This is a genomic window from Streptomyces wedmorensis (genome assembly GCF_000716445.1).
Lineage (GTDB): Bacteria > Actinomycetota > Actinomycetes > Streptomycetales > Streptomycetaceae > Streptomyces > Streptomyces wedmorensis.
The window spans coordinates 1-55,492 of record NZ_JNWK01000058.1; the positions used below are offsets into that span (position 1 = coordinate 1).

The 55,492-nt window shown below is 72.0% G+C and carries 55 protein-coding genes (1 of these 55 cut by a window edge); 27 read left to right on the top strand and 28 right to left on the bottom strand.

What is annotated here, in order from left to right:
* Positions 1-95: 95 nt before the first annotated feature.
* The 3 genes from OO54_RS32960 to OO54_RS32970 all read right to left on the bottom strand — a co-directional run bounded on the left by OO54_RS32960 (position 96) and on the right by OO54_RS32970 (position 3,401).
* Entirely contained in the window at positions 96-767 is a 672-nt protein-coding gene (locus OO54_RS32960; protein WP_033209777.1) for a PH domain-containing protein, read from the bottom strand.
* Positions 768-801: 34 nt separating this feature from the next.
* Positions 802-1,443: a class F sortase gene (locus tag OO54_RS32965; RefSeq protein ID WP_033209784.1), complete on the bottom strand. Its 642-nt coding sequence runs from the start codon at positions 1,441-1,443 to the stop codon at positions 802-804.
* A gap of 248 nt (positions 1,444-1,691) precedes the next feature.
* A complete protein-coding gene (locus OO54_RS32970; protein ID WP_033209786.1) occupies positions 1,692-3,401 on the bottom strand; it encodes a hypothetical protein in 1,710 nt (569 codons plus the stop codon).
* Between the two features lie 250 nt (positions 3,402-3,651).
* Between OO54_RS32970 and deoC the strand changes: the two genes are divergently transcribed.
* From deoC to OO54_RS32990, 4 genes are all read left to right on the top strand, one after another.
* On the top strand, positions 3,652-4,611 hold the full coding sequence (deoC, locus tag OO54_RS32975; protein ID WP_033209912.1) for a deoxyribose-phosphate aldolase: 960 nt from the start codon (positions 3,652-3,654) through the stop codon (positions 4,609-4,611).
* Positions 4,612-4,616: 5 nt separating this feature from the next.
* A complete protein-coding gene (locus OO54_RS32980) occupies positions 4,617-6,053 on the top strand; it encodes an aldehyde dehydrogenase family protein (RefSeq protein WP_033209789.1) in 1,437 nt (478 codons plus the stop codon).
* Positions 6,046-6,942, top strand: coding sequence for an aldehyde dehydrogenase family protein (locus tag OO54_RS32985; RefSeq protein ID WP_033209791.1), 897 nt, complete (start codon positions 6,046-6,048; stop codon positions 6,940-6,942). The genes OO54_RS32980 and OO54_RS32985 overlap by 8 nt, the downstream gene beginning before the upstream one ends.
* A gap of 85 nt (positions 6,943-7,027) precedes the next feature.
* On the top strand, positions 7,028-8,446 hold the full coding sequence (locus tag OO54_RS32990) for a TerD family protein (protein WP_033209793.1): 1,419 nt from the start codon (positions 7,028-7,030) through the stop codon (positions 8,444-8,446).
* A gap of 25 nt (positions 8,447-8,471) precedes the next feature.
* On the opposite strand, the gene OO54_RS32995 is transcribed toward OO54_RS32990, so the two are convergent.
* Entirely contained in the window at positions 8,472-8,870 is a 399-nt protein-coding gene (locus OO54_RS32995; RefSeq protein WP_033209794.1) for a hypothetical protein, read from the bottom strand.
* Positions 8,871-8,922: 52 nt separating this feature from the next.
* Between OO54_RS32995 and OO54_RS33000 the strand changes: the two genes are divergently transcribed.
* The gene (locus tag OO54_RS33000; protein WP_078905468.1) at positions 8,923-9,618 is read left to right on the top strand and encodes a uridine kinase family protein; all 696 of its coding nucleotides are present in this window, start codon (positions 8,923-8,925) and stop codon (positions 9,616-9,618) included.
* A gap of 168 nt (positions 9,619-9,786) precedes the next feature.
* Here OO54_RS33000 and OO54_RS33005 read toward each other — a convergent pair whose 3' ends face one another.
* The gene (locus OO54_RS33005; RefSeq protein WP_063738354.1) at positions 9,787-10,512 is read right to left on the bottom strand and encodes a SigE family RNA polymerase sigma factor; all 726 of its coding nucleotides are present in this window, start codon (positions 10,510-10,512) and stop codon (positions 9,787-9,789) included.
* Between the two features lie 169 nt (positions 10,513-10,681).
* Here OO54_RS33005 and afsQ1 point away from each other — a divergent pair, with 169 nt between their 5' ends.
* The 5 genes from afsQ1 to OO54_RS33030 all read left to right on the top strand — a co-directional run bounded on the left by afsQ1 (position 10,682) and on the right by OO54_RS33030 (position 14,518).
* Complete coding sequence (gene afsQ1 / locus OO54_RS33010) at positions 10,682-11,359, top strand: two-component system response regulator AfsQ1 (protein WP_017239746.1); 678 nt, start codon at positions 10,682-10,684, stop codon at positions 11,357-11,359.
* Positions 11,356-12,888 carry a sensor histidine kinase gene (locus OO54_RS33015; RefSeq protein ID WP_033209806.1) on the top strand — a complete coding sequence of 511 codons (1,533 nt, stop codon included), beginning with the start codon at positions 11,356-11,358 and terminating at the stop codon, positions 12,886-12,888. The genes afsQ1 and OO54_RS33015 overlap by 4 nt, the downstream gene beginning before the upstream one ends.
* A complete protein-coding gene (locus OO54_RS33020; protein ID WP_033209807.1) occupies positions 12,885-13,514 on the top strand; it encodes a hypothetical protein in 630 nt (209 codons plus the stop codon). The genes OO54_RS33015 and OO54_RS33020 overlap by 4 nt, the downstream gene beginning before the upstream one ends.
* Before the next feature lie 122 nt (positions 13,515-13,636).
* Entirely contained in the window at positions 13,637-14,227 is a 591-nt protein-coding gene (locus tag OO54_RS33025; protein WP_033209809.1) for a VanZ family protein, read from the top strand.
* Between the two features lie 90 nt (positions 14,228-14,317).
* Positions 14,318-14,518: a PspC domain-containing protein gene (locus OO54_RS33030; RefSeq protein WP_017239742.1), complete on the top strand. Its 201-nt coding sequence runs from the start codon at positions 14,318-14,320 to the stop codon at positions 14,516-14,518.
* A gap of 85 nt (positions 14,519-14,603) precedes the next feature.
* Here OO54_RS33030 and OO54_RS33035 read toward each other — a convergent pair whose 3' ends face one another.
* Positions 14,604-14,975 (bottom strand): hypothetical protein, encoded by a 372-nt coding sequence (locus OO54_RS33035; RefSeq protein ID WP_033209811.1) that lies wholly within the window; start codon positions 14,973-14,975, stop codon positions 14,604-14,606.
* Positions 14,976-15,147: 172 nt separating this feature from the next.
* Positions 15,148-16,302, bottom strand: a complete 1,155-nt coding sequence (locus OO54_RS33040; RefSeq protein ID WP_033209816.1) for an adenosine deaminase — start codon at positions 16,300-16,302, stop codon at positions 15,148-15,150.
* 263 nt (positions 16,303-16,565) lie between these two features.
* Here OO54_RS33040 and OO54_RS33045 point away from each other — a divergent pair, with 263 nt between their 5' ends.
* Positions 16,566-16,925, top strand: coding sequence for a hypothetical protein (locus tag OO54_RS33045; RefSeq protein WP_033209818.1), 360 nt, complete (start codon positions 16,566-16,568; stop codon positions 16,923-16,925).
* A gap of 257 nt (positions 16,926-17,182) precedes the next feature.
* On the top strand, positions 17,183-17,959 hold the full coding sequence (locus tag OO54_RS33050; RefSeq protein WP_063781449.1) for an alpha/beta hydrolase: 777 nt from the start codon (positions 17,183-17,185) through the stop codon (positions 17,957-17,959).
* 150 nt (positions 17,960-18,109) lie between these two features.
* Here OO54_RS33050 and OO54_RS33055 read toward each other — a convergent pair whose 3' ends face one another.
* Positions 18,110-19,081, bottom strand: a complete 972-nt coding sequence (locus OO54_RS33055; RefSeq protein ID WP_078905470.1) for a LysR family transcriptional regulator — start codon at positions 19,079-19,081, stop codon at positions 18,110-18,112.
* A 62-nt stretch (positions 19,082-19,143) separates the two neighbouring features.
* On the opposite strand from OO54_RS33055, the gene OO54_RS33060 reads away from it, so the two are divergent.
* The 3 genes from OO54_RS33060 to OO54_RS33070 all read left to right on the top strand — a co-directional run bounded on the left by OO54_RS33060 (position 19,144) and on the right by OO54_RS33070 (position 22,268).
* The gene (locus tag OO54_RS33060) at positions 19,144-20,403 is read left to right on the top strand and encodes an MFS transporter (protein WP_033209822.1); all 1,260 of its coding nucleotides are present in this window, start codon (positions 19,144-19,146) and stop codon (positions 20,401-20,403) included.
* A 102-nt stretch (positions 20,404-20,505) separates the two neighbouring features.
* On the top strand, positions 20,506-21,213 hold the full coding sequence (locus OO54_RS33065) for a L,D-transpeptidase family protein (protein WP_033209825.1): 708 nt from the start codon (positions 20,506-20,508) through the stop codon (positions 21,211-21,213).
* An 83-nt stretch (positions 21,214-21,296) separates the two neighbouring features.
* Positions 21,297-22,268: a sigma-70 family RNA polymerase sigma factor gene (locus OO54_RS33070; RefSeq protein WP_033209918.1), complete on the top strand. Its 972-nt coding sequence runs from the start codon at positions 21,297-21,299 to the stop codon at positions 22,266-22,268.
* Between the two features lie 85 nt (positions 22,269-22,353).
* Here OO54_RS33070 and OO54_RS33075 read toward each other — a convergent pair whose 3' ends face one another.
* Entirely contained in the window at positions 22,354-22,596 is a 243-nt protein-coding gene (locus tag OO54_RS33075) for an STAS domain-containing protein (RefSeq protein ID WP_033209832.1), read from the bottom strand.
* 83 nt (positions 22,597-22,679) lie between these two features.
* Between OO54_RS33075 and OO54_RS33080 the strand changes: the two genes are divergently transcribed.
* Positions 22,680-23,339, top strand: coding sequence for an HAD family hydrolase (locus tag OO54_RS33080; RefSeq protein WP_078905471.1), 660 nt, complete (start codon positions 22,680-22,682; stop codon positions 23,337-23,339).
* Between the two features lie 69 nt (positions 23,340-23,408).
* On the opposite strand, the gene OO54_RS33085 is transcribed toward OO54_RS33080, so the two are convergent.
* The 11 genes from OO54_RS33085 to OO54_RS33135 all read right to left on the bottom strand — a co-directional run bounded on the left by OO54_RS33085 (position 23,409) and on the right by OO54_RS33135 (position 36,706).
* Positions 23,409-24,686, bottom strand: a complete 1,278-nt coding sequence (locus tag OO54_RS33085; RefSeq protein ID WP_033209837.1) for a thymidine phosphorylase — start codon at positions 24,684-24,686, stop codon at positions 23,409-23,411.
* Positions 24,687-24,767: 81 nt separating this feature from the next.
* Positions 24,768-25,163: a cytidine deaminase gene (locus OO54_RS33090; protein WP_033209839.1), complete on the bottom strand. Its 396-nt coding sequence runs from the start codon at positions 25,161-25,163 to the stop codon at positions 24,768-24,770.
* A complete protein-coding gene (locus tag OO54_RS33095) occupies positions 25,160-26,422 on the bottom strand; it encodes an ABC transporter permease (RefSeq protein ID WP_033209840.1) in 1,263 nt (420 codons plus the stop codon). The genes OO54_RS33090 and OO54_RS33095 overlap by 4 nt, the downstream gene beginning before the upstream one ends.
* Positions 26,419-27,537, bottom strand: a complete 1,119-nt coding sequence (locus OO54_RS33100) for an ABC transporter permease (RefSeq protein ID WP_033209842.1) — start codon at positions 27,535-27,537, stop codon at positions 26,419-26,421. The genes OO54_RS33095 and OO54_RS33100 overlap by 4 nt, the downstream gene beginning before the upstream one ends.
* Complete coding sequence (locus tag OO54_RS33105; RefSeq protein WP_033209844.1) at positions 27,534-29,246, bottom strand: ABC transporter ATP-binding protein; 1,713 nt, start codon at positions 29,244-29,246, stop codon at positions 27,534-27,536. Before OO54_RS33105 ends, OO54_RS33100 begins: the two co-directional genes overlap by 4 nt.
* A 117-nt stretch (positions 29,247-29,363) precedes the next feature.
* Positions 29,364-30,425: a BMP family lipoprotein gene (locus OO54_RS33110; protein ID WP_033209846.1), complete on the bottom strand. Its 1,062-nt coding sequence runs from the start codon at positions 30,423-30,425 to the stop codon at positions 29,364-29,366.
* Between the two features lie 357 nt (positions 30,426-30,782).
* Positions 30,783-32,003 carry an amidohydrolase gene (locus OO54_RS33115; protein WP_051787440.1) on the bottom strand — a complete coding sequence of 407 codons (1,221 nt, stop codon included), beginning with the start codon at positions 32,001-32,003 and terminating at the stop codon, positions 30,783-30,785.
* Between the two features lie 116 nt (positions 32,004-32,119).
* Positions 32,120-33,202, bottom strand: coding sequence for a hypothetical protein (locus OO54_RS33120; protein ID WP_033209851.1), 1,083 nt, complete (start codon positions 33,200-33,202; stop codon positions 32,120-32,122).
* Positions 33,199-34,092, bottom strand: a complete 894-nt coding sequence (locus tag OO54_RS33125; RefSeq protein WP_033209854.1) for an N-acetylneuraminate synthase family protein — start codon at positions 34,090-34,092, stop codon at positions 33,199-33,201. Before OO54_RS33125 ends, OO54_RS33120 begins: the two co-directional genes overlap by 4 nt.
* 11 nt (positions 34,093-34,103) lie before the next feature.
* Positions 34,104-35,417 (bottom strand): acylneuraminate cytidylyltransferase, encoded by a 1,314-nt coding sequence (locus OO54_RS33130; RefSeq protein ID WP_245236739.1) that lies wholly within the window; start codon positions 35,415-35,417, stop codon positions 34,104-34,106.
* Positions 35,417-36,706, bottom strand: a complete 1,290-nt coding sequence (locus OO54_RS33135; protein WP_200146805.1) for a DUF6716 putative glycosyltransferase — start codon at positions 36,704-36,706, stop codon at positions 35,417-35,419. Before OO54_RS33135 ends, OO54_RS33130 begins: the two co-directional genes overlap by 1 nt.
* A gap of 219 nt (positions 36,707-36,925) precedes the next feature.
* On the opposite strand from OO54_RS33135, the gene OO54_RS33140 reads away from it, so the two are divergent.
* Complete coding sequence (locus tag OO54_RS33140; RefSeq protein ID WP_033209858.1) at positions 36,926-37,939, top strand: glycosyltransferase family 2 protein; 1,014 nt, start codon at positions 36,926-36,928, stop codon at positions 37,937-37,939.
* Positions 37,936-39,345: an alpha-2,8-polysialyltransferase family protein gene (locus tag OO54_RS33145; protein ID WP_033209860.1), complete on the top strand. Its 1,410-nt coding sequence runs from the start codon at positions 37,936-37,938 to the stop codon at positions 39,343-39,345. Before OO54_RS33140 ends, OO54_RS33145 begins: the two co-directional genes overlap by 4 nt.
* 50 nt (positions 39,346-39,395) lie before the next feature.
* On the opposite strand, the gene OO54_RS33150 is transcribed toward OO54_RS33145, so the two are convergent.
* The 3 genes from OO54_RS33150 to OO54_RS33160 form a co-directional block, all read right to left on the bottom strand.
* On the bottom strand, positions 39,396-40,217 hold the full coding sequence (locus tag OO54_RS33150) for a MerR family transcriptional regulator (RefSeq protein ID WP_033209862.1): 822 nt from the start codon (positions 40,215-40,217) through the stop codon (positions 39,396-39,398).
* Between the two features lie 44 nt (positions 40,218-40,261).
* Positions 40,262-40,918, bottom strand: coding sequence for a leucine efflux protein LeuE (gene leuE, locus OO54_RS33155; RefSeq protein WP_026058300.1), 657 nt, complete (start codon positions 40,916-40,918; stop codon positions 40,262-40,264).
* 67 nt (positions 40,919-40,985) lie between these two features.
* Positions 40,986-42,566, bottom strand: coding sequence for an acyl-CoA mutase large subunit family protein (locus OO54_RS33160; RefSeq protein ID WP_033209865.1), 1,581 nt, complete (start codon positions 42,564-42,566; stop codon positions 40,986-40,988).
* Positions 42,567-42,739: 173 nt separating this feature from the next.
* Between OO54_RS33160 and OO54_RS33165 the strand changes: the two genes are divergently transcribed.
* Positions 42,740-43,612: a L,D-transpeptidase family protein gene (locus tag OO54_RS33165; protein WP_200146804.1), complete on the top strand. Its 873-nt coding sequence runs from the start codon at positions 42,740-42,742 to the stop codon at positions 43,610-43,612.
* A 179-nt stretch (positions 43,613-43,791) separates the two neighbouring features.
* Here OO54_RS33165 and OO54_RS33170 read toward each other — a convergent pair whose 3' ends face one another.
* Positions 43,792-44,907 carry a hypothetical protein gene (locus OO54_RS33170; protein WP_051787442.1) on the bottom strand — a complete coding sequence of 372 codons (1,116 nt, stop codon included), beginning with the start codon at positions 44,905-44,907 and terminating at the stop codon, positions 43,792-43,794.
* Positions 44,907-45,596, bottom strand: a complete 690-nt coding sequence (locus OO54_RS33175; RefSeq protein ID WP_033209868.1) for an RNA polymerase sigma factor — start codon at positions 45,594-45,596, stop codon at positions 44,907-44,909. Before OO54_RS33175 ends, OO54_RS33170 begins: the two co-directional genes overlap by 1 nt.
* Positions 45,597-46,005: 409 nt before the next feature.
* Between OO54_RS33175 and OO54_RS33180 the strand changes: the two genes are divergently transcribed.
* The gene (locus OO54_RS33180) at positions 46,006-46,743 is read left to right on the top strand and encodes a Clp protease N-terminal domain-containing protein (protein ID WP_033209870.1); all 738 of its coding nucleotides are present in this window, start codon (positions 46,006-46,008) and stop codon (positions 46,741-46,743) included.
* Positions 46,744-46,827: 84 nt separating this feature from the next.
* Here OO54_RS33180 and OO54_RS33185 read toward each other — a convergent pair whose 3' ends face one another.
* The 3 genes from OO54_RS33185 to OO54_RS33195 form a co-directional block, all read right to left on the bottom strand.
* Positions 46,828-47,388, bottom strand: a complete 561-nt coding sequence (locus OO54_RS33185) for a hypothetical protein (RefSeq protein ID WP_033209873.1) — start codon at positions 47,386-47,388, stop codon at positions 46,828-46,830.
* Between the two features lie 66 nt (positions 47,389-47,454).
* Positions 47,455-48,096, bottom strand: coding sequence for a DUF4328 domain-containing protein (locus OO54_RS33190; protein WP_033209876.1), 642 nt, complete (start codon positions 48,094-48,096; stop codon positions 47,455-47,457).
* Between the two features lie 87 nt (positions 48,097-48,183).
* Positions 48,184-49,806 carry a beta-N-acetylhexosaminidase gene (locus OO54_RS33195; RefSeq protein ID WP_051787444.1) on the bottom strand — a complete coding sequence of 541 codons (1,623 nt, stop codon included), beginning with the start codon at positions 49,804-49,806 and terminating at the stop codon, positions 48,184-48,186.
* A 185-nt stretch (positions 49,807-49,991) separates the two neighbouring features.
* Here OO54_RS33195 and OO54_RS33200 point away from each other — a divergent pair, with 185 nt between their 5' ends.
* The 7 genes from OO54_RS33200 to OO54_RS33230 form a co-directional block, all read left to right on the top strand.
* Complete coding sequence (locus tag OO54_RS33200) at positions 49,992-50,609, top strand: 2-oxo-4-hydroxy-4-carboxy-5-ureidoimidazoline decarboxylase (RefSeq protein ID WP_106970145.1); 618 nt, start codon at positions 49,992-49,994, stop codon at positions 50,607-50,609.
* A gap of 192 nt (positions 50,610-50,801) precedes the next feature.
* Positions 50,802-51,182, top strand: coding sequence for a succinate dehydrogenase, cytochrome b556 subunit (gene sdhC / locus OO54_RS33205; protein WP_015035721.1), 381 nt, complete (start codon positions 50,802-50,804; stop codon positions 51,180-51,182).
* Positions 51,183-51,190: 8 nt separating this feature from the next.
* Positions 51,191-51,667: a succinate dehydrogenase hydrophobic membrane anchor subunit gene (locus tag OO54_RS33210; RefSeq protein WP_017239712.1), complete on the top strand. Its 477-nt coding sequence runs from the start codon at positions 51,191-51,193 to the stop codon at positions 51,665-51,667.
* A 25-nt stretch (positions 51,668-51,692) separates the two neighbouring features.
* The gene (gene sdhA, locus OO54_RS33215; protein WP_033209881.1) at positions 51,693-53,447 is read left to right on the top strand and encodes a succinate dehydrogenase flavoprotein subunit; all 1,755 of its coding nucleotides are present in this window, start codon (positions 51,693-51,695) and stop codon (positions 53,445-53,447) included.
* A complete protein-coding gene (locus tag OO54_RS33220; RefSeq protein ID WP_030318427.1) occupies positions 53,447-54,205 on the top strand; it encodes a succinate dehydrogenase iron-sulfur subunit in 759 nt (252 codons plus the stop codon). Before sdhA ends, OO54_RS33220 begins: the two co-directional genes overlap by 1 nt.
* Positions 54,206-54,287: 82 nt before the next feature.
* The gene (locus OO54_RS33225; RefSeq protein WP_033209889.1) at positions 54,288-54,848 is read left to right on the top strand and encodes a hypothetical protein; all 561 of its coding nucleotides are present in this window, start codon (positions 54,288-54,290) and stop codon (positions 54,846-54,848) included.
* Between the two features lie 225 nt (positions 54,849-55,073).
* Positions 55,074-55,492, top strand: the 5' portion of a protein-coding gene (locus OO54_RS33230; protein ID WP_051787446.1) for a serine hydrolase domain-containing protein. 622 nt of this gene lie beyond the right edge of the window; the window shows 419 of its 1,041 coding nt (coding positions 1-419); the start codon lies at positions 55,074-55,076; its stop codon lies beyond the right edge, outside the window.

Consider the following 55,492-nt stretch of genomic DNA (forward strand, 5'->3'; position numbering starts at 1 on the left):
AGCACGGCCCACTGCTCGTCAGAAAGATCCCCTCGCCCCACACCGCGATCATCACGGCACAGGGCGAGCGGCGAAACCTACTTCCAAAACACGCCCTAGCCGACCGCGAGCAGGATCGCGAGCAGGACGAGTCCGGCCACGGAGGGGCCGATGATCTCGTACGCCCAGCGCACCTGCGGCTCGCCCTGGGCGCCCGGGCTCGCGGCGCGGGCCTCGGCGAGTTCGCGGAGGTCGGCGACGGTCTGGTCGCCGGCCGCCATCCGGGAGGCGGAGTCGCGCACGTCGGCGGTGACGGAGGTGCGGCCGTGCGGGTCGTCCTGGGAGGCGCGGGCGGCGCGACGGGCCGCCCGCTTCCGCTGGCGCAGCGAGATGGGGACGGCCCACAGCTGGTACTTGGCGCCGTCCTGGGTGAAGACCTCGCTGGAGTAGCCGGCGCGGACGTCGGCGACCGAGGCCCAGGGCAGCGTGATCGACCGGAAGGGGTTGCGGATCCGGAGCCGGTCCTCGTTGGCGTACACCGCGGGGCGGATCGTGAAGGCGACGATCAGCGGGACGGCGAGGACGAGGCACGCGAGCGCGACCCACGGGGTCCCGCCCTCGCCGCGGATCACCGCGTCGACTCCGAACATGCCCGCGAGGAGCAGCAGGAACACCCCGCTCGCGATCCCGAGGGGCGACCGGAAGACACGGTCGGCGGGCGGCTGTGCGGGGGTCGACTCGCGGCTGGGCTCGTGACTCGGCTCGGGGGTCGGCTCGGGGGTCGTCATGCCGCCGATTGTGCCTCAGCGGGGCGCCGGCGGCTCAGGCGGCCCGCGTGGCCACCAGATCCGCGTACAGGATGATGTTGTCGGGGCGGTGGCCGTCGACCAGTTCGCCGCCGCAGGTGACGATCCGCAGCTCAGGGCGCTTGGTGTCCCCGTAGACCCTGGCGGTCGGGAAGGCGTCCTTGTCGACCTGCTCCAGTTCCCTGACCCGGAACACCGCGGCCTTTCCGTCGGCACGCTCCACGGTGATCTCGTCGCCGACCCGGACGCGCGCGACGTCCTTCAGGACGGCGGGGCCGCGGGCCGTGTCGAAGTGCCCGATGAGCACGGCGGGCCCGGTCTCCCCGGGCGTCACGCCCTTCTCGTACCAGCCGATGCGCTCCGCCTGCTCCACCGACGGCACCTGCACGGACCCGTCGGCGTTCAGCCCCAGGCGGAGGACGGACCCGCCGGCCCCGGTGTCGACCCCGGCCGCGGGCACCCGCACCCGCACGGGCAGAGAACGGCCCAGCGGACGGACGGGCGCGACGCTCGCGGCCGGCACGGGCGCGGTGGCCTCGACGACGTGCGCGGGCGGGGTGGCGGTGGTCCCGCCGCCCGCCGAACAGCCGGTGAGGGCGGCGAGCGCGGCCACGAGGACGACGGAGGCGGTACGGGTACGGGCGGGGCGGCGGTTCACGGGACGGCTCCGGACGCGGTGCGACCGGTCGCCGCGTGGGGCGCGGCGACCGGTCAGGGGTGGGTGCTCCTGGCTCGGGTCAGGGTCGAGGAGCGGTGGTCGGGGTGCGGGGCGGGCCGATCAGAGCGGCGGCGCCCCCGGGCGCGATCCGGAAGGGCGTCGGGCCTGTTCCGGATCCGCGCGGGAGAGGGCCGGGGCGCGGTCCGGAGGGCGTGACGCCTTCCTCCGGATCACGCCCGGCGGGCGGTTCAGCCGCGGGAACCGACGCGGCGGCGCAGGACGACGAAGCCGAGGCCCGCGGCGGCGAGGGAGGCCGCTCCCGCGCCGGCGGCGACGAGCGCGGTGGAGTCGCCCCCGGTGCCGAGCTCGGCACCGGCCGCGACGCCGCCCTGCGGGATGACGGAGGTCTGGCCGGCGTTGTTGGCGGTGACGCCCGTGTTGCCGGTGGTGCCCTGCCCGGAGGTGGCGCCCTTGACCGGGTTGAGCGCGCAGCCCTTCGGCAGCTTCGGGAAGGCGTGCGAGCCGCCCTTGCTGCCGACGCCGCCCTCGACCTTGGTGTACAGCGACGGCGTGGCGCTGAACGGGTTGTCGATGCGGGCGACGATGCCGGCGCTCTGCGGCAGCGACGGGTGGTTGCGGTCGAGCGTCGCGAAGACCTTTCCGCTGCCGATGTCCTGGAGCTCGGCCTTCGGCCCGTTCGGGCTCATGGTCAGCTCGGCCTCGGAGCCGGCGCCGATGCCGACGGTGGTGACGACGGTGCACTGCTCGTCGCGGGTGACCGGCTTCGGGGCGGCCTGCTTGGCCGAGCCGTGGATGTAGGCGGCGAACCCGCCGTCTTGCTCCAGGACGACGGTGGCGTTGTTGAAGCCGAAGACCTGGCGGGGCTCGGTCAGGTAGGTGAAGCCGGTGCCGTGGGTGCCCCAGCGCAGCTGCTGGATGCCGTAGCGGCCGTTCTTCTTGGCGATCTCCAGCGTGGTGCCGTCGGCGAGCTTGTACACGCCGGGCTTGGCGCCCGGGAGGTAGTTGCCGGTCCAGTTGTCGGTGGTGCCGTCCGCGTGGAGGACGAAGAAGGTGCCGTTGTCGTTGCCGGCGACCGATCGGTGGTCGGCGTCGAACGTGTCGGTCTGCCGGCCCTCGTAGGAGACCTCGGCGCGGTGGTGGGACTCGCCGGCCTTGAAGATCTTGGCCTCGTAGCCCCGCAGCAGCTTCTCGGTGCGGACGTAGCCGGCCGCCTCGATCGGCTGCGGGGCGGCCTGCTTGGCGGAGCCGGGGACGTAGGCGGAGAACTGGCCGTCCTGCTCCAGGACGACGACGGCCTTGCCGAAGTTCCAGACGACGCGCACGCCGTTCACGTAGGTGTAGCCGCGGCCCTTGCCGTTCTCGATCAGCTGGAGGCCGTAGCGGCCGTCCTTCCGCGCCAGCTGGAGGACGGTGCCGTCGACGAGCCGGTAGAGGCCGGGCTTATTGGGGGCGACGTTGCCGACCCAGTCGTGGGTGGTGCCGTCCGGGTTCAGGACGAAGAAGTGGCCGTTGTCCTGGCCGGCGGCGGAACGGCCGGCGGCCTCGATGGTGCCGACGGCCTGGCCCTCCTTGTACAGGTAGGCGCGGTAGTGGAGCGCGCCCGCCTTGACGATCTTGGCGACGGTGCCGCCCCGCAGGACCTCGTCGCGGACGAAGGTCTCGCCCGGCTTGGCCTTCCAGTTCTCGATCCAGCCGTCACCGGTGCGGGCGGGCGTCGTGTTCTGGGCGGCGGCCGGGGCGGCGGGCTTGACCGGCGTGGACGCGGTCTCGGTCTCGGTGGAAGCAGTCGGGGCCTGGGCGGCGGGGGCGGCCTGGCCGGCCTGGACGGCGACGGGGCCGTCGGCGGCGAAGGCGGCGCCCGCGGTGAGGGCGGGGGTGCCGACCGCGACGCCCGCGACGAGGGCGGTGGCGATGGCGGTGCGAAGGGCGGTGCGCATAACGACTCCTGTGATTCAGGTAGGTGGCTGGGGTGAGTCGCATGCCGCTTTTTCTCTTCCGACTGTTTCCGGTGAGGTCCGGCTGGCTGCTGACAAGAATCTATTGATCTTGTATGGGGGAGCGGTCCGCTCCACGTCACGGGCGTGTGACAGGAGTCACCACGCCGTCGGACCCCCTGTGACCTCGCGCTCCCCGAAGCAGTCCCCCTGTACAGGTCGCTACGCGCGTAGATATGCTCGACTGGTGACCATGCCCACCACTGCATCCGCAGCATCCGCATTCGCCGACGTGACCGCGTCCGACGGTGCGCTGCGCCGCTTCCTCCACGGGCTGCCCGGCGTCGACGCCGTCGGCCTGGAGGCGCGCGCCGCGTCCCTCGGCACCCGCTCGATCAAGACCACGGCCAAGGCTTACGCCATCGACCTGGCCATTTCCATGATCGACTTGACGACGCTCGAAGGCGCGGACACCCCGGGCAAGGTCCGGGCGCTCGCCGCCAAGGCCGTCAACCCCGATCCGACCGACCGCACGACCCCGACGACCGCCGCCGTCTGCGTCTACCCGGACATGGTGGCCACCGCCAAGGCCGCCGTCGCGGGCACCGGCGTCAAGGTCGCCTCGGTCGCCACCGCGTTCCCCGCCGGGCGCGCCGCGCTCCCCGTGAAGCTCGCCGACACGGCCGACGCGATCGCCGCCGGCGCCGACGAGATCGACATGGTCATCGACCGTGGCGCCTTCCTCGCCGGCCACTATCTGAAGGTCTACGAGCAGATCGCCGCGATCAAGGCGGAGTGCGGCGACCGCGCGCGCCTCAAGGTGATCTTCGAGACCGGCGAGCTGTCCACGTACGACAACATCCGCCGCGCCTCCTGGCTCGGCATGATGGCCGGCGCGGACTTCATCAAGACCTCGACCGGCAAGGTCGCGGTCAACGCCACCCCCGCCAACACCCTCCTCATGCTGGAGGCCGTGCGCGACTTCCGCGCCCAGACCGGCGTGCAGATCGGTGTGAAGCCGGCCGGCGGCATCCGCAACACCAAGGAAGCGATCAAGTTCCTGGTGCTCGTCAACGAGACCGTGGGCGAGGAGTGGCTGGACAACCACTGGTTCCGCTTCGGCGCTTCCAGCCTGCTCAACGACCTGCTGATGCAGCGCCAGAAGCTGGCGACCGGCCGTTACTCCGGCCCCGATTACGTGACGGTGGACTGATCAACATGGCATCTGCATTCGAGTACGCACCGGCGCCCGAGTCCCGGTCCGTCGTCGACATCGCCCCCTCGTACGGCCTCTTCATCGACGGCGAGTTCGTCGAGGCGGCCGACGGCAAGGTCTTCAAGACCGTCTCCCCCTCCTCCGAGGAGGTCCTCTCCGAGATCGCCCAGGCGGGCGCCGAGGACGTGGACCGCGCGGTGAAGGCGGCCCGCAAGGCGTTCGAGAAGTGGTCGGCGCTGCCCGGCTCCGAGCGCGCCAAGTACCTCTTCCGGATCGCCCGGATCATCCAGGAGCGCAGCCGCGAGCTGGCCGTCCTGGAGACCCTGGACAACGGCAAGCCGATCAAGGAGACCCGCGACGCGGACCTCCCCCTGGTCGCCGCGCACTTCTTCTACTACGCGGGCTGGGCCGACAAGCTCGACCACGCGGGCTACGGCGCGAACCCCCGCCCGCTGGGCGTGGCCGGCCAGGTCATCCCGTGGAACTTCCCGCTGCTCATGCTGGCGTGGAAGATCGCCCCGGCGCTGGCGACCGGCAACACGGTCGTCCTGAAGCCGGCCGAGACGACCCCGCTCTCCGCCCTGTTCTTCGCGGACATCTGCCGCCAGGCCGGGCTGCCGAAGGGCGTCGTCAACATCCTTCCCGGATACGGGGAGACGGGCGCCGCGCTGGTCGCGCACCCGGACGTCAACAAGGTCGCCTTCACCGGTTCGACCGCGGTCGGCAAGGCCATCGCGCGTTCCGTCGCGGGCACCGACAAGAAGGTGACCCTGGAGCTGGGCGGCAAGGGCGCCAACATCGTCTTCGACGACGCCCCGATCGACCAGGCCGTCGAGGGCATCGTCAACGGCATCTTCTTCAACCAGGGGCAGGTCTGCTGCGCCGGCTCGCGCCTCCTGGTGCAGGAGTCGATCCAGGACGAGCTGCTCGACTCGCTCAAGCGCCGCCTGAACACGCTGCGCCTCGGCGACCCGCTCGACAAGAACACCGACATCGGCGCCATCAACTCCTCGGAGCAGCTGGCCCGCATCACCTCGCTGGTGGAGCAGGGCGAGGCGGAGGGCGCCGAGCGCTGGACCGCCTCCTGCGAGATCCCGTCGGCCGGTTACTGGTTCGCCCCGACGCTCTTCACGAACGTCACGCAGGCGCACCGGATCGCCCGCGACGAGATCTTCGGCCCGGTCCTGTCGGTGCTGTCCTTCCGCACCCCCGACGAGGCCGTCGCGAAGGCCAACAACAGCCAGTACGGCCTGTCCGCCGGCATCTGGACGGAGAAGGGCTCGCGCATCCTGGCCGTCGCGTCCAAGCTCCGGGCCGGTGTCGTCTGGGCCAACACGTTCAACAAGTTCGACCCGACCTCGCCGTTCGGCGGCTACAAGGAGTCGGGCTTCGGCCGCGAGGGCGGCCGTCACGGTCTGGAGGCCTACCTCGATGTCTGAGTCGGCGACGCGGCTGAGCGTCTTCAAGACCTACAAGCTGTACGTCGGGGGCAAGTTCCCCCGCTCCGAGAGCGGCCGGGTGTACGAGGTGACGGACTCGAAGGGCAAGTGGCTGGCGAACGCGCCGCTCTCCTCCCGCAAGGACGCCCGTGACGCGGTCGTCGCCGCCCGCAAGGCCTTCGGCGGCTGGGCGGGCGCGACCGCGTACAACCGCGGCCAGATCCTCTACCGCGTCGCGGAGATGCTGGAGGGCCGCAAGGGTCAGTTCGTGCACGAGGTCGCGGACGCGGAGGGCCTGTCGAAGTCGAAGGCGGCCGCGGTCGTCGACGCGGCGATCGACCGCTGGGTCTGGTACGCGGGCTGGACCGACAAGATCGCCCAGGTCGTCGGCGGCGCCAACCCGGTCGCCGGCCCGTACTTCAACCTCTCCTCGCCCGAGCCGACCGGTGTCGTCACGGTCGTGGCGCCGCAGGACTCGTCCTTCCTGGGCCTGGTCTCGGTGATCGCCCCGGTGATCGCGACGGGCAACACGGCGGTGGTCATCGCCAGCGAGAAGTCCCCGCTGCCGGCCCTCTCCCTGGGCGAGGTCCTGGCCACCTCCGACCTCCCGGGCGGCGTGGTCAACATCCTCTCCGGCAAGGCGGCCGAGATGGGCCCGCACCTCGCGGCCCACCAGGACGTCAACGCGATCGACCTGACGGGCGCGACCGAGGGCGACCTCGCGCGCGAGCTGGAGATCGCGGCGGCGGACAACCTCAAGCGCGTGCTGCGCCCCCGCCCCGAGGACTTCAACGAGTCCCCCGGCACGGACCGCATGACCGCCTTCCTGGAGACCAAGACGGTCTGGCACCCCACGGGTTCGCTGGGCGCGAGCGGCTCCTCGTACTAGTCGGATCAGTTCCCCTCGCAAGGCCCCCGGGTGTCCGCACCCGGGGGCCTTGCGCATGTCCCCCCGTCGCGCGCAAGATCCGGACATGCTGAGGGGATTGATCAAGGGAGACAACACCTTCGTCCCGACGGCGGCGCTGCGCGTCGCCGTCCGGAGCGGCGTGGACGTGGCGGCGCTGCTCGTGACGGAGCGGGGCAGGGTCCGGGGGGACTCCGACATCGTGTTCGACGGCGCTCCGGCACACCCGTCGGGCGCGGTGCGGCTCACCGGGGCCGAGGACGGCACGGTGTGGCTCGACGCCGACCTCACGGGCGCGGAGGAGGCCGTCACCCGCGTCCTCCTCGTCGTGTCGACGGAGGAGGGCGCTCTGCGCGACGCCCACGGGCTCTCCGTGGAGGTCTTCGGGCCCGACGGGGCGACCGTCGTGGCGTACGAGGTGACCGACGCGGGCGACGAGACGGCGATGGTCCTCGCGGAGCTGTACCGCCGGTCGGGCGGCTGGAAGTTCCGGGCGGTCGGCCAAGGGTACGTCGACGGGCTGACCGGCCTGGCGGTGGACCACGGGGTGGACGTGAGCGAGGAACCGCGCGAGACACCGGCCCGGGCTCCGGTCGCGGAACCGGCCCAGGCACCGGCCCAGATTCGGCGCCCGACGCGGGATGAGCTCCTGGACATGACCCCGGACCAGATCCGGGCCCTGCGCGAGGAGCTGACCCGGGCGCAGACGTCGGCCACGGAGGCCACCCAGGACCCTGCCCGGGCCCAGGCGCCCCTGACGGCCTCTCCCCCGCCCGTTCCGCGGCCCGACCCGTCGGTCTGGACGTACGGGCCCGTCTTCGAGCAGCGCACCGTCACCGGCCGGCACAGCGACGTGATCACCGTGAAGGATCTGCCACCCGGCCCTGTCATGGTGGAAGTGACGCTGGAGGGCGACGGACACCAGGCCATGTGGCCCCTCGACGCGTCCAACACCAAGGGGCGTTACCTCATCAACCACGGCGAGAAGGGTTTCCGGGGCCGGATGCTCACCACCGTCCCCGCCAACGGGACTCTGCGCCTGCAGCTGCAGGCGAGCGACTCCTGGCAGGTGCGAGTCCTGCCGCTGGCGGAGGCCCGGCGTCTGACGGAGGACACCCTGGAGTGCGAGGGCCCCGAGCTCCTGCTCCACACCGGCGGGATCGCCGACGCCACCTTCCGCTACCGCGGCAAGAGCAATTTCGTCGTCTTCCTGTACCGCCTGGCGGGGCACACGGACTCCACCACGCTGCCGAAGCACGGAACCGCCGCCATCAACGAGATCGGCGCACGCCGGGACACCGTGCCGCTGCCCGAGGGCCCGGTCCTCGTCCAGGTGTCCATGGCGGAAGGCCCCTGGAGCGTGCGACTGAAGGACGTACAGCCGCACGGCAGCGGCCGGGACGGCGACAGCCCGGTGAAGCTGCCCGCGCCGGGCCTGCCCGAGCCCCGCAGGGCACTGGGCTGGCTGCGCCGGGCGAGGCACTGAACGGACAGGGCCGGCAAGACACCCCCTACGGAAGCAGCGACTGCGTCAGCGGACCGGCCACCGGCAGATCGGCCAGTGCCCCGCCCTTCGTGAGGTGGCCGGTGACCAGATCGGTGCCGACCGGCTTGAAGTCGGCGACCTGGGTGCCGAGCCCGTTGTCGAGCGGGTCGACACCGGTGTTGGCCAGCGGGTCGAGCTGGAGGCGGGTGAGCGGCCCCAGGCCGTGGGTGACGCCGGCCAGCGCGCCCTCCCCGGCCGCGGCGGCGTCCGTCCTGGTGAGCGAGTCGACGGGCAGCGGCACCGGGGTGGCGGCCTGGGCCGCCGCGCCCGCACCGACCAGGGCGGCGCCCGCCGCCGTGACGGTGAGGCCGGCCTTGAGCAGGGCGCTGCGACGGGAGGTGCGGGGTTCTGCGTGACGCGCCATCATGATCCTTCCAAGGGGTGACCGGGCGGCCACCGACAGTAGTCGAGGTGTGATGCTCGATACCAACGGCCTTCCTCGGGGGTCCCCTGCACGGGGGAATGCTTCACACTGGTGTCCCGTGAGTTCCCAACCGATCCCGACCCGTGTCGTCCTGCTCGCGGGCCCCTCCGGCTCCGGCAAGTCGTCCCTCGCCGCCGTCACCGGCCTTCCGGTCCTGCGCCTCGACGACTTCTACAAGGAGGCGGACGATCCGACGCTCCCGCTCGTCGACGGCAGCGCGGACATCGACTGGGACTCCCCGCGGTCCTGGGACGCCGACGCGGCCGTCGCCGCCATCGTCGAACTGTGCCGCACCGGACGGACCGACGTCCCCGTGTACGACCTCTCGACCAGCTCCCGCGTCGGCCGCGAGCGGCTCGACATCGAGCGGACCCCGCTCTTCGTGGCCGAGGGCATCTTCGCGGCCGAGATCGTCTCCCGCTGCCGCGAGCTCGACGTCCTCGCCGACGCGCTCTGCCTGCGCGGCCGGCCCTCGACCACCTTCCGCCGCCGCCTCGCCCGCGACCTCCGCGAGGGCCGCAAGTCCGTGCCCTTCCTGCTCCGCCGCGGCTGGCGCCTGATGCGCGCCGAGCGCGCCATCGTCGCCCGCCAGGCCTCCCTCGGCGCCCACCCCTGCGCCAAGCCCGAGGCCCTCGGCCGCCTCGCCGCCGCCGCGGCCGGCCGCCACCGCACTCCGGCGGCGAGCTGACACACTCCGGGCGCCCCGGCGCCACGCACGAAGCGGGCCGTACGAGACCCCCCGGACTCGTACGACCCGCTTCGCTTTCCCCCGCACCCCCGTACGGTCCCCCCGTGTTTTCCCCGTATCCCGAAAGCCCCGTTCCCCCGTGGCTCCCGGGGGTCGTCCCCCCTGCCTTCAGGCCACCAGCTCGCCGAAGGACTCCTCCTCGTCACGGCCGAAGCTGAGGACCTCGTCCTCGCGCAGCCGGCGCAGCGAGCGCCAGATGCTCGACTTGACCGTGCCGACACTGATGTCGAGGATCTCCGCGATCTCGGGATCGGTGCGGCCCTCGTAGTAGCGCAGCACCAGCATGGTGCGCTGGAGTTCGGGCAGCCGGGCGAGCGCCTGCCACAGGACGGCGCGCAGCTCGGTGCCGCGCATCGCGTCCGTCTCGCCGACCGTCTCCGGCAGCTCCTCGGTGGGGTACTCGTTGAGCTTGCGCCGGCGCCAGGCGCTGATGTGCAGGTTCGTCATGGTGCGACGGAGGTATCCGCCGACGGCGGCCTTGTCGCTGATCCGGTCCCAGGCGCGGTACGTGGAGAACAGCGCGCTCTGGAGCAGGTCCTCGGCCTCGAAACGGTCACCGGTGAGGTGGTAGGCGGTGGCGTACAGGGAGGCACGACGCTCCTGCACGTAAGCCGTGAACTCGGCTTCCGAGCAGCTCGTGCGCTCCCCCGTGACCTCCCCGTACGCCGCTCCCCCGTCAGCGACGGCGACCATGTAAGGCGCCTTGCGCTGACGCCCGACGCTGCGAACGCACCCCCGCCCGTTCGTGACAGCGCCGGACTTCTCGGTGCTCCGAACGACGTCGTGGAGACGCGTGACAACTGCGCTTGAGGTGGTGCCGTGCAGTGCGTTCATCTTGCGCCCCCCGTCGGTTGGAGTGTGTTTCGGTCCGTGTGCCAAGAAGCTTGCCCTCGGGACTTCATGGCGTTGTCCGCCGACTGTCACAGCCGTGTCACAGGGGACGGGACAGAAGCGAGTCGGCGAGCGGTCGAACTCGGACGGCCCAATGCGACAGAATGACGGCGTGCCTTTTCTGTTGCTGATCGAGGACGACGACGCCATCCGCACGGCCCTCGAACTCTCCCTGTCCCGGCAGGGCCACCGGGTGGCCACCGCCGCGACGGGCGAGGACGGCCTCCAGCTGCTGCGCGAGCAGCGGCCGGACCTGGTCGTGCTCGACGTCATGCTGCCCGGCATCGACGGCTTCGAGGTCTGTCGGCGGATCCGCCGCACCGACCAGCTGCCGATCATCCTGCTGACCGCGCGCAGCGACGACATCGACGTGGTCGTGGGCCTGGAGTCCGGTGCCGACGACTACGTCGTGAAGCCGGTGCAGGGCCGCGTCCTGGACGCCCGCATCCGGGCCGTACTGCGGCGCGGCGAGCGGGAGTCGACGGACTCCGCGACCTACGGGTCCCTCGTGATCGACCGGTCCGCGATGACGGTCACCAAGAACGGCGAGGACCTCCAGCTCACCCCGACCGAGCTGCGGCTGCTCCTGGAGCTGAGCCGGCGGCCCGGACAGGCGCTGTCCCGGCAGCAGTTGCTGCGGCTCGTGTGGGAGCACGACTACCTGGGCGACTCCCGGCTCGTCGACGCCTGTGTGCAGCGGCTGCGCGCGAAGGTGGAGGACGTGCCGTCCTCTCCGACGCTCATCCGTACCGTGCGGGGCGTCGGCTACCGACTGGACGTTCCTGCGTGAGCAAGGGGATCCTCGCGCGGCCGCGGCTCTCCAGCCTGCGGCTGCGGCTCGTCGTCGTCTTCGCCCTGGTCGCGCTGACCGCGGCCGTCGCCGCCTCCGGCATCGCGTACTGGCTCAACCGCGAGGCCGTGCTGACGCGTACCCAGGACGGGGCGCTCAACGACTTCCGGCAGGAGATGCAGAACCGGGCGGCCACGCTGCCGCTCCGGCCCACCCAGGACGACCTGCGGCGGACCGCCGAGCAGATGGCGAGCGGCGGCGCCGCCGACTACCAGGTGCTGCTGCTCGGCGAGCGGGACGCGGGCAAGCCGATCGTCGGCGCCTCCGACCCGGACGACTTCACCCTCGCCGACGTGCCGCGCTCGCTGCGGGACGCGGTGGACACCGAACGGCCGGTGACGGAGGCCAACCCGTACAAGTACCACCTGTTCTGGCAGCGTACGGAGCGGGGCGGGACGCCGTACCTGGTCGGCGGGACGCGGATCGACGGCGGCGGGCCGGCCGGCTACATGTTCAAGTCGCTGGCCGCGGAGAAGGCCGACTTGAACTCGCTCGCCTGGTCGCTGGGGATCGCGACCGCGCTCGCGGTCGTCGGCTCGGTGCTGCTCGCGCAGGTCGCGGCGACGACCGTGCTGCGCCCGGTGCACCGCCTCGGCGAGGCGGCCCGGCAGCTCGGCGAGGGCAAGCTCGACACCCGGCTGCGGGTCAGCGGGGCGGACGAACTGGCCGATCTGTCCCGTACGTTCAACAGCGCGGCCGAGTCCCTGCAGAAGAAGGTCGCGGACATGAGCGCGCGGGAGGAGTCCAGCCGCCGTTTCGTCGCCGACATGTCGCACGAGCTGCGCACCCCGCTGACCGCCCTCACGGCCGTCACCGAGGTCCTGGAGGACGAGCAGGACACCCTGGACCCGATGATCGCGCCGGCGGTGGCGCTGGTGGTGAGCGAGACGCGGCGCCTGAACGACCTGGTGGAGAACCTGATGGAGGTGACCCGCTTCGACGCGGGCACCGCCCGGCTCGTCCTCGACGACGTGGACATCGCCGACCAGATCACCGCCTGCATCGACGCCCGGGCCTGGCTGGACGCGGTCGACCTCGACGCCGAGCGCGGGATCGTGGCGCCGCTCGACCCGCGCCGCCTCGACGTGATCCTCGCGAACCTGATCGGCAACGCTCTGAAGCACGGCGGTTCGCCGGTCCGGGTCTCCGTGCGCACGGAGGACGAGGAGCTGGTCATCGCGGTGCGCGACCACGGCCCCGGCATCCCCGAGGAGGTGCTGCCGCACGTGTTCGACCGCTTCTACAAGGCGAGCGCGTCCCGGCCGCGGTCCGAGGGCAGCGGTCTCGGCCTGTCGATCGCCATGGAGAACGCGCTGATCCACGGCGGATCGATCACGGCCTCCAACTCGGTCGGCGAGGACGGGACGGTGGACGGCGCGGTGTTCGTGCTGCGCCTGCCCCTGGACGCGTCGGGGATCACGCGCGAGGTACAGACCCGCAGCAGCCAGGGCGAGGTGGAGGAAGCGTGAGGCGCCGCACCTTCGGGCGTACGACGGGAGCGGGCGCCCTGCTCGCCGCCACGCTGACGGTGTTCGTCACCGGCTGCGGGATCAGGACCACGTCCGTGCCGGTCGACGCGGGCGCGGCCCCGTCCCGCGTCCCGTGCAGCGTGACCGACGAGAGCGCGTCGGCGACGACCGCGCAGGGCATGCCGGTCCGGGTGTACCTGGTCTGCGGCTCGCAGCTCGACCCGGTCGACCGCCGGTCGCCGCTGCCGGAGGAGAAGGCGGGCGGCGACCCCGTGCGTACGGCCACGGGGCTGCTCGCGCAGCTGCTCGCCGCGCCGTCGGACGACGAGCGGGAGGCCGGCTTCACGACCGCCGTACGCAGTCCGCTGGCGGTCACCGGCGGGCACCCCGGCGACGCGGCGGGCACCCTGCGGCTGAGCCGACAGCCGGAGGACCTGGCGCCGACCGCCCTGTCGCAGATCGTCTGCACCTTCGCGGCGAGCTCCGCGGGCGCGGGCGACCACACCGTCCTGCTCGGCGGCCCGGGCTCCTACCCGCCCAAGCGCTACCGCTGCACGACGGAACTGCGCGAACGCCCGGAGTCCACCCCCCCGACCGCCCCGATCCCGATCCCTTCCTCCAGCTGACCCCCGGCCCCGCGCCACCCGCCGTGTGGGCGCCCGTTCCGCCCTCGCGGAGCAGTCGCCCGCAACCGGGCCGGCCGACAAAGGGCGGAACCGATTCCGCTGTCAGGGGCGTCTTGGGGGGCGTGCAGCGTCAAGGTTCGGGCGGTGGTGCCGCCGTGGTCGTCCGCGTGGTGGGGTTCGTACTCCTCCTCGCGCATCTGCTGCTCGTCGCGTGGGTCAGTCTGCGCCCACGCGACGTGGCCTGGGTGACCGCGCCGAACACGATCCCACTGCACGGCCTGCGGGCCGACCTGGCGCTCGGCGCCACCGCGGCGGCCCGGCTGATCGGCGAGGGGCTGCTGCTCCTGGCCCCGCTCGGGGTACTGCTCCCGATGGCCGACGGGAGGCTCGACGTCTCCCGGTGGGCTTCCCTCGCCCGTACGACCGCCGCGGGCGCGCTGGTGTCGCTGGCCGTGGAGCTGTTGCAGACGGCCGTGCCGGGTCAGGTCGTCGACGTGGACTCGGTGCTGCTGAACACGGCGGGGGTCGCGCTCGCGCACCTGCTGTTCGTCCCGGTCGGCCGCGGCTGGCTGCGCCGCAGGGCGGAGGCGGGGCCGCGGGTCTCGCCCGGGGACGGCGGGTCCGGAGGGCCGGGTAGGGGTTCCCCCCTCCTGCGGAACGAGTCGGGTCAGGGTTCGACCCCGACGATTCCCAGGGTCCCGATCGCCCGGTAGACCGACGCTCCGACACCCCTCCCGGCGGCAGTATGGAGTCATCGGGAGCCCGACGGAGCGGCTCCCGGACCGACACCGAAGGAGCCCACCATGGCCGCTCTCATCCGCCCCCGTGACGGACGCGTGATCGGCGGAGTGTGCGCGGCGCTGGCACGGCGCTTCGGCACCTCCGCGTGGACGATGCGTCTGATCTTCCTGGTCTCGTGCCTGCTGCCCGGCCCGCAGTTCCTGCTGTACCTGGCGCTCTGGGTCTTCCTGCCCTCCGAGAAGAACGCGACCGCGGCCTGGTAGCCGCGTGACCCCTGGTCACCCGCACGCCGAAGGGGCGCGTGCCCGGATTCCCGGGTGCGCGCCCCTTCGGCGTGTGCGGCGGGTGTCAGCCGATCGGGAGGCCGGTGGCGCCCAGCGGCAGGCCGCCGAGGAGGCCGCCGAGCGGGGTGGAGCCGAGGGCGCCGGTCGCGGCACCGAGCGGAGCGTTCTGGGTGGCCTGGCCGGCGGCGGCCGGGAGGGTCTTCACCCCCTGGTCGAGGCCCTGGCCGAGGGCGCCCTGCCCGGCACCGAGGGACTCGGCGGCGCCGTCGGGGAGCTCGGTGAGGCCATCGCCCAGCGGAACGGCCTGGGTCACCGTGCCCAGCGCGTCGGCGCCGAGCGGCAGGGACGGCGCGGCGGAGGCCGTGCCGGCGGCGGAGGCGGCGAAAGCGGCACCGAGAGCGGCGACACCGAGCTTCTTGGCGGCAGACTGCTTCATCTGAAAATCTTCCTTGGGGAATCCGGGGGCTTCGAGGAAAGCCGGGAGGGGAAATCCTGGGAATGCAGAGCGACTCTGCAACCTAACCAGCGATCAACCCCTCCGCAAACACCGGAAAGCGGCCGGGTGTCGCACCGACCCGGCCGCTCTCGATCCCCGGACGGGGCGGTTCTCAGCCCGCCACGGAGGAAGATCCGCTGGTCGCGGCAGTCTGCTGGAACAGCCATTCGGACTTGAGCTCGGAGTATCCGGGCTTGATGACCTCATTGATCATGGCCAGGCGTTCATCGAAAGGAATGAACGCTGATTTCATCGCATTGACCGTGAACCACTGCATGTCGTCGAGCGTGTAATCGAACGTGTCGTTCAGCAGCTCGAATTCACGGCTCATGGTCGTGCCGCTCATCAGCCGGTTGTCGGTGTTGACCGTGGCCCTGAAGTGCAGGGTGCGGAGCAGGCCGATGGGGTGCTCCGCGAACGAGGCGGCCGCGCCGGTCTGGAGGTTGGAGGACGGGCACATCTCCAGCGGGATGCGCTTGTCGCGGACGTACGAGGCGAGCCGGCCGAGGCGGACGGAGCCGTCGTCGGCGACCTCGATGTCGTCGATGATCCGGACGCCGTGCCCGAGCCGGTCGGCTCCGCACCACTGGAGTGCCTGCCAGATGGAGGGCAGCCCGAAGGCCTCGCCCGCGTGGATCGTGAAGTGGTTGTTCTCCCGCTTGAGGTACTCGAAGGCGTCGAGGTGACGGGTGGGCGGATAGCCGGCCTCGGCGCCCGCGATGTCGAAGCCGACGACGCCGGAGTCGCGGTAGCGGTTGGCGAGTTCGGCGATCTCCAGGGCGCGCGCCGCGTGCCGCATGGCGGTGAGCAGGGCGCCGATCCGGATGCGGTACCCGTCGGCCCTGGCCTGGCGCTCGCCTTCCCTGAAGCCCTCGTTGACCGCCTCCACGACCTCTTCGAGGGTCAGGCCGCGCTCCAGGTGCTGCTCGGGGGCGTAGCGCACCTCCGCGTACACGACGCCGTCCTCGGCGAGGTCGACGGCGCACTCGCGGGCCACGCGGACGAGGGCCTCCCGGGTCTGCATGACGGCGCAGGTGTGCGCGAAGGTCTCCAGGTACCGCTCCAGGGAGCCGGAGTCGGCCGCCTCGCGGAACCAGATGCCGAGCTTGTCGGGCTCCGCCTCGGGGAGCCGGTCGTAGCCCTGCTCACGGGCGAGTTCGATGATCGTGCCGGGGCGCAGTCCGCCGTCGAGGTGGTCGTGGAGCAGCACCTTCGGGGCACGGCGGATCTGGTCCGCGGTGGGGACGTTGGGGGTCTGGCTCGTCATTTCCGCACTGTAGCCCCTACGCGCGTAGAACGCTCCCCGTCGGCGCCGTATCCGCGCCCGGATTCCTCGCGCGCGACATGCCCGACGTCACGTCGACAGTACGGCGGGGAAGGGGGAACGCGTTCGGACCTGCGCGTATACGACTTATTGAGCCGCTGAGACGACATCGCGTCCCCCGTTCACGCCCTGTCCCGTCCGCCCACGGTTTCGTGGTGCCCTCACGGCGGGAGCAGAGGCCCGCCGACATCAAGGAAGGACGTGGCATGCGAACCATCCGTGGACTGCTCGTCGCGGTCTCGGCGGGCGCCATGACGCTCGGCATGGCCGGCGCCTCGCACGCCCTCGGCGACCCCGTCGTCGACAACTCGCAGCACAGCCTCGACCACAGCTGTGTGGGCGGCACGTTCGGCTCCTGCACGCAGTCGGCGAGCTTCGCTCCGGAGCTCCTGGGCGATGTCTCGCTCACCGGCCCGTCCGGACTCCTCGGCCCGAACGGGCTCCTCGGCCCGTCCGGACTCCTGGGCCCGATCGGTCAGACGACCACCACCACCGGCACCACCAGCACCACCAGCACCACCAGCACCAAGGGAACCACCGGCACGACGGGCACCCCCGCCCGGTGATGCCCGCCCGGGCGACGACACACCCCCTGAACTGATCGAACGCGCGGCGGCCCGGAGGACGGGCCGCCTTCCGAAGGCAGGTGGTGCACCCGGAGGACCGGCCGCGCCGCTGTACGGACGCAAGGGGTTCGAGGCCGTCGGGACCGTGCCCGATTTCGAACGGGTACAGGGGAAACGGCCGTTCGTCCGGAGGGCGATACGTAACAGAGACCGCGTGTACCCGTTGCGTACACCTCGGCTTCTGAGACTGTTCCGCCATGGCGCACTACGCACTCGTGGGACCGCCCGAGGCCCGGAGACCCCGGCTCGGACGGCCTGTTGGAGGTTCCCGGACGTCGGTGGCGGTGGGCGGCGTGGTGCTGCTCCTGCCGGACGGTGAGCCGGTGTCGAGACGGCGCGCCTCCGCGCGGGCGCACGCGGCGATGCTGCCGCTCGGGCGGGGGCTGGTGCGGGCGGGCCGGGCGGAGGGCCTCGTGGCCCACGTGGTGCGCTACCGGGGGCGCGGCTGGAACGGCGCCGGCGCGGAGCTCGCGGCGGACGCGTCCTGGGCGGTGGCGGAGGCGGTACGGCGCTACGGCGACGTCCCGGTCGCCCTCGTCGGGCACGGCCTCGGCGGGCGCGCGGCGCTGCACGCGGGCGGGCACGAGGCGGTCGGCGCGGTCCTCGCGCTGGCCCCGTGGCTGCCGGAGGACGACGTGGCCGCGGAGCCGGAGCCGGTGCGGCAGCTGGTGGGGCGCCGGGTGCTGCTCGCGCACGGCACGAACGACGCCGTGACCGACCCGGAGCTGTCGTTCCGCTTCGCCGAGCGGGCGAAGAAGGCCAACCGCGACACCTGCCGCTTCGAGGTCCACTCGGACGGCCACGCGCTGCGCCAGTACGCGGCCGAGGTCCGCAACCTCGCCGCCGACTTCGTCCTCGGCACCCTCTTCGCCCGGCCCTTCGCCCGCCCGGTGACGGACGCGATGGCGGCGCCCCCGCCCCTGGGCCTGCGGATGCCACTGGCGGCGGGCTTCGGGAACTCGGCGCGCCGGTGAGGGCCCGGCGGGCCCGGACGGCCGGCTGACGCCGGGGGTACGGGCCCCTGTGAGGGCCCCAAGGGCTCGGACGGCCGGGTCATGGGGGGTCTCCCAAGGGCCCGGACGGCCGGCTCATGGGGGTGTCTCCCAAGGGCCCGGACGGCCGGGTCACGCCGGAGGTGAGGGCTCCTTCGGGAGCAGGTGGCCCCGGCGGCCGAGGAGGAACTTCTTGAAGGCGGCCACCGGGGCCGTGTCCGGGTGGCCGTCGAGCCAGGCGACGCCGATCTCGCGGACCGCGCGGGGCGCGGTGACGGCGAGTTCGACGACGCCGGGGCGGGGGACGGCGGGCGGGGGCAGCAGGGCGACGCCGAGGCCCGCGGCGACCAGGCCGCGGAGGGTCTCGGCCTCCTCGCCCTCGAACGCGATCCGGGGCTTGAAGCCGGCCTCCGCGCACAGGTCGTCCGTGATGCGGCGGAGCCCGTACCCCGGTTCGAGGGTCACGAAGGTCTCGTCGGCGGCCTCGGCGAGGCGGACGCGGCGGCGGCCCGCGAGCCGGTGGTCGTCGGGGACGACGAGCCGCAGCCGCTGTTCGTCGAGGCGCCGGGCCACCAGGTCGGGGGCGTCCGGGACCGGGGACGTCAGGCAGAGGTCGAGGTCGCCGGCCCGGAGCCGTTCGATCATCGCCTCGCCGTAGTTCTGGACGAGGGTGAACCGGATCCCGGGGTGGTCGACGCGGAAGGCGCGGATGAGGCCGGGGACGGTCTCGGAGCCCATGGTGTGCAGGAAGCCGAAGGCGACCCGTCCGGCGGTCGGGTCGGCGTCGGCCCGTACGGTGTCGGCGGCCCGCTCCACCTCGGCGAGGGCCCGCTCGGCGGCGGTGAGGAAGCGGCGGCCGGCCGGGGTGAGCGAGACCGTGCGGCCGCGGCGGGCGAAGAGCGAGACGCCGAGGTCCTGTTCGAGCCGGACCATGGCCCGCGAGAGCGTCGACTGGGGCACGCCCATCTCGGCCGCGGCGCGGGTCACGTGCTCGTGCCGGGCGACGGCGGCGAAGTACGCGAGCCGCGGGGCAAGGAGCAGTCCCATGTCTTCTTCGTTACTGTTCGGTGACAGGCGAGGCTGTGACCTGTACTCATGCAGCATGGGAACGATTACAGCAGTTCCGTGCATTGGACGCATGAACCGGACCGTCCTACGTTCGTGACATGCCTCCTGCCAGTACCAAGGCGGCCGCCACCAGCGCGTCCGCCGACACCCGCCTCGCCCCCGGCGCCCCCGGCTACCGCCGGCTGAGCCTCGCGCTCTTCGCCGCCGGACTGGCCACCTTCGCCCTCCTCTACTCCACGCAGGCCCTCCTCCCGGCCGTCTCGGCCGAGTTCGGCGCCACCGCGTCGGCCGCCTCCTGGACGGTCTCCGCCGCCACCGGCGCCCTCGCCCTGTGCGTGCTGCCGCTCAGCGCCCTCTCGGAGCGCTTCGGCCGGCGGTCGATGATGACCGCCTCCCTGACGGTCGCGGTCGCCGTCGCGCTCCTGGTGCCGCTCGCCCCGAACCTGGAGTCCCTGATCGCGCTGCGCGCCCTCCAGGGCGCCGCGCTCGCCGGACTCCCCGCCTCCGCGATGGCGTACCTCGCCGAGGAGGTGCGGCCCAAGGCGCTGGTCGCCGCGATCGGCCTCTTCGTGGCGGGCAACTCGATCGGCGGCATGAGCGGCCGGCTGGTGACCGGCTGGGTCGCCCAGATGTGGGGCTGGCGGGCGGGTCTGGCCGCCGTCGGCCTGACCTCGCTGCTGTGCGCGATCGCCTTCCGGGCGCTGCTGCCGAAGGCGCGGCACTTCACGCCGGGCACGCTGAACCCGAAGGCGCTGGCGCGCACCGTCCGCGGCCATCTGTCCGACCCGCTTCTCGTGCGCCTGTACGTGATCGGCGCGCTGTTCATGACGGTCTTCGGCGCGGTGTACACGGTGATCGGCTACCGGCTCGTCGAGGCCCCGTTCTCCCTTCCCCAGGGCGTGATCGGCTCGATCTTCCTGGTCTACCTGGTCGGCACGGTCTCCTCGGCCGCCGCCGGGAAGCTCGTCGGGCGTCTCGGCCGGCGCGGGGCGCTCTACCTGGCGGTCTCCACCACCGCCGCGGGCCTGCTGCTCTCGCTCGCCGACTCCCTCGCCGCGGTGCTGGCCGGGCTGGTCCTGATCACGGCCGGATTCTTCGCGGGCCACGCGGTCGCCTCCTCCTCGGTGAGCCGTACGGCGAAGACGGGCCGCGCGCAGGCCTCGGCGCTCTACCAGTCCGCGTACTACCTCGGCAGCAGCGCGGGCGGCACGCTCGGCGCGATCGCCTTCCACGCGGGCGGCTGGGCGGGCACGGTCCTCATCGGTCTGGTCGCGGTCCTCGGCGTCGTCTCGGTGACGCTGTACGGCTCGCACAGCGCGCGCCTCGAGGCGCGGCGCCCGCACCCGGCCGCCGCCTGAGGCACGACCCGGAGGCGCACGCGGATTCCCTTCGGGGGCCGCAACCGTTCACACTCCCCCGTACGTCCTCAAGTTCAGGGACCCGAGGGGGAGTTGACGATCATGAAAAGAATCGCACAGCGCATAGGCAGAAGAGCGGGCATCGCCGCCGGGATCACGTCGCTCGTGGTGCCGGCGACGATCGCGCTCGGCGCGGCGCCGGCGCAGGCGGCGTCCTGCAACGTGACGACGGGGCCGTACCAGAAGCAGGTGGAGAAGTTCCTCGGCCGGACGGTCGACGGCCGCCAGTCGCTCGGCGACTGTCAGGCCATCCAGGCCTTCCAGCGCAAGCACGGCATCACCCCGTCCATGGGGTACGCGGGCCCGCTCACCTGGCGCACGATGAACACGATGCTCCAGCAGAAGGCCGCCGGCACCAACCCCAACCGCTCGGGCGCCTGCCCGACCAACCGGGGCCGGATCGCCTGCGTCGACCTGACGCGCCAGCTCAGCTGGATCCAGGACGGGGCGCGGCTGAAGTACGGCCCGGTGCCGGTGCGCACCGGCCGGGACGGCGCCGAGACCCGTACCGGCTCCAAGAAGATCTACTGGCGGAACATCAACCACTGGTCGACGCTCTACCACGTCTCCATGCCGTACTCGCAGTTCTTCGACGGCGGCCAGGCATTCCACTCGACCACCAAGTCCATGTGGAACCCGCCGGGTTCGGGCGGCTGCGTCAACATGCGCTCGGCGGACGCGAAGGCGTACTGGAACCTCCTCAGGAACGGCGACGACGTCTTCGTCTACGGCCGCAAGCCGGGAACCTGACCCCGGCTGTCAGTCGCCTGCGGTAGCTTCCCTCTCACCGGCCCCGGACGGGGCCGGTGAGGGGTGAGTGGGGTGTGGACCCGATGAGTGATGCCGCGACCGCGACGACCGACGAACTCGACAAGTACCGCAGGGAGCTGACCGGTTACTGCTACCGGATGCTCGGATCCTCCTTCGAGGCGGAGGACGCGGTGCAGGACACGATGGTCCGGGCCTGGAAGGCCATCGACTCCTTCGAGGGCCGCTCGTCACTGCGGTCCTGGCTCTACCGGATCGCGACCAACGTCTGCCTGGACGCGCTGAACGCGGGCAACAAGAGGGCGCGGCCGATGGACCTCACCTCCCCGACGCCGGTGGCGCAGGCGAAGCTCGTCCAGCAGCCGGAGATCACCTGGCTTGAGCCGGTTCCGGACGGACGGGTGCTGCCCACGGTCGCCGACCCCGCGGAGACCGCCGTGCACCGGGAGACCGTGCGGCTCGCGTTCGTGGCCGCGCTCCAGCACCTGCCGCCGAAGCAGCGCGCGGTGCTCATCCTGCGCGAGGTGCTCGCCTGGAAGGCGAGCGAGGTCGCCGAGCTCCTCGACACCTCCGTCGCCTCGGTCAACAGCGCACTCCAGCGGGCCCGCGCGACCCTCGCCGAGCAGGCGCCCGCCGCCTCCGACACGGCGAACCCGCTGGACGAGGAGCAGAAGGCGCTCCTGGAGCGGTACGTCGCCGCCTTCGAGGGCTACGACATGAAGGCGCTCACCGCGCTCCTCCACGAGGACGCGACCATGTCCATGCCTCCGTACGACCTCTGGCTCCAGGGCCACGACGACATCGTCGGCTGGATGCTGGGCGTCGGCGAGGTCTGCTCCGGCTCGAAGCTGGTGCCGACCGTGGCGAACGGCTCCCCCGCCTTCGCCCAGTACCACCCGGACCCGGCGGGCGGCTTCAGCCCGTGGGCGCTGATCGTCCTGGAGCTGCGCGACGGCAAGGTCGGCGGCATGGACTTCTTCCTCGACACCGAGCGCTGGTTCCCGCTCTTCGACCTGCCTGCCCGGCTAGAGGCCTAGGGCCTGTCTGACGATTCGCGTCGGATCAGGCCGGGTCGTTCGGTGCGTGCGATCGGCGTGCGGCCGGGGCGCCCTCGTAGCGGAGCTACTGGGGCGTTTCGGCCGTGCGGCGTGCTCCGTGGAAGCGGATGCGGTGGCCCCGGCGGGCGGCGGCCAGCTTGAGGCGGGCCAGGGCGTCGACGGCCGCGAGGTCGGCGTGGGTGAGTGCGCCGACCTCGCAGACGACGTCGCCGGGCGGGGCCGCGCCGAGCTCGGCGCAGAGCAGCGCCACCTCGCCGTGGCCGAGGCGGGCGGGCAGGGTCAGGACGAGCGGTCGACTGGTGTCCACATCCCGTACGACCGCCCGGGCGCCCGGAACTCATCGGAAAAAGCCCGCGGGGCACCCCCGAGGCACCGCCTAGGCTCTCGATCATGACTCACGAGCCTGTCGAACTGGTGATCTTCGACTGTGACGGCGTTCTGGTGGACAGCGAGCGGATCTACTGCCGCGTGGACCGGGAGGTGTTCGCGTCCCTGGGGGCGGAGTTCACCGAGACGGAGGTCGCCGACTACTTCGTCGGCTCCTCGCACGAGATGCTCACCGCGATCGTGGAGGAGCGCAGGGGCAGCCCGCTCGAACCCGGCTGGCAGGCTCCGTTCAAGCAGCGGTACGAGGACGCGCTGGACGCCGAGCTGACGGCCGTGGAGGGCGTCGCCGGAGTCCTGGACGCGCTGGCCGTCCCGTACTGCCTCGCGTCCAACGGCAGCCACGCCGGCATCCGCAAGAACCTGGGCCGCGTCGGGCTGATCGACCGCTTCGAGGGCCGGATCTTCAGCGCCCGCGACGTCGCCCGCGGCAAGCCCGCCCCGGACCTCTTCCTGCACGCGGCGGCCACGATGGGCGTCCCGCCCGAGCGCTGCGCCGTCGTCGAGGACAGCCCGTACGGCGTCCAGGCCGCCCGCGCGGCCGGGATGCGGGCCTTCGGCTACTGCGGCGGCCTGACCCGCGCCGACCGCCTGATGGGCCCCCGGACGGTGGTCTTCGACTCCATGCGGGAGCTGCCGGGGCTGCTCGGCGCGGCGGCTCTCTGACCGGAGACCGTACGGGACCGGTGGACCCCCACCGGTCCCGTACGGCCGAAGGCGTCGGCGGCTCGGGCCTCAGGCGATGCGGTCCAGGACGATCGGGTTCGGGGTGAACGCGGTGCCCGGGGCGGCGATGTCCCAGGCCGATCCCAGGGACTTCAGCGCGTACTCGAACTTCTCCGGGGTGTCCGTGTGGAGGGTGAGCAGCGGCTGGCCCTCCGTCACCGTGTCGCCGGGCTTGGCGTGCAGCTCGACGCCCGCGCCCGCCTGCACCGGGTCCTCCTTGCGGGCGCGGCCGGCGCCGAGGCGCCAGGCGGCGATGCCGATGTCGTAGGCGTCGAGGCGGGTGAGGACGCCGGTCGACGGGGCCGTGATGACGTGCTGCTCGCGGGCGACCGGGAGGGTGGCGTCCGGGTCGCCGCCCTGGGCGGAGATCATGCGGCGCCAGACGTCCATCGCGGAGCCGTCGGCGAGGGCCTTGGCCGGGTCGGCGTCCTTGACGCCGGCCGCGTCGAGCATCTCGCGGGCGAGGGCGATCGTCAGCTCGACGACGTCGGCGGGGCCGCCGCCGGCGAGGACCTCGACGGACTCGCGGACCTCCAGGGCGTTGCCCGCGGTGAGGCCGAGCGGGGTGGACATGTCGGTGAGCAGCGCGACGGTCTTCACGCCGCTGTCGGTGCCGAGGCCGACCATCGTCCGCGCCAGCTCGCGCGCGTCCTCGATGTTCTTCATGAAGGCGCCGGTGCCGACCTTGACGTCCAGGACGAGCGAGCCGGTGCCCTCGGCGATCTTCTTGGACATGATCGAGGAGGCGATCAGCGGGATGGCCTCGACCGTGCCGGTGACGTCGCGGAGCGCGTAGAGCTTCTTGTCGGCGGGGGCGAGGCCGTCGCCGGCGGCGCAGATGACGGCGCCGGTGGTGTCGAGGACGTGCAGCATCTCCTCGTTGGAGAGCAGGGCGCGCCAGCCGGGGATGGACTCCAGCTTGTCGAGGGTGCCGCCGGTGTGGCCGAGGCCCCGGCCGGAGAGCTGCGGCACGGCCGCGCCGCAGGCGGCGACGAGCGGGGCGAGCGGGAGGGTGATCTTGTCGCCGACGCCGCCGGTGGAGTGCTTGTCGGCGGTCGGGCGGGAGAGGGCGTCGAAGTTCATGCGCTCGCCGGACGCGATCATCGCGGCGGTCCAGCGGGCGATCTCCGCGCGGTTCATGCCGTTCAGCAGGATGGCCATCGCCAGGGCCGACATCTGCTCGTCGGCGACCACGCCGCGGGTGTAGGCGTCGATGACCCAGTCGATCTGCTCCGGGCTCAGCTCGCCCTTGTCCCGCTTCGTGCGGATGACGGAGATGACGTCCATGGTGGTGCCTCTTTCTACGCGCATAGAGGGGAAAGGGGGGAGCGACCCTTCCCATCGTGCCGGAAGGGTCGCTCCGAGGTGCTACTTGGCGAGGTGGTCCGGGCCGAAGGCCTGCGGGAGCATCTCGGCCAGGGTCAGGAACCCCTGCGGGGTCTCCAGGACGAGCTCGGGGCCGCCGAACTCGTACAGGAGCTGGCGGCAGCGGCCGCACGGGACCAGGGACTCGCCCCGGCCGTCCACGCAGACGAAGTGGGTCAGCCGGCCGCCTCCGGTCGCCTGCAGCTGGGAGACCAGCCCGCACTCGGCGCACAGGCCGAGCCCGAACGAGGCGTTCTCCACGTTGCAGCCGGAGACCGTCCGCCCGTCGTCCACGAGGGCCGCCGCGCCGACCGGGTAGCCGGAGTACGGGGCATAGGCGCGGGACATCGCCTCGCGAGCCGTGACCCGCAGGGCCTCCCAGTCGGGCGCGGTCGTCACTTGCCCTGGCCCTTCCGGTACGGCAGGCCGTCCGCCTTGGGCATCCGCAGGCGCTGGGCCGAGAGGGCCAGCACGAGCAGGGTGGTGATGTACGGGGCGGCGTCGACGAACTGGCTCGGGACCTCGTCGGTGAGGACGTACCAGAGGAAGAAGCCGACGGCGAAGATCGCGCCGATCGCCGCCACGACCCACTTCTTGCGGTACATCTGCCACAGCGCGGCGATCACCAGGAGCAGCGCGACGAGCAGCAGCAGCGCGTGGACGTTCTCGGCGCCACCGCGCAGCTTGAGGCTGTCGGTGAAGCCGAAGAGGCCGGCGCCGAGCGCCATGCCGCCGGGCATCCAGTTGCCGAAGATCATCGCGGCGAGACCGATGTAGCCGCGGCCGCCGGTCTGGCCCTCCTGGTAGATGCCGGTGGCGACGATCGCGAGGAACGCGCCGCCGAGGCCCGCGAGGGCGCCGGAGACGGTGACGGCGATGTACTTGTACTTGTAGACGTTCACGCCGAGGGACTCGGCCGCGACCGGGTTCTCACCGCAGGAGCGCAGCCGCAGGCCGAAGGCCGTGCGCCACAGCACCCACCAGGTGGCCGGGATCAGCAGGATGGCGACGACGGTCAGCAGCGACAGGTTGGTGACCAGGCCGCCGAGGATGCCGGCGAGGTCCGAGATCAGGAACCAGTGCTTCTGCTGGAGGTCCATCAGCCAGTCGGAGAGCCCTGGGATGGTGATGTCGGTGATCGGGTCGATGCGCGGGGACTGCTTGGAGGAGCCGCCCTCGGCCTCGGCGAACGTGAAGTTCGACAGGTACTGGGTGAAGCCCACCGCGAGGATGTTGATCGCCACACCGGAGACGATGTGGTTCACGTTGAACGTCACGGTGATGATCGCGTGCAGCAGGCCGCCCAGCGCGCCGCCGAGCAGGCCGAACAGGACGCCCACCCAGGGGCCCCACTGGTAGCCGGCCCAGGCACCGAACCAGGTGCCGAGGATCATCATGCCTTCGAGGCCGATGTTGACGACGCCCGCGCGCTCGGCCCACAGACCGCCGAGACCGGCGAGGCCGATCGGGACGGCGAGCTGGAGCGCGCCGGAGACCTGGCCCACGGAGGTGAGGTCGTTGGCCCCGGAGACGGCCCGGACCAGCGAGAAGAGCACGAGGCCGGCCGCGACGATCAGCAGGATCCACGGCCAGGTGAGCTTGCGGCTGCCGCCGCCCTTGGGCGCGGCGCTCGGCTTGGAGACGGTGGTGCTGCTCATGCCGCGACCTCCTTGTCGGTCTTGAGGGCACCGCCGGCGGCGAGTTCCTCGCCGACCTTCTGCTGCTGGCGGCGAATGCCGTAACGGCGGACGAGCTCGTACGAGACCACGACGGCGATCACGATGATGCCCTGCATGATCACGGTGATCTCCTTCGGGTAACCGAAGGTGTCGAGCGTCGAGGACGCCTTGTCGAGGAACGCGAAGAGGAGCGCGGCGAAGAAGATGCCGACCGGGTGGTTGCGGCCGAGCAGCGCGATGGTGATGGCGGTGAAGCCGACACCGGTCGGGAAGTCGAGGCTGTACGTGTGGGACTCGCCCAGCAGCGTCGGCATGCCGGAGAGGCCGGCCAGCGCGCCCGAGATCAGCATCGAGGTGAGGATCATCTTCTTGGCGTCGACGCCGCTGGCCTGCGCGGCGGACTCGCTGGCGCCGGTGGCACGCAGGTCGAAGCCGAAGCGGGTGCGGTTGAGGACGAACCAGTAGACGACGCCGAGGGCGAACGCGACGAACGTGAAGCCGTAGATGACCCCGTTGCCCTCGCCCATGTCGATGCCGGGGAACCAGCCCGACTCGGAGATCTCGCCGGTGGTGAGGTTGTTGGAGCCCGCGGGCTGGACGCCGAAGTTCTTCGGCAGGATCAGCCAGGCCACCAGCGAGGTCGCGATGGCGTTCAGCATGATCGTCGAGACGACTTCGGAGACGCCGCGGGCGGTCTTCAGGATGCCGGCGATGCCGGCCCAGAAGGCACCCGTCAGCATCGCGACGAGCACGATCAGCAGGATGTGCAGCGGGCCGGGCAGCTCGACGGAGGCGCCGACCAGGGCGGCGACCATCGCGGCGAGGCGGTACTGGCCGTCGACACCGATGTTGAACAGGTTCATCCGGAAACCGATGGCCACGGCCAGGGCTGCCAGGTAGTAGATGCCGGTCTGGTTGACGATCAGGACCTGGATGTCCGAGTAACCGGCGTTCTCGATCATGAGCCGGATCGGCTCGATCGGGTCGAGGCCCGTCGCGAGCAGCACCAGGACGGTGAGCACGAACGAGGTGAGGAGGGCGAGCACCGGGCCGGCGGCGCCGATGATCAGCTTGTCCTTGTCGAGTTTCATCATCGGGCGTCACCGTCTTCGGACTGCGCTTCGGTGCCCTCCAGGCGGCCGGTGGCCGCGCCGGTCATGGCGGAGCCCAGCTCCTCGGGCGTGATGGTGGCGGGGTCGGCGTCCGCGACGAGCTTGCCGCGGTACATGACCCGGAGGGTGTCGGAGAGGCCGATCAGCTCGTCGAGGTCGGCGGAGATCAGCAGCACCGCCAGGCCCTCGCGGCGGGCGTCACGGATCGCGTCCCAGATCTGCGCCTGGGCGCCGACGTCCACACCGCGGGTGGGGTGGGCGGCGATCAGGAACTTGGGCGCGTGGCTCATCTCGCGGCCGACGATCAGCTTCTGCTGGTTGCCGCCGGAGAGGGAGGACGCGGTGACGTCGATGCCGGGGGTGCGGACGTCGTACTCGCGCACGATCCGCTCGGTGTCCTTGCGGGCCGCCTTCGGGTCGAGGACGCCGCGCTTGGAGTTGGGGGCCTCGGTGACGTGGCCGAGGATGCGGTTCTCCCAGAGGGGGGCCTCCAGGAGCAGGCCGTGGCGGTGCCGGTCCTCGGGGATGTAGCCGATGCCGCCCTCGCGGCGCTTGCGCACCGAGACGTTGGAGATGTCCTCGCCGTCGAGGGTGATGACGCCCGCGTCGGGGCTGTTCATGCCCATGAGGGCCTCGATGAGCTCGGTCTGGCCGTTGCCCTCGACGCCGGCGATGCCCAGGATCTCGCCCTTGTGGATGGTCAGGGAGATGTCGTCGAGGAGCTTGCGGCCCTCGCCGATCTCCTGGAGCCCGACCGCGCCGGACGGGTCCGGCGGGGCCGCGGTGGTGAGCGGGGCGGCGGACGCGGCACCCGCCTCGGTGAGCGTCAGCTCCTTGACCTGGAGCATCGGCACGTCGGTGACGGTCGACTCGCGGGTCTCCGGCGAGGGCAGCTCGGTGCCGACCATCAGCTCGGCGAGCTGCTTGGTGGTGGCCGTCTTCGGGTCGGCGGTGCCGACCGTGGTGCCCCGGCGGATGACGGTGATGTCGTCGGCGACCTTCAGGACCTCGCCCAGCTTGTGCGAGATGAAGATGACGGTCAGGCCCTCGGACTTGAGCTCGCGCAGGTTGTCGAAGAGCGCGTCGACCTCCTGCGGGACGAGCACGGCGGTCGGCTCGTCGAGGATGAGGATCTTGGCGCCGCGGTAGAGGACCTTGAGGATCTCCACGCGCTGCCGGTCGGCGACGCCGAGGTCCTCGACCAGCACGTCGGGGCGGACGCCGAGGCCGTACGCGTCGGAGATCTCCTGGATCTTCTTGCGGGCCTTGGCGCCGATGCCGTAGAGCTTCTCGCCGCCGAGGACGACGTTCTCCAGGACGGTGAGGTTGTCGGCGAGCATGAAGTGCTGGTGCACCATGCCGATGCCGCGCGCGATGGCGTCACCGGGGCTGGAGAAGGTGACCTGCTCGCCGTCGACGGCGATGGTGCCCTCGTCCGGCTTCTGCATGCCGTAGAGGATCTTCATGAGGGTCGACTTGCCGGCGCCGTTCTCGCCGATGAGGGCGTGCACGGTGCCCTTGCGGACCGTGATGGCGATGTCCTTGTTGGCGACGACGCCGGGGAACCGCTTGGTGATGCCGTGAAGTTCTACGGCAGGGGGGCTGGACGCGTTGATGACGCACTCTCCTTGGCCGGAAGGAGTGGGAGCGGGAGGGCAGGGCGGGGCGAAGTTATCGTGCCAGGGAGACATCTACACGCGTAGCGCTGCCGAAAAATGAAAACCCGTACGGGAATGGGGCCGGGGCCCGGGTCCGGTGGGGGTGCCACCGGACGCCGGGCCCGGGCTCAGGTCGTGACCTGGGTGTCCTTACGGAGCGGTCTTGACCGTGATCTTGCCGTCGATGATGTCCTGCTTCGCCTTCGCCACGGCGGCGGTGACGTCGGTCATCTTGACGTACGCCGGGTTGGAGTCGGCCAGGCCGACGCCGTCCGTGGCGAGGCCGTAGCGGACCTCGCCGGACTGCGGCTTGCCGTCCTTGACCGACTTGATCACGTTGAAGACCGAGTCGGAGACGTCCTTGGTGACCGAGGTCAGGATGTGGTCCTTGTAGGAGGCCAGACCCGCCTGGTTGTACTGGTCGGAGTCGACGCCGATGGCCCACTTGCCCGCGGTCGCGGCGGCCTCGATCGAGCCGGAGCCGGCCAGACCGGCGGCGGCGTAGATCACGTCGGCGCCCTTGTCGAGCTGGCCCTGCGCGGCGGCCTTGCCGAGGTCGGGCTTCGAGAAGCCGTCGAAGTTCGGCGGCTGGGTCAGGTACTGGACGAGGACCTTCGCCTTGGGGTTGGTGTCCTTGACGCCCTGCGCGAAGCCCGCCTCGAACTTCTTGATCAGCGGGACCTCGACGCCGCCGATGAAGCCGACCGTGCCGGTCTTCGACGCCTTGGCGGCGGCGACGCCGGCCAGGTAGGAGCCCTGCTCCTCGTTGAAGACGAGGTTGGCGATGTTCGGGGCGGTGACCGACGTGTCGTCGATGAGGCCGAACGTGGTCTTCGGGTAGGCCTTGGCGACCTTCTCGATGGCCGGGGCGTACGCGAAGCCGACGCCGATGACCGGGTTGTTGCCGGCGCGGGCCAGCGCGGTGAGGCGCGCGACCTTGTCGGCGTCGCCCTCTCCGGACGACGGCTCGGCCTCGGCGCCCTTGACGCCGAGCTCGTCCTCGGCCTTCTTGAGGCCCGCGTAGGCGGCGTCGTTGAACGACTGGTCGCCGCGGCCGCCGATGTCGTACGCGATGGCGGCCTTGGTCGCCTTCGAGTCCGAGGCGGTGCTGGAGCTGCCCGAGTCGGTCGACGACTTGCCACAGGCGGTGACGGACAGGGCGAGCGCCGCGGAGGCGATGCCCACGGTCGTGATCCTGGTGATCCGGCGCAAGAGGAGGGTCCCTTCAAGACTGACCGAAAGCGCCTCTTCCGGCGCTGGTTTCGCGGCGATCGTAACGCGCGTAGATGTCAGTTAAAGACCCGTTCATGAGTCGTTATCGGATCGTCGCGAACCGGCCAGCCGAGGCGACCGGGGGCGTTCGGCCCGGTACCGCCGGTTATACAGCCCGGTAAGGGCGTTGGGGAGACCGTGGAACGGAGACACGCCGGACGGTGGGCCGGACGGCCGAGTGGAGGGTGCGGCCGGATTTCAACGGGTCAGGCGTGGCGTTGATCACCGCCGGGGCGTGTTGTTGATCACCGGACGGCGAAGCCCGGCGGGAGTCCCGCCGGGCCCCGGGGGCGTCCGTCAGGGCCTCGGGGCGGCGTCCAGGAGGGCCGCGGCGGTGAAGAGCTCGACGCCGGCTTCGATGCACCGCTCGTCCACGTCGAAGTCCCCGGCGTGCAGGTCGCGGACCCGCGGGTCGCCGGGGGTGCGGACGCCGAGCCGGGCCATGGCACCGGGGACGTGCTCCAGGTACCAGGAGAAGTCCTCGCCGCCGAGGCTCTGCTCGGTGTCCTCGATGGCGTGCGGTCCGCGGCGGGCGGCCATGGCGTCGTGGAGCAGCTCGGTGACGGCCGCGTCGTTGACGACCGGGGGGACGCCCCGCACGTAGGTCACGGTCGACTTGGCCCGGTGCAGGGTCGCGACCTCGTCGACCGCCGCGTGCACCAGGTCGGGCGCCTCCCGCCAGGCCGGCAGGTCGAGGCAGCGGACGGTGCCGGAGAGCTCGGCGTGCTGCGGGATGACGTTGGGGGCGTGACCGGCCTCGATGCGGCCCCAGGTGACCGAGAGCCCGGAGCGGGCGTCGACGCGGCGGGCCAGGACGGCGGGGACGTCGGTGGCGACCCGGGCGGCGGCGGTGACGAGGTCGGTGGTGAGGTGCGGCCGGGCGGTGTGGCCGCCGGGGCCGTCGAGGGTGATCTCCAGGCGGTCGCAGGCGGAGGTGATGGGGCCGACCCGGAGCCCGATCTTGCCGGCGTCGACGCGGGGGTCGCAGTGGACGGCGATGATCCGGCCGACGCCGTCCAGGACGCCTGCCTCCACGGCGTCGGCCGCGCCTCCGGGGAGGACCTCCTCGGCGGGCTGGAAGATCAGCCGCACGGCGTTGGGGAGGAGGCCCTGCCGGTCGAGCTCGGCGAGGACGAGGCCGGCGCCGAGGGCGGTGGTGGTGTGGACGTCGTGTCCGCAGGCGTGGGCGCGGTTGGCCACGGTGGAGCGGTAGGCGACGGTCTTGACGTCGGGGATGGGCAGCGCGTCGAGGTCGGCGCGGATCGCCAGCATGGGGCGGTCGCGGTCCCGCGTGCCGATGTCACAGACGAGCCCCGTGCCGGCCGGGAGGACCTTCGGCGCGAGGCCGGCCGCCTCCAGGCGGGCCTTGAGCGCGGCGGTCGTACGGAACTCCTGGTTCCCGAGCTCGGGGTGCATGTGCAAGTCCCTGCGGAAGTCGATCAGTTCGGCGCGCAGGGTTGCGGACAGCGTTCCGGGCAGGGTGACGGAGCCTGGCTCACGGGACTTCAACTGGTTCACCCTTTGAAGGGTAGGCCCGTGGGGAGGTCAACTGCCCGTTGATCACGAAAAGTTCAGCCCGTTAGGGGAAAGAATATCGGTTTGCCCGGCATGAAGACCGTTCCATGTGGGTACGCTCAGCCGAATTCGAGCCGGTCGGCGGGGGACACGGCCCGCGCGGTCAGCCGGTCGACCTCGTGGGCGGCCGTGCCCGTCACCACGGACAGGAAGCCCTGCGCCCGCGGTGAGGCGCTCTTCCGCAGCCACTCGGGCGCGATCTCGCAGACGGCGACCTTCACCCCCGTGCCGGCCAGGGCCAGCGGCAGGGTGTGCACCACGGTGGAGGGGAAGCTGACGACCGTACGCCCGATGGGGCCGCGCCGGGCGATCAGCTCCAGGGGCAGGTCGGGCCGGACCACCTGGAGGCCCGTCTCGACCGCGATCCGGTGCAGCTTCTCGGCGCTCTCCCTGCGGTGCGCGAAGTAGCGGGTGGCGCCGTGGGTGCCGGCCAGCTCGCCCACCACCCGGGAGTAGTGGTCGGCGTCGACCACACCCGTCTCGACCAGCGAGGTGCCCACCAGGTCGGCGCCGCGGGTGAGCAGCGGCGGGCCGAAGCGGGTCCGGGTCCAGGCGAACGCGTTCTCGGTGACCGTGAGGCCGTCCGGGGCCTCGACGGGCAGCGAGGTGAAGATCTCGACGGTACGGCCGCGGGCCGGGGCGAGCCGTCGGCGGGCCAGCGAGGTCACCGGGGCGAGCACCAGCTCGCGCGGGCCCAGGCTGCCCTTGCGGTGCCAGCGCACCAGGCGCTCGCCCCGGCCGAGCTGGGCGGCGAACTCCATGGTGGCGGTGCCGTCGTCGACCACCGTCAGCCGGCGGGGGGAGAAGAGGGACAGGAGCAGCTGGACGTACCGCGAGAACGGGTCCCCGATGATCACCCGCTCCGCCGCGCGCAGCGGGCCGGCGAGCTCCCGCAGGGTGCGCACGAGCGCCCCGCGGCCGCCGCGGGCCTCCTGCCACCTGACGGTGAGCCCCTCGTCCCGGGCCAGCTGCGCCATCCTGCGCAGCTGGCCGCGTGACATGGGGTCGGTCGGCGAGAGGACGACGACCGTGAGGGGTGCGGCGGCGTCCGCCGGATCACCGGCGGGCGTGCGGGTGTGCGCCCATTCCAGGACGTTGAGGAGCTGGACCGGGCTCTCGACGAACGCCAGCTGCCCGGTCATGCGGCGACGAGCCCCTGGACCCGGCGGAGCTTCTTCATCGGGCCGAGCTCGGACTCGTAGACCTTCTTGACGCCGTCGCCGAGGGCCGTCTCGATGGTGCGGATGTCGCGGACCAGGCGCTGGAGGCCCTGCGGCTCGACGGAGGCGGCCTGGTCGGATCCCCACATGGCACGGTCGAGGGTGATGTGGCGCTCGACGAAGGTGGCGCCGAGGGCGACGGCGGCGAGGGTGGTCTGGAGGCCGGTCTCGTGGCCGGAGTAGCCGATCGGGACGTTCGGGTACTCCTCCTGGAGCGTCTGGATGACGCGGAGGTTGAGCTCCTCGGCCTTGGCCGGGTAGGTCGAGGTGGCGTGGCAGAGCAGGATGTTGTCCGAGCCGAGGACCTCGACGGCGTGCCGGATCTGCTTCGGGGTGGACATTCCGGTGGAGAGGATGACGGTGCGGCCGGTGGCGCGCAGCTCGCGGAGCAGCTCGTCGTCGGTGAGGGAGGCCGAGGCGACCTTGTGGGCGGGGACGTCGAACTTCTCCAGGAAGGCGACGGCCTCGGTGTCCCACGGGGAGGCGAACCAGTCGATGCCGCGCTTGCGGCAGTGCTCGTCGATGGCGCGGTACTCGTCCTCGCCGAACTCCACGCGGTGGCGGTAGTCGATGTACGTCATGCGGCCCCAGGGGGTGTCCCGCTCGATGTCCCACTGGTCGCGCGGGGTGCAGATCTCCGGGGTGCGCTTCTGGAACTTGACGGCGTCGCAGCCGGCGTCGGCGGCGACGTCGACGAGCGCGAGGGCGTTCTCCAGCTCACCGTTGTGGTTGATGCCGATCTCGCCGGTGACGTACACGGAGTGGCCGGGGCCGGCGGTCTTCTCGCCGAAGGTGCGCAGACGGGTGTTCACGGTGTGGTTCCTTACGCGTCGGTGGTGGTGCGTGCGGGGGTGTCGAGCTCGGGTCCGAGGAGCCATGCGGCGATCTCGCGGATCGCTCCGGAGCCGCCGGGGGTGACGGTGACCGCGCGGGCCGCGGCCCGTACGGAGTCGTGGGCGCTGCTCACCGCGACGGGCCAGCCGACGAGGTGGAAGCAGGGCAGGTCGTTGACGTCGTTGCCGGCGTAGAGGACGCGCTGCGGGTCGATGCCCTCGGCGTCGCACCACTCTTTGAGGGCCCGGTCCTTGCGGTCGATGCCGTGGAGGATGGGGATCCTGAGCTTGCGTGCGCGGGCGGCGACGACGGCGTTCTGTTCGGTGGAGAGGATGAGGACGGGGAGTCCGGCGCGGCGCAGGGCGGCGATGCCGAGGCCGTCGCCGCGGTGCGCGGAGACGAATTCGCGCCCCTCGGCGTCGAGGTGGACCCGGTCGTCGGTCTGGGTGCCGTCGAAGTCGAGGACGACGGCGTCGACGTCGGCGAGGCCCGGGGTGACGGGCTCGTCGAGGAGCGGCGCGAGGGCCTTGGCGCGGGCCAGGTCGTGCGGGTCGTCGATCTCCAGGACCCGCGCGGGGTCGGTGACGACGAGCGCGGTGCGGCCGAAGAAGCGGTGCCCGTGGGTGCGGAAGCCGGTCGCGTCCATCGCGTAGACGGCGCCGGTCTCCAGGTACTCGGGCTCGCGGTCCTGGCGGCGGGGCCGGTGCGCCTTGTCGTGGTTGACGCCGGTGGCCCCTCCGGGGGTCTCGCGCCAGAGGAAGCCGTGCGTGGGGGCGGCCGTGAAGGCGGTGTCGGCGGCGCCCGAGGTGATCCGGGCGACGGTGTCGGCGACCTCGGCCGAGGTGAGGAAGGGGCTGGTGCACTGGACGAGGAGGACGACGTCGGCGGCACGGCCGTGGGTGGCCTCGAAGGCGTCCATGGCGTGCAGGACGGCAGCCTCGCTGGTGGCGGTGTCGCCCGCGAGTCCGGCGGGCCGGTGCACGGCCTCGGCGCCGGCGGTGCGGGCCGCCGTCGCGATGGCGGCGTCGTCCGTGGAGACCACGACGTGGCTGACCGGGCGGGCGCCGAGGCAGGCGCGGACGGCGCGGGCCACCAGCGGGACGCCGGCCACCGGGGCGAGGTTCTTGGCGGGCACGCCCTTGGAGCCGCCCCGGGCGGGGATGACGGCGAGCACGGTGGGGGCGGGTTCCGCGGCGGGGGTGGCACCCGGGTGCGTGGCGGGGGCCGTGGTCGGGTCGGCGGGGGCGGCACCCGGGTGCGCGGCGGGGGCCGTGGTCGGGTCGGCGGTGGGGGTGGCGCTCATCAGAGTTCTCCCAGGCGGCGGATGGCGGGGGCGACGCGCTGCACGCCGTGGCGGTACGCGCCTCGCGCCGCCTCCCGGACGATCCGGCGCAGGCCGCTCTCGCGGGGTTCCGGCGCGGTGACGTCCAGGCGGTGGCGGGCGAGGATCCCGGGCAGGTATCCGGGGGCCGACTCCGCGGTGTAGTAGGGGGTGACGGGGGGCGGCGCGGGGAGCGCCAGGAGTTCGGCGACCCGCTCGCGGGCCGCGTCGAAGGCCTGCTCGTACGGACGGTCGGACGCCACACCCTGCCGGGCGAGCCAGGTCTCGTCGGGTGCCGGGGCGAGGCCCTTGTCGAGCCGGTCGAAGGAGGTCAGCAGGCCGGAGCCGACGAAGTGGTGGTTGCCGAGCGCCTCGCGGACCCCGAGGTCGGTGAGGACCGCGGTGGGGATCCGCCGGTGGAGGGCTTCGAGCGCGGCCGTGGAGGAGACGGTGACCAGGAGGTCGGTTCGGTCGAGGACCTCGCCCATGTGCCCGTACACGAGGCGGAAGTTGGCGGGCGGGTCGAGTTCGCGGACCAGCTTCTGGAAGGGGAACTCCTCCAGGTGCGTGGTGTGTTCGCCCGGCTTGGAGCGGAGCTTGAGGAGCACCTCGCGGCCGGGGTGGAGCCGGGCGTGGGCGATCAACCGCCTCAGTACGTAGGAGCGTTCGGCCCGGGTGGCGGGGACGGACGGCTGGGCGGCGAAGACCAGGGTGTCGCGGCCCGCCTCGGGCGTGTAGGGGGAGCCGCCGAGGAAGGGCAGCGCGGCCTCGACGACCGGGTCGGTTCCGGCGCCCACGCCCGCGTAGACGGCGCGGAAACGCTCGGCGTCGTGGCGGGAGTTGGCGAGGACGACGTCGGCGCCGTGACGCAGCAGGAGGCCGTCGGTCAGCTTCTCGTAGACGACGCCGACGTAGCCGGTGACGATCACCGGGCGCCGCTCCAGGCGCAGGTCGGCGAGGCCCTGGAGGACGGCCCGGACGGTGCCGCCGACGAGCGCGAGGACGACGAGGTCGTATCCCTCGCCGCGCGCCTCCGCGTCCCGTACCGCGCGCAGGAACTCCGCGCCCGTCACCTCGCGCGGGGCGGCCTCGGACACCCCGGTCTCGGCGAGCTGGCGCGCGGTGGGCGTGGCCCGTCCGCGCAGGACGAAACCGGTGGGTTCGGCTGTCGCCGTCGTGAGGCGGCGCGCGGTGAGGGCGCCCCATTTCCACCGGGTGTCGGAGTCGGCGAGCACGGCGACCCGTACCGCTTCTCGGTTGCTTCCTTGCACGCCGAGGACGCTAGAAGGGCATTCCGCTTTCCGTCCCAACTGAGCCGCAACAAAGGGTGAACAGAGCCGCTCGGAATTCTGAAGGAGACCGATTTCCGGACGCCTCGGGGCCGTAATCCACTGTCGGTAAAGGCGGTTAATCCGTCCGCCGCCCGGTGTTCACCGGACATCCGCCCGCCGGTCGGTGGGAATGCCGGGGCGGCGCCTAACGTCGGCCGCGTGGTCAAGCTCTCCGTCGTCGTGCCGTTCTTCAACGTGCAGACATACGCCCCCGACACCCTCACGAGCCTGCGGGCCAACGCGCGGGAGGACTTCGAGTTCCTGCTCGTCGACGACTGTTCGTCGGACGGGACCCCGGAGCTCCTCGAACGGGCCGCGCGCGACCTGCCGGGCGCCGTCCTGATCCGGCACGAGCGGAACGAGGGCCTCGCCACCGCGCGCAACACCGGCCTCGACGCGGCCCGCGGCCGGTACGTCGCCTTCCTCGACGGGGACGACTGGCTGGCCCCCGGCCACTACGGCCGCCTGGTCGCCGCCGCCGAGGAACTGGACTGCGACTTCCTCCGCACCGACCACGTCTCCGTCACCGGGCGCGACCGCGCGGTGCGGCGGGCGCCGGTCCCCCGGCGCGGCGAGGTCCTCGACCCGCGGGCGGCGATCCTGCCGGCCCACCGGACGACCTCCGTCGACTACCCCTACGCCTGGGCCGGGATCTACCACCGGCGGCTCCTCGACCGGGGCCTGCTGCATTTCACGCACGGGCTGCGGACGGCCGAGGACCGGCCGTGGATCTGGCGGCTGCACCGCGAGGCGGAATCGTTCGCCGCGATCAGCGAACTCGGCGTTTTCTATCGGCGCGGTGTTTCGACGTCTCTCACCCAGATCGGTGACGTACGCCAATTGGATTTCATTCGCGCATTCGACCAGGTGATCGAGGAAACGGCGAAGGACCGGGACGCCGCCCGCCTTCTCCCGAAAGCCGTCCGCACGTATTGCGCGGTGATCTCCCACCACATCGGCTCGATCGAACGGTTCGAGCCGGAGGTGGCGCGGCAGCTGAAGGCGATGAGCGCCGGCGCGCTCCGGCGGATGCCGCAGGACGTCCTGGACGACGTCCTGCCCGCGATGGGTCCCGACCGTGCCGCGACCCTGCGCAGACTGCGCCGCCGCCGTCCGGGCCCGCCCCCTGCGGGCTCCGCTGCGGGTTCCGCGTCCGCGGAGGTGGCGGCATGAGCGGGCGGACGAGCGAGCGGGGCGCGACGCGCCCGACCACGCAGATCTTCTGCGCCTCCACGCTGTACGGGGCGGTGACGCTCGCCGCCGCGCTCGACAGCGGCCGCTTCGGGCCCGCCCACCGCCGGATCCTCCTCGTCACCAACAACGCGGCCGTGCCGGAGACGACCCCCGCGCTGGACGAGGCCGAGGGCTTCGCGCGGCTGCGCGGCCGCTTCGACGAGGTCCTCTCCTGGAACGAGACGATCTCCCCGCTCCACCCCGCCGGCTGGACCCCCCGCGCGAGCGACCTCCCGCTCCTCCAGCGCCATCTGCGGCGGATCTGGGCACTCGGCGACGACCGGGTCGAACTCGCCCTGGAGTCCCTCCAGGTGACGCCGGCGCTCGCCATCGCGCAGCTGCTGCCCGACGCGCCGATCACCGTGTACGCGGACGGCCTGATGAGCTACGGACCGACCCGCAACAAGATCGACCCGCTGATCGGCGGGCGGGTCGGCCGGCTGCTCCACCTGGACCTCGTGCCGGGGCTCGCGCCGCTGCTGCTCGCCGAGTTCGGCGCGGTGGCGGAGGCCGTACCGACGGAGGCGTTCCTCCGGTGCGTCGAGGAGCTCGCGGGGACGGACCCGGAGGCGGCGCGGGGAGCCGCGCCGGAAGCGTCGGAACCCGCACCGGAGGACGGGCCCGCGGCCGCCGGCGGTGCCCGGCCGGAGGGACCTGCGCTGCTCCTCGGCCAGTACCTCGCGGCGCTCGACCTGCTGTCCGTCGCCGAGGAGGAGGAGCTGCACCTGCGGATGGTGCGGGGCGCGGTCGCCCGCGGGCACCGGCGGCTGGTCTTCAAGCCGCATCCGACGGCCCCGGACGCCCGGTCGAGGGCGCTGGTGCGCGAGGCGGAGGCGCTCGGCGCCGAGCTGACCGTGGAGGACCGGCCGGTGCTCGCCGAGGTGCTCTACCGCTCCCTGCGGCCCGCCCTCGTCGTCGGCTGCTTCTCCACCGCGCTCCTGACCGCGCACACCTTCTACGGGCTGCCGGTCGCGAGGGTGGGCACGCGCGCCCTGCTCGAACGGCTCGCCCCGTACCAGAACAGCAACCGGGTCCCCCTGACGGTGGTGGACACGGTCGTCCCGCCCCTGGACGAGGACGGCGGCGGCGCCGGCCTCGGTACGGAGCAGCTGAACGACCTGGTCGCGGCGGTCGGTTTCGCGATGCAGCCGAAGATCAGGCCCGAGCTGCGGGAGGCGGCGGTACGGCACCTGTCGGGCCCGCTCGCAGCGCACACCCGGCACCACTTCACCCGCCGCCGCCTCACCGTCCTGGGCCTCCCCGGCGGCCTCCCCCTCCCCCGCCACCCGAAGGTCCGCCGGCTCGCCCGCCGCGCGCTGCGGCTGCGCAAGGCGCTGAAGCGGTAGGACCGGGCCCGGGACCCGTGGGGCGGGGGTCCCGGGGCCCGGGGAACCGCTCAGGCGCGGACGATCGCCTCCTGGATCTCCGTCACCCACTGCGAACGGTCCTCCGGGCACTCCAGGTACAGCTCCCGGGCATGGTGCCGCGACCGGTAGCCGTTGGCCTCGATCCACAGGGCGAGGGTCTGCGCGGTCGGCAGGACGGCGTCCATCGAGCCCCGGTGCACGACGGTCGCGGCCTCCTCGATGCCGGGCAGGACGTGCACCTCGACGCCCTCCACGACAGTCCCCTCGGGCACGGTCATGGCCGCGTGCACGACGACCGAGCCGTCGCCCTTGCCCGCGTCCTCGTAGTACGCGATCCCCGGGCCGAACCCGGTGAGCCCGGCGGCCTCCAGGCGACCGCACAGCTCCTCGTACAGGGGTCCGATGACCGGGCTGATGTCGTGCGGCCCGAAGCTCGCGGCGACGGCGCTCAGCTCGGCGACGCGGACGGCGGGGATCTTCTTGACGACGACGTCCTGGGTGGACATGCGTCCCTCGCTCTCGATGGCTCGGAGCCGCGCGCCGACCTGGGCGAGCCGTGCCCGCGCTGCTTCCAGGGCCGCTTCCAGCTCGGCCTGGCGCAACCGCAGCATCCCCCGCAGCTCCTCCGCGTCGATCGTCTCGTCGAGGATGGCCCCCACCTGTTCGAGGGTGAAGCCGAGGTCCTTGAGGGCGATGACGCGGTTGAGCCGGGCGAGCTGGTCCGCCGCGTAGAAGCGGTAGCCGGTGTGCGGGTCGACCCGGGCCGGGTGCAGCAGTCCGATGGCGTCGTAGTGGCGCAGCATCCGGACCGACACCCGCCCGTGCCGGGCGAAGTCTCCGATGGTGAACATGACGACTCCTACGGAACGCCCTCACACGGTGTCAGGGTCAAACGTCAGACGGCGCTGCTGAGCGAGAGCTTCGCGGCGAAGCCGAGGAAGAGGGCGCCGGCCGCCGAGGTCGCGCCCGCGGAGAGGCGCTTGCGGCGGCGGAAGACGGCCGCGAGCCGGGTGCCGCCGAAGATGAGGGCCGTCAGGTAGAGGAAGCTGCCGATCTGCAGGATCGTGCCGAGGACGAGGAACGAGAGCGCCGGGTAGGCGTAGCCGGGGTCCACGAACTGCACGAAGAAGGAGATCAGGAAGAGGATCGCCTTCGGGTTGAAGATGCTGATGAGCAGCGCGCGGCGGTACGGGTTCTCGCCGGCGGCGGCCGGGGTCTCCTCGGGCTCGGCGAGGGCCGTCTCTCCGCGGGACCGCCACGTGCTCCACGCGGCGCGCAGCATGCCGATCGCCATCCAGGTGAGGTAGCCCGCGCCCGCGTACTTGACGATGGTGAAGAGGAGCGGGGTCGTCTGGAGCAGCGAGGCGGCGCCGAGCGCGGCCAGCGTCATGAGTATCGCGTCGCCGGTGAACACCCCCGCGGCGGCCTTGTATCCGGTGCGGGTGCCCTTGCGGGCGGCCACGGACAGCACGTAGAGCGAGTTCGGCCCCGGGAGGAGGACGATGAGGACGACGCCCGCGAGATAGGTCGACAGATCGGTGACACCCAGCATGAGGCGGAGTGTCGCATACGAGTACGACACTCCGCTGTGACCTGCGTCTATGGGCTCCCGTGCGGGCTCAGAACGCGTTGACGGGGACGTAGGTGCCCCAGACGCCTCGGAGTGCGTCGCAGACCTCTCCGACGGTGGCGCGGGCCTTGAGGGCGTCCTTCATCGGGTAGAGGACGTTGTCCGTGCCTTCCGCGGCCTTCCTCAGCGCGGCGAGTGCCGCGTGGACGGCGGCCTGGTCGCGTTCGGCGCGGAGCCTGCCGAGCCGGTCGGCCTGCTGGGCCTCGATGGCGGGGTCGACGCGCAGCGGCTCGTAGGGTTCCTCGACGTCGATCGTGTAGCGGTTGACGCCGACCACGACCCGCTCGCCGCTGTCGGTCTCCTGGGCGATCCGGTAGGCGGAGCGCTCGATCTCGTCCTTCTGGAAGCCGCGCTCGATCGCGGCGACCGCGCCGCCCATGTCCTCGACGCGGGCCATCAGTTCCAGGGCGGCCGCCTCGACGCCGTCGGTCATCTTCTCGACCACGTACGAACCGGCGAACGGGTCCACCGTGGCCGTCACGTCCGTCTCGTAGGCCAGGACCTGCTGGGTGCGCAGGGCGAGGCGGGCGGACTTGTCCGTCGGCAGGGCGATGGCCTCGTCGAAGGAGTTGGTGTGCAGCGACTGGGTGCCGCCGAGGACGGCCGCCAGGCCCTGGACGGCGACCCGCACGAGGTTGACCTCGGGCTGCTGGGCGGTGAGCTGCACGCCCGCGGTCTGGGTGTGGAAGCGGAGCATCAGCGACTTGGGGTCCTTCGCGCCGAACTCCTCCCTCATCACCCGCGCCCAGATCCGGCGGGCGGCGCGGAACTTGGCGACCTCCTCCAGGATCGTGGTGCGGGCCACGAAGAAGAAGGAGAGCCGCGGGGCGAAGTCGTCGACGTCCATGCCGGCGGCGACGGCGGTGCGGACGTACTCGATGCCGTCGGCGAGGGTGAAGGCGATCTCCTGCGCGGGCGAGGCTCCGGCCTCGGCCATGTGGTAGCCGGAGATGGAGATGGTGTTCCACTTCGGGATCTCGGCCCGGCAGTACTTGAAGATGTCCGCGATCAGCCGCAGCGACGGCTTCGGCGGGAAGATGTAGGTGCCCCGGGCGATGTACTCCTTGAGCACGTCGTTCTGGATCGTGCCGGTCAGCTTGTCCGCCGGGACGCCCTGCTCCTCGCCGACGAGCTGGTAGAGCAGCAGCAGGAGGGCGGCGGGGGCGTTGATCGTCATCGACGTGGAGACCTTGTCCAGCGGGATCCCGTCGAACAGGACGCGCATGTCGTCGATCGAGTCGATGGCGACGCCGACCTTGCCGACCTCGCCGTGCGCGATCGGGGCGTCGGAGTCGTGGCCCATCTGGGTCGGCAGGTCGAAGGCGACGGACAGGCCCGTGGTGCCGTTGGCGATCAGCTGCTGGTAGCGGGCGTTGGACTCGACGGCGGTGCCGAAGCCGGCGTACTGCCGCATGGTCCAGGGCCGGCCGGTGTACATCGACGGGTACACGCCACGGGTGAAGGGGTACGCGCCGGGCTCGCCCAGCTTCTGGTCGGGATCCCATCCGTCCAGGGCGTCCGGTCCGTAGACCGGCTCGATCGGCAGCCCCGACTCAGATTCGCGCGCCATGCGTTGTGCCTTCCGGTAGCCCCCTGCTTCCCACCAGCATGTGCGGTTCGTGGCCCCGGTGCGCAACCGCACACGCGTGGGAAGCATCCCTACGTACATACGACTCGTCCCGGGGGGCAACGATGAAGCGGTCTTCGACCGTCATACGCAGGATGGCCACGCGCGGAACCGGCATGCGCGGAACCGTCCTGCGCAGGGTGGCGCTGGCGACGGTGGCGGTGGCACTCGCCGCGGGCTGTACGCCCGACGCGGCGGGTCCCGGCACCGGTACCGCCGGCCCGACGAAGGCCCCCGCGCCCGCCTCGTCGGTGCCGGGGACCGCGACGCCGACGTCCGGTGCGACCCCGGACGACAAGCCGCCGTCCCCCTCCGCGACCTCCCCGTCCGCCTCGCCCTCCACCGGGACGCCCGCGCCGAAGCCCCTCATGGGCGACGGCGACGAGAGCGAGCAGGTCCGCGAGCTCCAGGCGCGGCTGCGGCAGCTGGACCACTTCGACCGGGCGCCGACCGGTTTCTACGGGACGATGACGGCGGGCGCGGTCAAGAAGTTCCAGAAGCGCCGGGACCTGCCGGTGACCGGCTCGGTCGACGAGGCGACCTGGCAGCGGCTGCTCTCCGTGTCCCGGAAGCCGACCGCCGACGAGCTGAAGCCCTCCACCACCAACAAGCTGGACACCCCCGACCCGCGGTGCATGACGGGCCGGGTGCTGTGCATCAGCAAGGAGAGCCGGACCCTCGCCTGGATGATCGACGGCAAGGTCGTCTCGTCCCTGGACGTCCGCTTCGGCTCGGAGAACACGCCGACCCGCGAGGGCACCTTCAGCATCGGCTGGAAGGCCCGGAAGTGGACGTCGACGATCTACCACACGCCCATGCCGTACGCGATGTTCTTCAGCGGCGGCCAGGCCGTGCACTACTCGGCGGACTTCGCGGCCCGCGGCTACAACGGCGCCTCGCACGGCTGCGTCAACGTCCGGGACAAGGCGAAGCTCTCGGCCCTCTTCGACCAGGTGAAGGTCGGGGACAAGGTCGTCGTCCACTGGTGACGCCAGGGGGCATCCGCTGGTGACGCCAGGGGGAGAAGGAAGGGGCGCGGGTGGGACCGGGGGAACGTGTCCCACCCGCGCCGGGTGCGCGGAGCCGTAGGTACGGGGGGAACCCCGGCTCACTGCGCGGCCGATGACCAGTCGGCACATTCCATACTGCGCCGACGGGCCGAGAAGTGTTACACCGGCAGCGGGACGGGTGCCTCGGCGATGGTTCCGGGGACCGTTCCGGAGGTCGTTCCGGACGTGCTCCCGGTGACGACGGCAGCCGTGGAACGGGTGCCGCCGCGGGGGTCGCCGCCGCTGCTCCGGGCGTCGCCGGACCCGGCGGCGTCGTTCCCTGCGCTGTCCCGGCGGTCGCCGCCGGAAGCGCCTCGGTCCTCGTCCTTCGCGTCGCCGTCGGAGCCCTCGCCGGTGCCGCCGCCGGACGCGTCGGTACCGCCGGAAGCGCCGGTGCCGCCCGCGAGGACGCGGTCGCAGTAGCGGCGGAGGGTGTCGCCGGTGCGCAGGTTGCGGGTGAGCTGCTCCCGGCCGGCCGAGTCGAGCCGTCCGGCCCGGTAGTCCTGGCAGGCCTTGAGCATCTTGGTGCGGAGGTCGGTGCCGGAGGTGCCGTCCTTGCCGCCTGTGTCGTCCTTGCCGCCGATACCCGTATCCGTACCCGTGTCCGGAGTGGTCCTCCCCGGCGTCGGAGTGGACGCGCCGTCTCCGTCCGGACCCCGGGTGGCCGGCGCCGTGGTGGCGGCGTCGGCGGAGGGGGACGAGCCGGACGTGCCGTCGGAGCCGCCCGGTCCCTGCGGGGGCGTCTCGGGATCCCGGCTCATGCCGGGCTCCTTCGAGACGAGCGGATCGGGGGACTCCCCCGCCGTCACGGAGCTGGCGGGCGCGGGGCCCCCGATCGACAGGACGCCGGTGCCGGCGGCGACGGCGACCCCGCCGACCGTGACGGCGGCGACCGCGGCGGCCAGCCCGTACCGCAGGGAGCGTCCCCAGCGGCGCGCCGGGGCGGTGACGGGGGCGAGCCGCACCCGGCCGAGGTCGGCGCGGTCGTCCGCGCCGGCCGTGACGGCGGCGGCGCGGGCCGCGGTGGCGGCGCGGAAGGCGGCGAGGGCCGCGGCCTCGCCGGGGAGTTCGGCGTCCGCGGCCGGGAAGGCGGCCGGGGTGCGGGCCGCGCCGAGGGCTTCGGAGAGACGTTCCGCCTGGCCGCGCACATGGTCGTCGGCGGCATCGACCGGCTCGCCGCGGAGCAGTCGCTCCGCGGCCTCCTGGTCGAGCCACTGGTACCGCTCGTCGGCCATCACATGTCCTTCTGCGTACGCGGCCGTGATTGCGTCACACCGCCGGGAGCCACGGGCCCCGGTCCACGGCCGCGTTGCGGAGGCACACCGTCCAGGGGGACGACCGTCCCGCCCGCCTCTTCCGCCCCGCCCGCCTCGCCGTCGACGCCGAGGAGCTCGGCGAGTTTCTTGAGGCCGCGGTGCGCCGCAGTGCGGACCGCGCCGGGGCGTTTGCCCAGCGTGTCAGCGGCGGTCTTGGCGTCCAGGCCGACGACGACGCGCAGGACGACGGCCTCGGCCTGGTCCTGCGGGAGCTGGGCGATCAGTCGCATGGTGTGGCCGGTGGCCAGGGACTCCAGGGCCTCGCTCGCGGTGTCGGAGTCGGCGGGCTTGTCGGTCAGTTCGGTCTCGTCGCCACCGGACGCGGGACGCCTGCCCCGCATCCTGATGTGGTCGAGGGCGCGGTTGCGGGCGATCCGGGCCGCCCAGCCGCGAAAGCGGTCGGCGTCGCCCGCGAACCGGTCGAGGTCGCGTGCGATCTGGAGCCACGACTCCGAGGCGACGTCCTCGGCGTCGGCCTCGCCGACCAGTGTCCGTATGTAGCCGAGCAACCGAGGATGCACGGCGCGATACACAGTCCGGAACGCGTTCTCGTTCCCGTCCTGCGCAGCGAGCACCGCGGCCGTCAGCTCCGCGTCGTCCCCCAGCACTCCCCAAACCCTGTTCGTCGGTCGCGTCGGTCGCGGCGCCGCGGCTGGTCACGACCGCCACGCTGCCTCGCGCACCTGCACGCTACGTCGTGTCGCGGCGTCCCGTCCACGCGGTCCGGGGTCTTTGTACAACTTGCAACCTTCGGGGACCTCTCGCGGCGCATGTGCCGGTGCGCGCGCGGGTGTGACACAAACCGCACCCTCGGCGCTGTATGGAGTACGGAGCCGTGCTGCGGCTCCGTGGATGACGACCGGGGCCTCTCCTGTGGGGGGTGGCGGCCCCGGTCGTCTCCCTTTTCCCTCCTTTTCCCTCCCTTTTTCCGGCTCGTTTCCGCCCCTGGGCGCACTGCGACCTCTTCACCGTCAACCCGACGTTGACAGTGGGTGAGTGTCAACCTAGGGTTGCCTCATGACGAATCCAGTCGGTCTGAATGTCCCTGTCCGTCTCGACGAGCTCATCGACGCGATCAAGAAGGTCCACCCCGACGCGCTGGAGCAGCTCTCCGGCGCCGTCATCGCGGCGGACCACCTCGGCGACGTCGCCGACCACCTCATCGGCCACTTCGTGGACCAGGCCCGGCGCTCCGGCGCCTCCTGGACCGACATCGGCCGCAGCATGGGCGTCACCCGCCAGGCGGCCCAGAAGCGCTTCGTCCCCAAGGAACCGGACGCGGAGAAGATGGACCCGAACGCCGGGTTCAGCCGCTTCACCCCCCGGGCGCGGAACGTCGTCATGGCCGCCCAGAACGAGGCCACGGCCGCCCGCAACGACGAGACCCTCCCGGCTCACCTGGCGCTCGGCCTGCTCGCCGAACCCGAGGGGCTCGCGGCGCACTGGATCGCCTCGAAGGGCGTGACCCTCGACCGGGTCCGCGAGGCCGTCACGGCGACCCTGCCGCCGGCCGCCGACGAGGTGCCCGCGCTCATCCCGTACGACGCGGCGGCGAAGAAGGTCCTGGAGCTGACGTTCCGCGAGGCCCTGCGCCTCGGCCACAACTACGTCGGCACCGAGCACATCCTGCTGGCCCTCCTGGAGCACGAGGACGGCGACGGCGTGCTGAGCGGGCTGGGCCTCGACAAGGCCACGGCCGAGCGGGAGATCGCGGAGGCGATCGCCTCCATCGCGATCCAGCCCCCGGAGGCATAGGGCTTGTCCGGAGAGTCCAGCCCGGCGCTGCCGGCCCCGTAGGGGAGGCCGGCCCTCATCGGGGGCCGGCCTCTTCCGTGTCGGTCAGGCCGTGCGGGCGCGGCGGGAGACGACGGCGCGCAGGACCCGGCCGCCCTCGACGGAGAGTTCGCGGGCGCGGCGGAGGCCGGTCGGGCCGTGGGCGACCGATTCGAGGACGGTCTGCTGGCGGCGGAGTTCCCCGGCGAGCAGCGGGCCCGCACCGTCGGCGTCCCCGGCCCGGCAGCGCTCGACGAGACCGTCGGGCACGCCGGCGGCGTCGTACCGGCCGTGCAGGGCGAGGGCGGTGACGGAGCATGCGGCGGCCCAGCCGCGCAGGGCCTCGGACGTCCAGGCGTCCGGGGCCTCCGCCAGCATGGCGCGTACGGCCCCGGCGTCCTCCGTGCCGTCCACGTCGAGGTCCACGCGGGCCTTGGCGACGGCCTCGCCCCATGCCTCTCCGTCGCCGCGGGCGACGGCCGCCCACACCGGCCGCAGGGCGTCGCCCCGGTCGGGGGCGAGCAGCGGCAGACAGCGGTCGAGGCAGGCGAGACCGGCCGCGGCCAGACCTCGCTCGTCGGCCCCGTCGATCAGTTCCAGCAGGCTCCGGCCGTTCCCCGACGTCATGGACGCCTCCTCGCCACCCGATGCGGACGCAGTACTTCCACTACTGCGCCGAGTGGCGCCTTTTCGTCACTGCGCGGCCGGAATCATGCCAGTGGCCTTGCTGTGCTGCATAGAGGTCAGACGCCGGACGAAGCGGATCGCGAGGACGGCGGCGACGGCGTCGAGGGCGTAGCCGACGAGGGACCACTGGGTCGCCATGACCCAGGTCTCGGTGGACTCCGACGTCTTGTACATCTGTCCGGAGATCCAGTTCACCAGCGTGCCGACGACCCAGCACGTCCACCAGACGTTGAGCGGTCGCAGCTCCCCCTTGCCGTCGGCGGCGTACGGCTCCCAGCGGCTGGCACGCCAGATCTCGACGGCGATGGACCGCGGGATCCAGAGGTTGCCGAACGGGATGAACCAGCAGCCGATGGCGTAGCCCGGCGTGCGGGTCTGCAGGTCGCGAGCCCAGACCTCGGCGTTGCCCCGCAGTCGGCGGAACCAGAGTATGAACGTGATCCCGGTCGCCAGGAACACCATGAAGGACAGGCCGTAGGTGATCACCCAGTCGAACGGCCCGAGGCTCTCCGGGTCGACGGGGCCCGACTCGCCGGCCAGCAGATCGCGGGCGTCGAACGCGCCGAGCAGGACGTCGAAGACGATGTTTCCGGCGAGCAGGACGACGACCGCCTTCGCGATGCCGTTCGGATCCTTGAGCATGAACATGCGGTTCCCCCCAGGAACGTGCGGCGGCCGAGCGGCCGCCGCCGGGGGAACGTACGCGATCCTGATCGGCCGCGTCCACGATGATCGTCAGCGCACCTTCGCCGCCAGCGCCTTGAACTGTTCCCAGGTCAGGGCCGGTTTCTCCGCATCCCACACCTTCTGGGCGAAGGCTGCCAGCGGCGTGCGGATGCCGGCCGCCACCTGCGCCTGGGTCTGGGCCCCGGACAGGTCGCACCAGACCGCGAAGCGGCCACCGAGGATCTGGGCGTCGTACTTCGCCGGCACGGCGGTGGAGCCGCGCAGGACGCGCGGGGTCCACTGCTCGTAGATCCGGCGCCCGGTGGGGTACGCGAAGTCGTTGGGCTCGCCCAGGACGTAGTAGAGGTAGTCGTCGTTGAGGTTGACCAGCTTGCGGCCCGCGCTCAGGTACGAGACGGGCTGCCGGGCGCCGATCTCCCGGCCCGTCCAGTACTCGACCTCGATGTCCTTCGCCGCGCTGACCACGCCGCCCGTGAAGAAGCCGTCGTTCCAGGCCTTGAGGGTCTTGCCGGTGGGCCGGACGACGGCCGCCCGGTCGTTGAGCCAGCCGGTGGCCAGGTCCTGGACGCGGCCGGACGCCCCGTACTTCGCGCGCGCGGCGCGGGCCAGCTGCGGGTAGCTCGCCTCGGGGTTCTGGGACATGAGGGCGACGTACTCGTCGGCGCCGAGGTGCCAGTACGCCCCCGGGAAGAGCCCGGTGTACTCGCGCAGCAGGTCGTCGACGATCCTCGCCGAGTCCGGGTCGGAGATGTCGACGGCTCCGCGCGGGGTCCGGCCGCTCGCGCTGACGAGCTGGAGGTCCGGGTGGGCGGCGATGACGGCGCCGAGGTGCCCCGGCGAGTCGATCTCGGGGACCACCGTGATGTGGCGGCTCGCCGCGAGGGCGAGGATCCGCCGCACCTCGGCCTTGGTGAGGTGCTGGGCGGAGACGACCTCGGGATGGCTCGAGGACTCGATCCGGAAGCCCTGGTCGTCGGAGAAGTGCAGACCGAGCTGGTTGAGCTTGAGGTCGCCCATCTCCCGGACGCGGTCCTCCAGCCAGGCGGCCGTGAAGTGCTTGCGGGCTATGTCCACCATGAACCCGCGCTGCGGCTTCGCGGGCCGGTCGGTGACGGTCCCCTCGGGCATGGCGCCGGTGGCCTTCACCGACTGCTTGAGCGTGCGGGTGCCGTAGAAGACCCCGGCCTCGTCGGGTCCGCTGATCCGCACCCGGCCGTCGTCGACGGTCAGGGTGTACGACTCCGGGGCCCCGTCCCCGCCCAGGGCCAGCTCGACGTCCCCGGGTCCGGCGGCGACGGCACCGCGGTACGGGATGCCGAGCTCCCCGGCTATCAGCTTCCCCTCGTCGGCGAGGCCCGCGCTGTCCGCGCCGAGGACGACCCCGCCGGCGGGCGAGGGCTTCCAGCCGGGACCGCGGGCGGGCACGTGGTCGGCGACGGCCGGAACGGTCCGGGGCGCGGTCGACAGCGGGTAGGTCCGGGTCGGCGTGGGGGTCGGTGTCGGGGAGGGCGGTGGCGCGCTGGTGGGCGCGGCGCTCACCGACGTACCGCCGGGGGGCGAGGGGGCACCGGACGGAGATCCGTTCGAGCAGGCCGCCACGGTGGCCAGTGCCACCGCGGTCGCCATCAGGGCGGGGCCCCGCCGGGGCCTCCGAATGGAGTACCGCATCATTCGGAATCCTCCCGTACGGAAGACGGTCCGGCCAATCGGTCGGTGGAGCGGTGGCGCGATTCCGGGCCCAGGGGGCGTCCGGACACCCTTGGTGGAACCCGAGCGTCCATCACATGTTCCGAAACTCTCCCTTCCGGGTGAAATTCGCGCATCCGTCGGACACTTCCCTCATCCCGTCGATAACGTTGCGTCACGCCCACCCCACCCGTCCCGGAGTACCGGAGCCCACGCTGACCAGCGACACCCACGCCCCCTGCCGGAAGCCGGGCTCCACGGACACGCCTGCCATACCCGCCCAGCAGGCCCACCCCCGGCACACCGGCGGCCTCGTCGCGTTCAACGCGGCCACGCCCGCCGAGGCCGAGGCCCTGCTGCTGTCCTGCTGCCACAGTCGCCGCTGGGCCGAACGGGTGGCCGCGCACCGTCCGTACCCGACGGTGGACGCCCTGCTCGCCGCCGCCGACGAGGCCGGGTACGACCTGTCACGGGCCGAGCTCGACACGGCCCTGGCCGCCGAGTCCTCCGTCCTGCCGCACCCCGGGGCCCCGCCGGCCGCGCTGACGGCACTGCGGGCCGCCCACGCCGCGTACGAGAGCGGCTTCGGGCACGCCTTCGTGATCAGCCTCGACGGAGTGCGGCCCGGGGAGCGGCTCGACCAGGTCCTGGCCGGCATCCGGTCACGTCTCTGCAACGAACCGGAGGAGGAGCGGGTGATCGCCGCCGACGAACTGCGCCGGCTCGCCCGCGCCCGGCTCGCCTTCCGGCTGGCCGAGGGGCTCACACCCCGACACTCCGAACCGTGAATTCGTCCGGAATGCGGCGATTCCGGCCTGCGCGATAGCCCGTCCGTGCCTGTTTGATCACACCGATGGACCCCGCGCGAGCGAACCGACAAGTCGTCGCTACGATGACCGGGGCCGGTGGACCGTACCCGGCCGGGTCTGACCGACAGAGAAGCCGGCCGGCCCTGATCCCCGCTCCCGGAGGGTTTTTCCGTGCCGGCTGGAACGCTGTACCGCGGCCGGGAAGGAATGTGGAGCTGGGTGGCTCATCGAGTCACCGGCGTCCTCATCTTCTTCTTCCTGTTCGTACACGTGCTGGACACCGCTCTCGTCCGCGTCTCCCCCGAGGCGTACGACGAGGTGGTCGCGACCTACAAGACGCCGATCGTCGCTCTTCTGGAGTACGGCCTCGTCGCCGCCATCCTCTTCCACGCGCTGAACGGCCTCCGGGTCATCGCCGTGGACTTCTGGTCCAAGGGCCCGCGCTACCAGAAGCAGATGCTCTGGACCGTCGTGGGCATCTGGGTCGTGCTGATGGCGGGCTCGCTGTACCCCGTCCTCGGCCACGCCGCACGTGAACTGTTCGGGAGCTGACGCCACTCATGTCCGCTGACACCTCCGCCGCGATCGGCCCCGTCGAGGGCGGCTCCCACTACGACGTGGAGAACCCCGCGCCGTACATCGAGGCCCCCCGCAAGCGCACGGGCAAGACCCCGCGCGCGACCCGCGGCAACTTCGAGATGGCCGCGTGGCTCTTCATGCGCCTCTCGGGCGTGGTCCTCGTCGTCCTGGTCCTCGGTCACCTGCTGATCCAGCTCTTCCTGGACGGCGGCGTCTCCAAGATCGGCTTCGCCTTCGTGGCCGGCCGCTGGGCGTCCCCGTTCTGGCAGGTCTGGGACCTCCTGATGCTCTGGCTCGCCATGCTGCACGGCGCCAACGGCCTCCGTACCGTCATCAACGACTACGCGGAGCGGGCCAACACGCGCCTGTGGCTCAAGGGCCTGCTGTACACCGCCACGGTGTTCACCATCCTTCTGGGCACGCTGGTGATCTTCACCTTCGACCCGAACATCCGCTAGGCACGGGGCTGAGGTAATCCACGTCATGAAGATCCACAAGTACGACACCGTCATCGTCGGCGCCGGTGGCGCCGGCATGCGCGCCGCCATCGAGTCGACGAAGCGCAGCCGCACCGCCGTCCTGACGAAGCTCTACCCCACCCGCTCCCACACGGGCGCCGCGCAGGGCGGCATGGCCGCCGCGCTGGCGAACGTGGAAGAGGACAACTGGGAGTGGCACACCTTCGACACGGTCAAGGGCGGTGACTACCTGGTCGACCAGGACGCCGCCGAGATCCTGGCGAAGGAGGCCATCGACGCCGTCCTCGACCTGGAGAAGATGGGCCTGCCGTTCAACCGCACCCCGAACGGCACCATCGACCAGCGCCGCTTCGGCGGTCACTCCCGCAACCACGGCGAGGCCCCGGTCCGCCGGTCCTGCTACGCCGCGGACCGCACCGGCCACATGATCCTCCAGACGCTGTACCAGAACTGCGTCAAGGAGGGCGTGGAGTTCTTCAACGAGTTCTACGTCCTGGACCAGCTGATCACCGAGATCGACGGTGTGAAGCACTCCGCGGGCGTCGTCGCCTACGAGCTGGCCACCGGCGAGATCCACATCTTCCAGGCCAAGGCCGTGATCTACGCGTCCGGCGGCACCGGCAAGTTCTTCAAGGTGACCTCCAACGCGCACACCCTGACCGGTGACGGCCAGGCCGCCTGCTACCGCCGCGGCCTGCCCCTGGAGGACATGGAGTTCTTCCAGTTCCACCCGACGGGCATCTGGCGCATGGGCATCCTGCTGACGGAGGGCGCCCGCGGTGAGGGCGGCATCCTCCGCAACAAGGACGGCGAGCGCTTCATGGAGAAGTACGCGCCGGTCATGAAGGACCTCGCGTCCCGTGACGTCGTCTCCCGCTCCATCTACACGGAGATCCGCGAGGGCCGCGGCTGCGGTCCCGAGGGCGACCACGTCTACCTCGACCTGACGCACCTCCCGCCGGAGCAGCTCGACGCCAAGCTCCCGGACATCACCGAGTTCGCCCGTACGTACCTCGGCATCGAGCCGTACACGGACCCGATCCCGATCCAGCCCACCGCGCACTACGCCATGGGCGGCATCCCGACGAACGTCGAGGGTGAGGTCCTCTCGGACAACACCACCGTCGTCCCGGGCCTGTACGCGGCCGGCGAGGTCGCCTGCGTGTCGGTGCACGGCGCCAACCGCCTCGGCACCAACTCGCTGCTCGACATCAACGTCTTCGGCAAGCGCTCCGGCATCGCCGCCGCCGAGTACTCCGCCAAGCACGACTTCGTCGAGCTGCCGGAGAACCCGGAGTCCCTCGTCGTCGCGCAGATCGAGAAGCTGCGCAACTCCACGGGCAACGAGCGGGTCGCCGACCTGCGCCGTGAGCTCCAGGAGACGATGGACGCCAACGTGATGGTCTTCCGCACGGAGCAGACCATCAAGACGGCCGTCGAGAAGATCGCCGAGCTGCGCGAGCGCTACGAGAACGTGTCCATCCAGGACAAGGGCAAGCGCTTCAACACGGACCTCCTGGAGGCCATCGAGCTGGGCAACCTGCTCGAACTGGCCGAGGTCATGGCCGTATCGGCCCTGGCGCGCAAGGAGTCCCGCGGCGGTCACTACCGCGAGGACTACCCCAACCGCGACGACGTCAACTTCATGCGCCACACCATGGCGTACCGCGAGGTCGGCGAGGACGGCTCCGAGACCGTCCGTCTCGACTACAAGCCGGTCGTCCAGACCCGCTACCAGCCGATGGAGCGTAAGTACTGATGGCTACCCCCGTACTGGACAAGGTCGAGGCGGAGTCCGCCGCCTCCCCGTACATCACGGTCACGATGCGGATCCGCCGCTTCAACCCCGAGGTGTCGGACGCGTCGGTCTGGGAGGACTTCCAGATCGAGATCGACCCGAAGGAGCGTGTGCTCGACGCCCTCCACAAGATCAAGTGGGACGTCGACGGCACGCTGACCTTCCGTCGCTCGTGCGCGCACGGCATCTGCGGCTCGGACGCGATGCGGATCAACGGCAAGAACAGGCTCGCCTGCAAGACGCTGATCAAGGACATCAACCCCGAGAAGCCGATCACGGTCGAGGCCATCAAGGGCCTGACGGTGCTCAAGGACCTCGTGGTCGACATGGAGCCGTTCTTCCAGGCGTACCGGGACGTCATGCCGTTCCTGGTCACCAAGGGCAACGAGCCGACCCGCGAGCGTCTGCAGTCCGCCGAGGACCGCGAGCGCTTCGACGACACCACCAAGTGCATCCTGTGCGCCGCGTGCACGTCGTCCTGCCCGGTCTTCTGGAACGACGGCCAGTACTTCGGTCCGGCCGCGATCGTCAACGCGCACCGCTTCATCTTCGACTCGCGTGACGAGGCGGGCGAGCAGCGCCTGGAGATCCTGAACGACAAGGACGGCGTGTGGCGCTGCCGCACGACGTTCAACTGCACGGACGCGTGCCCCCGTGGCATCGAGGTCACCAAGGCCATCCAGGAAGTGAAGCGCGCGCTCATCACGCGCCGTTTCTGACCTCTGGGTTCGGTGCTTCGGCCCGCTTCTGTACGCTGCGGCGTGCAGGAGCGGGCTTTTTCTTTGTGGAGGACGGGGACTGATGAGCGAGCCGAATCCTTACGCGGACGGTGAGTACAAGTGGGGGCCGGGGCAGCAGGGCGGGGCGTCCGGCGGCACTCCCGCCTACGGGTATCCGCAGGACGCGCCCGGATACGGCTACCCGCAGGCCGGGTCCACCCCCGCGGCCGGCGTGCCGTACCAGCCGACCCTGCCGGGCGGGGTGCCGATCCCGCCGCCGCACGCGCCGGCCGGCTCGGGGGCGCCGCTGCTGAGCCTCGGTGACATCACCGTCGTCGGCGACCAGATCATCACGCCGGCCGGGTCGATGCCGCTGAAGGGCGCCGTGTGGAACGCGATGGACATGTCGCGGACCGAGGAGAAGCTGCCCACCGTGGCGATCGTGCTCGCGATCGTCTTCTTCATCTTCTGCCTGCTCGGCCTGCTGTTCCTGCTGATGAAGGAGAAGACCACGACCGGCTTCATCCAGGTCACGGTGACCAGCGGTGGCCGGCACCACGCGACGATGATCCCGGCGACCGGCCCGGACACCATCCACTGGGTCATGGGGCAGCTCAACTACGCCCGCTCGCTGAGCGTCTGACCGCCGGTCGGGGTGTCGGCCGGCGTTCCGAGCCGCGCGTCGAGGCGTCGGCCGGGGTGTCGGGTCGGTACTTCGGGGCGTCGGCCGGGGTGTCGGGTCGGTACTTCGGGGCGTCGGTCGGGGTGTCCCGGTCGGCGCGTCGGGGTGATCCCTGAGGGGCGTACCCGGGTCGGACCAGGGTCGTCCCCGATGGTCCGCGGGTCCGCGGCGCGGGAACCTTGATCCATGACGAACTCCACGAACTCCTGGATGCGCAAGACTCGTTGGTCGGTCACCGCCGCGGCGGCCGCACTGGTGGTGGCGGGCACGGCGGTGGCGCCCGCGGCGGCGTCGGCTCCCGTGCGGCCCGCGGCCGCGGTCGCTCAGCGGGGCCACGTCGACTCCGCGGCTCTGCTGAAGGCGCTGGAAGGGCTGCCCGACGACTACGTGCGGGGCGCGATGGTGCGGGTCACGGGGCAGGAGGGGCGGTGGAGAGGGACGGCCGGGGAGTGGACGGCGCCGGTCGATTCGGAGTTCGCGATCGGCAGCATCACGAAGCTCTTCACCTCCGCGATGGCGCTCCAGCTCGTCGGCGAGGGCCGGCTCTCCCTGGACGACACGGTCCAGGAGCTGCTGCCCGGCCTGTTGCCCGCCTCCTACGAACC

Excerpts from the sequence above, each read along its gene's own strand:
- OO54_RS33185 (WP_033209873.1), bottom strand. The coding sequence starts at position 47,388 with ATGACGTCGGGGAACGGCCGGAGCCTGCTGGAACTGATCGACGGGGCC.
- OO54_RS33145 (WP_033209860.1), top strand. The coding sequence starts at position 37,936 with ATGAGCGGGCGGACGAGCGAGCGGGGCGCGACGCGCCCGACCACGCAG.
- OO54_RS33160 (WP_033209865.1), bottom strand. The coding sequence starts at position 42,566 with ATGGCGCGCGAATCTGAGTCGGGGCTGCCGATCGAGCCGGTCTACGGA.
- OO54_RS32970 (WP_033209786.1), bottom strand. The coding sequence starts at position 3,401 with ATGCGCACCGCCCTTCGCACCGCCATCGCCACCGCCCTCGTCGCGGGC.
- OO54_RS32960 (WP_033209777.1), bottom strand. The coding sequence starts at position 767 with ATGACGACCCCCGAGCCGACCCCCGAGCCGAGTCACGAGCCCAGCCGC.
- OO54_RS33165 (WP_200146804.1), top strand. The coding sequence starts at position 42,740 with ATGCGCGGAACCGTCCTGCGCAGGGTGGCGCTGGCGACGGTGGCGGTG.
- OO54_RS33030 (WP_017239742.1), top strand. The coding sequence starts at position 14,318 with ATGGCCGCTCTCATCCGCCCCCGTGACGGACGCGTGATCGGCGGAGTG.
- OO54_RS33195 (WP_051787444.1), bottom strand. The coding sequence starts at position 49,806 with ATGATGCGGTACTCCATTCGGAGGCCCCGGCGGGGCCCCGCCCTGATG.
- OO54_RS33065 (WP_033209825.1), top strand. The coding sequence starts at position 20,506 with ATGAAAAGAATCGCACAGCGCATAGGCAGAAGAGCGGGCATCGCCGCC.
- deoC (WP_033209912.1), top strand. The coding sequence starts at position 3,652 with ATGCCCACCACTGCATCCGCAGCATCCGCATTCGCCGACGTGACCGCG.
- OO54_RS33070 (WP_033209918.1), top strand. The coding sequence starts at position 21,297 with ATGAGTGATGCCGCGACCGCGACGACCGACGAACTCGACAAGTACCGC.
- OO54_RS33220 (WP_030318427.1), top strand. The coding sequence starts at position 53,447 with ATGGCTACCCCCGTACTGGACAAGGTCGAGGCGGAGTCCGCCGCCTCC.
- OO54_RS33085 (WP_033209837.1), bottom strand. The coding sequence starts at position 24,686 with ATGGACGTCATCTCCGTCATCCGCACGAAGCGGGACAAGGGCGAGCTG.
- OO54_RS32985 (WP_033209791.1), top strand. The coding sequence starts at position 6,046 with ATGTCTGAGTCGGCGACGCGGCTGAGCGTCTTCAAGACCTACAAGCTG.
- OO54_RS33130 (WP_245236739.1), bottom strand. The coding sequence starts at position 35,417 with ATGAGCGCCACCCCCACCGCCGACCCGACCACGGCCCCCGCCGCGCAC.
- OO54_RS33050 (WP_063781449.1), top strand. The coding sequence starts at position 17,183 with ATGGCGCACTACGCACTCGTGGGACCGCCCGAGGCCCGGAGACCCCGG.
- OO54_RS33095 (WP_033209840.1), bottom strand. The coding sequence starts at position 26,422 with ATGAGCAGCACCACCGTCTCCAAGCCGAGCGCCGCGCCCAAGGGCGGC.
- OO54_RS32990 (WP_033209793.1), top strand. The coding sequence starts at position 7,028 with ATGCTGAGGGGATTGATCAAGGGAGACAACACCTTCGTCCCGACGGCG.
- OO54_RS33105 (WP_033209844.1), bottom strand. The coding sequence starts at position 29,246 with ATGTCTCCCTGGCACGATAACTTCGCCCCGCCCTGCCCTCCCGCTCCC.
- OO54_RS33045 (WP_033209818.1), top strand. The coding sequence starts at position 16,566 with ATGCGAACCATCCGTGGACTGCTCGTCGCGGTCTCGGCGGGCGCCATG.
- OO54_RS33170 (WP_051787442.1), bottom strand. The coding sequence starts at position 44,907 with ATGGCCGACGAGCGGTACCAGTGGCTCGACCAGGAGGCCGCGGAGCGA.
- sdhA (WP_033209881.1), top strand. The coding sequence starts at position 51,693 with ATGAAGATCCACAAGTACGACACCGTCATCGTCGGCGCCGGTGGCGCC.
- OO54_RS33060 (WP_033209822.1), top strand. The coding sequence starts at position 19,144 with ATGCCTCCTGCCAGTACCAAGGCGGCCGCCACCAGCGCGTCCGCCGAC.
- OO54_RS33080 (WP_078905471.1), top strand. The coding sequence starts at position 22,680 with ATGACTCACGAGCCTGTCGAACTGGTGATCTTCGACTGTGACGGCGTT.
- OO54_RS33190 (WP_033209876.1), bottom strand. The coding sequence starts at position 48,096 with ATGTTCATGCTCAAGGATCCGAACGGCATCGCGAAGGCGGTCGTCGTC.
- OO54_RS32995 (WP_033209794.1), bottom strand. The coding sequence starts at position 8,870 with ATGGCGCGTCACGCAGAACCCCGCACCTCCCGTCGCAGCGCCCTGCTC.
- OO54_RS33225 (WP_033209889.1), top strand. The coding sequence starts at position 54,288 with ATGAGCGAGCCGAATCCTTACGCGGACGGTGAGTACAAGTGGGGGCCG.
- OO54_RS33100 (WP_033209842.1), bottom strand. The coding sequence starts at position 27,537 with ATGATGAAACTCGACAAGGACAAGCTGATCATCGGCGCCGCCGGCCCG.
- OO54_RS33150 (WP_033209862.1), bottom strand. The coding sequence starts at position 40,217 with ATGTTCACCATCGGAGACTTCGCCCGGCACGGGCGGGTGTCGGTCCGG.
- OO54_RS33180 (WP_033209870.1), top strand. The coding sequence starts at position 46,006 with ATGACGAATCCAGTCGGTCTGAATGTCCCTGTCCGTCTCGACGAGCTC.
- OO54_RS32980 (WP_033209789.1), top strand. The coding sequence starts at position 4,617 with ATGGCATCTGCATTCGAGTACGCACCGGCGCCCGAGTCCCGGTCCGTC.
- OO54_RS33055 (WP_078905470.1), bottom strand. The coding sequence starts at position 19,081 with ATGCTGCATGAGTACAGGTCACAGCCTCGCCTGTCACCGAACAGTAAC.
- OO54_RS33035 (WP_033209811.1), bottom strand. The coding sequence starts at position 14,975 with ATGAAGCAGTCTGCCGCCAAGAAGCTCGGTGTCGCCGCTCTCGGTGCC.
- OO54_RS33040 (WP_033209816.1), bottom strand. The coding sequence starts at position 16,302 with ATGACGAGCCAGACCCCCAACGTCCCCACCGCGGACCAGATCCGCCGT.
- OO54_RS33000 (WP_078905468.1), top strand. The coding sequence starts at position 8,923 with ATGCTCGATACCAACGGCCTTCCTCGGGGGTCCCCTGCACGGGGGAAT.
- OO54_RS33210 (WP_017239712.1), top strand. The coding sequence starts at position 51,191 with ATGTCCGCTGACACCTCCGCCGCGATCGGCCCCGTCGAGGGCGGCTCC.
- OO54_RS33005 (WP_063738354.1), bottom strand. The coding sequence starts at position 10,512 with ATGAACGCACTGCACGGCACCACCTCAAGCGCAGTTGTCACGCGTCTC.
- leuE (WP_026058300.1), bottom strand. The coding sequence starts at position 40,918 with ATGCTGGGTGTCACCGATCTGTCGACCTATCTCGCGGGCGTCGTCCTC.
- OO54_RS33120 (WP_033209851.1), bottom strand. The coding sequence starts at position 33,202 with ATGACCGGGCAGCTGGCGTTCGTCGAGAGCCCGGTCCAGCTCCTCAAC.